The sequence below is a fragment of the uncultured Stenotrophomonas sp. genome, assembly GCF_945952405.1.
Classification (GTDB): Bacteria; Pseudomonadota; Gammaproteobacteria; order Xanthomonadales; family Xanthomonadaceae; genus Stenotrophomonas.
Window position 1 is genome coordinate 167,976 of sequence record NZ_CAMFIA010000007.1, and the last position, 56,679, is coordinate 224,654.

Below are 56,679 nucleotides of genomic sequence, written 5' to 3' on the forward strand. Positions count from 1 at the left end.
CAGCGGTGTCCGAGTTCTGCGTGTGCTGGATCAGGAACACCATCAGGAAGGTGATGATGGTGGTGCCGGTGTTGATCACCAGCTGCCAGGTATCGTTGAAGCCGAACACCGGGCCGCTGATGCCCCAGATCACCACGATCGCCACCGCGGCCAGGAAGGTCCACGGCGAACCGGTGGCGGCCGCGGCCTTCTTGGCGATCGTATTGAACAGGTTCCTTGCCTTCATCGTCGTCGTCCCACTCAGGTGACGAGGATGATCGGCAGTGGCTCGTGCAGGCGCCGTGCAGCTCAGGCGCGCAGGCGCGGCGCATCCTGCAGCCGCACCCGGCTGGTCTGGTAGACGTGCTGCCAGCAGCGGTCGACGAAATCGCGGGCCTGGGCTTCGCTCAGCCGCGGCATGATCTGCAGGGCGTACTGGGTCTGGAACATCTCGTCGCGCTGCGCATTGCTCGCGCGCGGCTGGGTGATCAGCGAATCGCAGGCGAACTTGATCCAGGGCACGTAGGAGCCGAACGAGTTGTGTGGCAGAGCACCGTCGGCATGCTGGCGGCGCCAGTGGTCAAGCTCGGCGTCAACGTTGATGACCGGGGGAATGGTGGGGACTTCAGCGTGCATGACAATCCAGTTCGGTTGAGTGGAAAGGGAGTGGGGGTTGATCCGAGTGTGGCCGATGCGCCAGTGGAAGCTGCGTCAGCACGATGTGCAGCCGGCGTTGCGATTGCCTATCAACTGCGCATGCTCGACCGCACCGAGGGCTTCGGCGATGTCGGCCATGGCGTTGCACAGGCGTTCGTGGTCGAACGGATGGCCATGCACCAGCTCCAGCTGCATGCTCTGATAGGCGGTCCAGAAGCGTGCGCCGCGCTGGTGCAGCACGAACTGCTGCTGCAGGCGTTCACGGATGGCGTCGAGGATCGGGTCGGGGGTGGGACGTACGGCGTGCGCGCACATGGCGGCCTCCGCCGGGGCAGGGGGCCCCGGTAACCCCACCGTAGGCGTGAGCCCGGGGCAGGGTGTTACCGCAGCGTGTGCATGCAGCACCGCTGAATGTGCACGGGTTCACGGCAAGCGCCGCAAACCCTGCCGGCACAAGGGTGTGCCGGCACTGAAGCGTTCATTAAGCGGATTCAACAGCAGGCTGCGCGATGCTCATTCACCGATGTCTTCGTTCCAGATCTCCGGATGCTGCGCAATGAAGCCGCCCAGCAGATCGACGCATTCCTGGCTGTCCAGGTCGATCACGTTGACGCCGTTTTCCCGCAGCCAGTCGATGCCGCCCTGGAAGGTGCGCGATTCGCCCACCACCACGGTGCCGATGTTGAACTGGCGCACCAGGCCCGAGCAGTACCAGCACGGCGCCAGGGTGGTGACCATGATGGTGTCCTGGTAACGGCGCTGGCGGCCGGCCTTGCGGAAGGCATCGGTCTCGCCGTGCACGGAGGGGTCGCCTTCCTGCACGCGGCGGTTGTGGCCACAGCCGAGCAGGCGGCCGTCGTTGTGGTACAGCGCCGCACCGATCGGTACACCGCCCTCGGCCAGGCCCTGGCGGGCTTCGGCGATGGCGGTCTGCAGCAGGGCCTGGTAGTCGGGCGTGGTGATCATGCGGGGCTCCGGTAAGTCGTGGCCCGCCATGATACGGGCAGGGGGTGCCGCTGGCCCCGGGCGGTGCGATAATCGGCGGCATGAGCGAATCCCCCTACAAAGCCGGTACCACCCATTTCGGGTTCCGCGACGTCGCCGCCAAGGACAAGCAGAAGCTGGTCGGCCAGGTGTTCACCTCGGTCGCGCGCAACTACGACCTGATGAACGACCTGATGAGCCTGGGCGTGCACCGGGCGTGGAAGCGCTACTACGTGGCGACCGCGCAGGTGAAGCCGGGCGACCGCGTGCTCGACCTCGCCGGCGGCACCGGCGACATCGCCGCCCTGCTGAAGGAGCGCGTCGGCGCCGAGGGCTCGGTGGTGCTGGGTGACATCAACGCCGGCATGCTGTCGGTCGGCCGTGACCGCCTGACCAACCGCGGCCTGGTGCTCGGCCTGGACTACGTGCAGTGCAACGCCGAAGCCCTGCCGTTCCCGGACAACAGCTTCGACCTGGTCACGATTGCCTTTGGCCTGCGCAACGTGACCGACAAGGATGCCGGCCTGCGCGAGATGTACCGCGTGCTGAAGGTGGGCGGCCAGGCCCGCGTGCTGGAATTCTCCGAAGTCACCGCCGACTGGTTCAAGCCGATCTACGACTTCCACTCGTTCAAGATCCTGCCCAGGCTGGGCAAGCTGTTCGCCAACGATTCGGACAGCTACCAGTACCTGGCCGAGAGCATCCGCAAGCACCCGCCGCAGGACGAGCTGAAGGCGATGATGGGGCAGGCCGGCTTCGAGCGCTGCCACTACAAGAACCTGACCGGCGGCATCGTCTCGATCCACTCCGGCTACAAGCTGTAAGCCCGGTGTCCCGGTAGTGCCGGCCGCTGGCCGGCATCTGCGCGGCCAATTACCGGGCGATGGAGCTGCCGGCCAGCGGCCGGCGCTACCGGTGCTGTGCCCGGCATTACCCCGCAGCGCGCAACGCCTGCGGGACCGGACAGAGGTACCATTGGGGTTTGATCCCCGTAACGGTCCCGATTCATGCGCAATCCGCTGATGCTCCTTCCGCTGGCCGTGGCCCTGGCCGCTGGCTGCTCCCAGGAGGCGGCCGCGCCCGCCGCCGCCCCGACTGCCACCAAGGCCCCCGCCGCCCCCGTGAACGCCGAGAACCGCAGCCACGACGAAAGCTCGTACGCCGAGCCGGACAAGGTCGTCATCAAGGACATCGCGCTGGATCTGAAGCTGGACTTCGACCAGAAGCAGATCGGCGGCACCGCCACCTACACCCTGGAATGGAAGCAGAAGGATGCCAAGCAGCTGGTGCTCGACACCCGCGAGCTGAGCGTGTCCAAGGTCGAGGCCGTCGCCGCCGATGGCGCACGCAGCCCGCTGAAGTTCGAACTGGCTGCGGCCGACAAGGTGTTCGGCAGCAAGCTGACCATCGAAGCCCCGCAACAGCCGGCCAAGGTGGAGGTGACCTACCACACCGCGCCGACCGCCTCGGGCCTGCAGTGGCTGGCGCCGTCGATGACCGAGGGCAAGAAGCTGCCCTTCATGTTCAGCCAGTCGCAGGCCATCCATGCCCGTTCGTGGGTGCCGCTGCAGGACACCCCGAGCGTGCGCTTCACCTACAGCGCGCACGTGGTCTCGCGCCCGGACGTGATGGTGCTGATGAGCGCCGACAACGATCCGAAGGCCGCACGTGACGGTGACTACACCTTCAAGATGCCGCAGCCGATTCCGTCCTACCTGCTGGCCATCGCCGCCGGCGACCTGGTGTTCGAGCCGATCTCCGGCCGCTCCGGCGTCTGGGCCGAGCCGACCATGGTCAACAAGGCGGCCAAGGAATTCGAAGACACCGAAAAGATGATCGGTGCCGCCGAGAAGCTGTACGGCGAATACCGCTGGGGCCGCTACGACATGCTGGTGCTGCCGCCGTCGTTCCCGTTCGGTGGCATGGAAAACCCGCGCCTGACCTTCGCCACGCCGACCGTGATCGTCGGCGACAAGTCGCTGGTCTCGCTGGTCGCCCACGAACTGGCGCACAGCTGGTCGGGCAACCTGGTGACCAACGCCAGCTGGAAGGACATCTGGCTCAATGAAGGCTTCACCACCTACGTCCAGGGCCGCATCACCGAAGCCCTGTACGGCAAGGAAATGGCCGAGATGGAGAAGCAGATCGACCAGACCGACCTGCTGGCCGAAGTGAAGGGCATGAGCCCGGCCGACCAGGCGCTGGCGCTGCCGCCGCTGAACGAACGTGATCCCGACGAAGCCCTGAGCCAGGTCGCCTACGTCAAGGGTTCGTGGTTCCTGGAATTCCTGGAACAGCGTTTCGGCCGCGAGACCTTCGATCCGTTCCTGCGTGGCTGGTTCGACGACCACGCCTTCCAGAGCGCGAACACCGACCAGTTCGTCGACTACATGAAGAAGAACCTGCTGCCGAAGAATCCGTCGGCGGTGACCGAGGCCGAACTGAAGGCATGGCTGGACGAGCCGGGCATCCCGGCGTTCGCGGTCAAGGCACAGTCGCGCAACTTCAGCAGCGTGGACACCGCGCGCATTGCCTTCGCCAGCGCCGGCACCGTGCCGAGCGGCCAGGTCATCGCCGACTGGAGCACGCAGGAATGGGTGCGCTTCATCGACGGCCTGGGTGCGACCCAGCCGCTGGACAAGCTGGCCACGCTGGACAAGGCCTTCCACTTCACCGGCACCCCGAATGGCGAGATCGCCATGCGCTGGTACCCGCTGGCGATCCGCAGCGGCTACGAGCAGGCCAATGAAGGGGCGGCGGCCTTCATCGAGCGCGTCGGCCGTCGCAAGCTGATCATGCCGATCTACGCCGAGCTGGTGAAGACGCCGAAGGGCCTGGAGCTGGCCAAGCAGGCCTTCGAGAAGGCCAAGCCGGGTTACCACCCGATCACCACCGCCTCGGTACAGGACATGCTGGTCAAGGCGGAAGCCAAGTAAGCGGTCGTGCCGGCCGCTGGCCGGCAACCAGGCACTGCGTCACCAGCAACGGCGGGGAAACCCGCCGTTGCTGTATCCGCCATCCGCCGCCGATAGAATCGGGGGGCACCCGCAAAGGACCCCCGCCATGAAACGACTGATCCTGCTGACCGCCTGCACGCTGGCCCTGGCCGCCTGCAGCAACCCCGAGGAAGAGCGCAAGGCGCAGGAAGCCGCCGCTGCTGCCGCACAGGCGCAGAAGGAAGCCAAGGCCGAGGACGTTGCCCGGCAGTACGACATGGCGGTGGCCGCGCAGGACTGGGAGCGTGCGCGCCTGCATGGCGCCTCGCTGCTGGACCAGTACAAGGACACCGCCGCCGCCGAGCGCATCGCGGCCGGTTTCGATGACGTCAAGGCCAAGGGCGATGCTGCACGCGACCTGCGTCGCATGCAGGGGCTGTGGCAGTACAACCAGATCCCGGTGGGCAGCAAGGGCAACCAGGTCTCGGCACAGATCTACAGCAAGGAGCGTGTGGATGTGGATGGCAGCGGCGCCAAGCCGGTGCAGCTGGTCTTCCGCGATCATCCGGAATGGAAGCGGCATGCCTACCTGGTACTGCAGGCCGGTGATTTCCGCTGCCCGCAGTGCACGGTGAAGGTGACCGTGGACGAAGGCAAGCCGGTATCGATGGCCGCCTGGCGGCCGAAGACCGATGAAGCCATCGCACTGTTCATCACCGACCAGAAGGCGCTGTGGAAGCTGGCGCGCAAGGGCAGATCGATCAGCATCGAGTTCCCGGTCAAGGCCGGTGGCACCCGTACGGCGGTGTTCGAGACCGGCGGCATCGACGCCAGCCGCATGCCGCAGTGGTGGCAATGATGCGGCGCCTGGCGATGGCCGTGGTGTCGCTGCTGGCGGCGCCGCTGGTGGCTGCAGCACCGCCGGCGGGCGAGCCGGGCAGTGCCTTCGCGGTGCACGGCGAACAGGTCCAGCACGCCATTCCCGCAGGCTGGACGCTGGCCTGGATGGAGGGCGACCGTAGCGGCAACGGCGAGGTGCTGGCCGAGTACCTGCCGCCGGGCGAGCCGCTGCAGGCCTGGCGGGGAGGCTATCTGCTGATCCACCGCCTGCCGATGCCCGATGCCGAGGTAATGAAGCAGGTCGCGGCCAGCGGCGCCACCCTGGTGCAGGTCGCGCTCTCGCAGCAGCAGGACAAGGCGCGCGGCTTCTGCGCAGGCAGATTCACGCCGACCAGTGCGCGCAGCAACCGCTTCAATGGCGTCGAGTTCGCGGTCGCCGGTGGATTCTGCGACAAGGTCGGCCCGGCCGCACCGTTCGGCGAAGGTGCGGTGGTGGCCTATCTGCAGGGCAATGGCTTCATCCACCAGGTGCAGTACGGCTGGCGACCGGCCGATGCGGCCGAGCAGCGCCGCGACCTGCCGTACCGGATCGCGCCGGCGAAGGTGGCAGGCTACATGCAGGCGATCACCGCCAGCACCCTGTGCGGTGGCGCCTCGCAGCCGCTGTGCACGACGAAGGACGAATGAGCATGGGGTTGGCGCAGGTGCGGCACTGGGTGTTCGACATGGACGGCACGCTGACCCTGGCCGTGCATGATTTCGCCGCGATCCGCCGCGCGCTGGAGATCACCGCCGGAGAAGACATCCTCGAACACATCGCGGCCCTGCCGGAGGCGCCGGCACAGGCCAAGCGCGCCTGGCTGCTGGATCACGAACGTGGCCTGGCCGAGGACGCGCTGCCGGCACCTGGTGCGGTGGCGCTGCTGCGTGCCCTGGCGGGCGCCGGTTGCCGGCTGGGCATCCTGACCCGCAACGACCATGCCCTGGCGAAACTGACGCTGGACGCGATCGGGGTTGGCGGGTTGTTTGGCGATGCCGACATCATCGGCCGCGACGAAGCGGTGCCCAAGCCGTCTCCGGATGGCCTGCAGCAGCACCTGCGGCGCTGGGGCATCGCGGCATCGGAGGCGGTGATGGTCGGTGACCATGCCTACGATCTGGACTGTGGTCGCGCCGCAGGCACCCGGACCGTGCTGGTCAACCTGCCAGAGAACCCCTGGCCGGGCAGCGCCGACTGGCATTTCACCGATTGCCACGCCCTGTTGGCGGCGTGGCAGCAGCGGGAGTAGTGCCGGCCGCTGGCCGGGATGTAGAGCCGAGCCGGCGCTCGGCTGCTGCTGATCCTGCCGTGCTGGCGCGCGTCAGCCGAGCATGGCTCGGCTCTACAGGGATCAAGCGGACCCGATAGCGGATCGGGCGCGGGCAGTTCGGCTTACGCGCTCAGCGCGTAACCGAACTGCTGCTTGAACTGCTCGTTGAACTCGTCGAAGGTGAAGCGCTGGTTCTGGGTGCCCGGGTGCTCGACCTTCAGCGCGCCCATCAGGTTGCCCATGCGGCCGATGGTCAGCCAGTCGTAGCCCTTCTGGATGCCGTAGATCAGGCCGGCGCGGAAAGCGTCGCCACAGCCGGTCGGGTCGACCACGCGGCGCTCGTGCGCCGGCGGGATGTCGTAGCTCTTTTCCGGGGTGTGGATGACCGCGCCCTTCGGGCCACGGGTGGTGATGTAGGCCTTGACCCGGCTGACGATCTCCTTCTCGTCCCAGCCGGTGCGCTCCTGCAGCAGGTTCGACTCGTAGTCGTTGACCACCACGTAGTCGGCCTGCTCGATGAAGGCGCGCAGCTCGGGGCCGTTGAACAGCGGCATGGCCTGGCCCGGGTCGAAGATGAACGGGATGCCGTCCTCATGGAATTCCAGCGCGTTCTGGATCATGCCTTCGCGGCCGTCCGGGCCGACCAGGCCCAGGGTCACGCCCGGCACGCCGCGCACGTGGTTCTCGTAGGAACGCATCATCGCGCCCGGGTGGAAGGCGGTGATCTGGTTGTTGTCGTGGTCGGTGGTGATGAACGCCTGCGGGGTGAACAGCTCATCGATCACGCGCACGCGCGACAGGTCGATGCCCAGGCCTTCGAAGTACTCGCGGTACGGGCCGAAATCCGAGCCCACGGTGCCCATCGGGATCGGCTGGCCGCCCAGCAGGTGCAGGTTGTAGGCGATGTTGCCGGCGCAGCCGCCGAACTCGCGGCGCATGCGCGGCACCAGGAAGGACACGTTCAGGATGTGCACCTTGTCCGGCAGGATGTGATTCTTGAACTGGTCCGGGAACACCATGATGGTGTCGAAGGCAAGAGAACCACAGATCAAAGCGGACATCGATGTAAGCCTATGCGGTGAATTTTGGGGTGGGCTGGCCCGGTTCAGCGGGCAAGCAAACGGCGCCCTTGGGCGCCCGACGGCGCAAAGGTTACCCGCTGGTGCCGCTCAGGGCCAGAACCGGGTGAGACCCGATCAGGCCGAAAGCCTGTGAAGACGCGGGTTCAGCTAGTTTTTTCCTTGCTCGGCGGCAGGCGGGTTGCTAGGCTTGTCGGCCTCGAATTCTGCCCATTTTTTCGCCATCCCGCGGCGGGCACGACACCCCTCAGGACTCCTTCCTCAGATGTTCAAGAAACTCCGTGGCATGTTCTCCAACGACCTGTCCATCGACCTGGGCACGGCCAACACCCTCATCTACGTGCGCGGGCAGGGGATCGTGCTGAACGAGCCGTCGGTCGTGGCCGTGCGCCAGGACCGTGCCATCGGTGGTACCCGCTCGGTGGCAGCCGTAGGCGCCGAGGCCAAGCAGATGCTGGGCCGTACCCCGGGCCACATCACCACCATCCGCCCGATGAAGGACGGCGTCATCGCCGACTTCACCTATACCGAGGCGATGCTCAAGCACTTCATCAAGAAGGTGCACAAGTCGCGCGTGCTGCGCCCGAGCCCGCGCGTGCTGGTCTGCGTGCCGGCCGGCTCGACCCAGGTCGAGCGCCGCGCGATCAAGGAATCGGCCGAGGAAGCCGGTGCCCGTGACGTGTACCTGATCGAAGAGCCGATGGCCGCCGCGATCGGCGCCGGCATGCCGGTCACCGAGGCCCGTGGCTCGATGGTCATCGACATCGGCGGCGGCACCACCGAAGTGGCGGTGATCTCGCTCAACGGCATCGTCTATTCGGCCTCGGTCCGCATTGGCGGCGACCGCTTCGACGAGTCGATCACCAACTACGTACGCCGCAACCACGGCATGCTGATCGGTGAAGCCACCGCCGAGCGCATCAAGGTCGAGCTGGGCTGTGCCTACCCGCAGGCCGAGGTGCAGGAGCTGGAAATTTCCGGCCGCAACCTCGCCGAGGGCGTGCCGAAGATGATCAAGATCAGCTCCAACGAGGTGCTGGAAGCGCTGCACGAGCCGCTGTCGGGCATCGTCAGCGCGGTCAAGCTGGCGCTGGAGCAGACCCCGCCGGAACTGTGCGCCGACGTCGCCGAGCGCGGCATCGTGCTGACCGGTGGTGGCGCGCTGCTGCGTGACCTGGACCGCCTGATCTCCGAAGAAACCGGCCTGCATGTGCAGGTGGCCGACGATCCGCTGACCTGCGTGGCCCGCGGTGGTGGTCGTGCGCTGGAGCTGGTGGACATGCACGGCAACGAGTTCTTTGCGCCGGAATAAGCCGTCCCGGCCGATCCTGCCCGCCGCGCCCTTCCGGGGTGCGGCCCGCCGCGATGGCGGGCCGGCACCGGCGGGGCGTCCGCGTGTTTCCCCTCCGCCTTCTGCCAGTTGAATCGTTGCCGTGCCGCCCTACGCCGGTCCTCCCGTCGCCTCCCGATCCGGTGATGCCGCCAGCCCCCTGCGGTTGCTGGCCTACCTCGCATTGGCCATCACCCTGATCGTTCTCGACGACCAGGCGGGCTGGCTGGCGCGCCTGCGCGAGCAGGCCAACAGCCTGGTGCAGCCGGTGTGGGCGCTGGCCGGCCTGCCCGGCAAGCTGGGCAACCAGGTCAAGGATTCCGCAGCCAGCCACACCCAGCTGGTCACCGAAAACCGCGAACTGCGCAACCAGCTGCTGCTGGCCAATGCGCGTCTGACCCGCCTGCAGACCGCCGCGCTGGACAACGCCCAGCTGCGCGAACTGCTGAACGTGGCCGAGCGCAGCGGCCTGGACGTGCAGCTGGCGCCGATCCTGGATATCGACCTGGACCCGGTGAAGCAGCGCCTGGTGCTCGATGCCGGCAGCCGCGAAGGCGTGCACGTCGGCCAGGCGGTGATCGATGCCGGCGGCCTGATGGGCCAGGTGATCAGCGTCACCGGCGGCACGTCGACCGTGCTGCTGCTGACCGATCCCGATCATGCGGTGCCGGTGACCGTGGCCCGCAACGGCGTGCGCCTGATCGTGTACGGCCGCGGTGACAAGCTGGAGCTGCGCGACATCCCGCTCAGCGCTGGCGTGGAAGTGGGCGATGAGATCGTCACCTCCGGCCTGGGCGGCCGCTTCCCGGCCGGCTTCCCGGTCGGCACCATCACCGGGCTGCGCCCGGACGATACCCATGCGTTCCTGGTCGGCGAACTGAAGCCGGCGGCACAGCTTGACCGTGGCCGCGACGTGCTGCTGCTGCGCCCGGGCGCGGCGATCCGCATCCCGCCGGAACTGCGCCTGCAGCTGGAAGAGGCCGCGCCGGGTGGCCCGGCCAATGCCACGACGGGTTCGGCCAACGCCGCGGCCATGCCGGCCGCAGGCCAGCAACCGTCCACGTCTGCCCCCGCGTCCCACCTTGACCCCGCGCCTGCGGCGCGCCCCCTTGAACAACAAGGGGGCTCCACTCCAGCCAGCTCCACGGTAGTGCCGACCGCTGGTCGGCAACCGCAGCCCACGCAACCGCAGCCGGAGGCCCAGCGATGAGCCGCCTGCGCGACAACCCGTGGGTGCTGCCGGCCAGCCTGGTGGTGGCCCTGCTGCTGGGCCTGCTGCCCTTGCCGGCGCTGCTGCAGCCGCTGCGCCCCTACTGGCTGGCGCTGGTGCTGGCGTACTGGGTGATTGAAGCGCCCGAGCGCGTCGGGCTGGGCATTGCCTTCGCCAGCGGCGTGGTCGCCGACCTGCTGTACGGCGGTGTGCTCGGCGAACAGGCGCTGCGGCTGGTGATGCTGGCCTTCATCCTGCAGCGCTTCCGCGCCCGCATCCGTTTCTTCCCGATGTCGCAGCAGATGCTGGCCATCGGGGGCCTGCTGTTCAACGACCGCATCGTCAGTGCGCTGGTCCACATCGTGGTGGATGAGCCGACCCTGCCGTGGTCGTACTGGTGGGCGCCGCTGCTGGGCATGGGCCTGTGGCCGCTGGTGTTCGTGCTGCTGGACGCGGTGCGCTTCGGCAAGCGCGGGCGCTGAGCCATGATCCCGCGCCGCCAGGTCAAGAACCCGCACGCCGAAGCCGAACAGTTCCGCCGCCGCGCGGCACTGGGTTTCCTCGGTGTGCTGGTCTGCCTGCTGGGCCTGGGGGGCTGGTACTTCAAGCTGCAGGTGCTGGACCACGACGTCTACGCCACGCGCTCGGAAGCCAACCGCATCAAGCCGCGGCCGGTGGTGCCGGGGCGCGGCATGATCTACGACCGCAACGGCCGCCTGCTGGCCGAGAACGTACCGGCGTTCCGCCTGGACGTGACCCCGGACAAGGTCAAGGACATGGACGCCACCCTCGAAGGGTTGGCGAAGATCATCAGCCTCAGCCCGGAAGAGCTGGAAGCATTCAACAAGTCGCGCAAGGCGCGCCGCAAGTTCCTGCCGGTCACGCTGAAGCTGCGCATGAGCGACGAGGAGATGGCGCGCTTTGCGGTCGACCGCTGGCGCTTCCCCGGCGTCGAGCTGGAGCCCTACCTGACCCGGCGCTACCCGTACGGCGACCTGTTCGCGCACATCATCGGCTACGTCGGCCGTGTCGATGACAAGGACCTGGAGATCCTCGGCGAGGGCAATGCGGCGCTGACCCATATCGGCAAGTCCGGCCTGGAGCGCTATTACGAGCAGCAGCTGCGCGGCAAGGTGGGCTACGAGCAGGTCGAGACCAACGTGCAGGGCCGTGCGATCCGCACCATCGGCCGCGTCGCCGCGCAGTCCGGCGCCGACCTGCGGTTGTCGATCGACGCCGACCTGCAGCGCGCCATGGTCGCCGCCTTCGGCGACCAGGAAGGCTCGGCAGTGGCGATGGACCCGCGCACCGGCGAAGTGCTGGCGATGGTCAGCCTGCCGTCCTATGACCCCAACCTGTTCGTCAACGGCATTTCCCATGCCGATTTCAAGGCGCTGAACGAGAACCCGTCGCGGCCACAGTTCAACCGCCTGGTACTCGGCGGTGTCGCGCCGGGCTCTACGCTGAAGCCGCTGATCGGCCTGGCCGGGCTGGATTCGGGCGTGCGCCGGCCGGAAGACAAGGTGCTGTCCACCGGCATGTTCTACCTGCCGGGGACCTCGCGTGGCTGGGGCGATGCCCACCGTGGCGGCCACGGCTGGACCGACCTGCGCAAGTCCATCGCCGAATCGGTCAACACCTATTACTACCGGCTGGCGCTGGACCTGGGCATCGAGCGCTTCGACCATTACATGGAGTACTACGGCTTCGGCCAGCCGACCGGCATCGACCTCACCGGCGAGATCGGAGGCATCCTGCCGTCGCCGGCCTACAAGCGGAAGAGCCGCAAGGAAGCCTGGTTCCCCGGCGATACGGTCAACATCAGCATCGGCCAGGGCGACTGGAAGGTCACCCCGCTGCAGCTGGCGCGTGGCGTCAGCGGCCTGGCCGATGGCCAGCTGCGCACCCCGCACCTGGTGATCCAGCAGCGCGACGGTTTCGACAGTGACTGGACGGCCATGCCGGCGGGCGAGAGCAAGCCGGTCAGCCCCAACCCCAACAATGTGCAGGCGGTGCGCGAAGGCATGATGGCGACCATGCGGCCCGGTGGCAGTGGCTGGCGCGTGGCGGTCGGTGCGCCGTACGTGATGGCCGGCAAGACCGGTACCGCGCAGGTCATCAGCCGCAAGGGCACGGCCGCAGTGAATCCCAAGAGCCTGCCAATGCACCTGCGCCACCGCGCGCTGTTCGTCGGTTTCGCACCGGTCGAGAACCCGGTGATCGCGATTGCGGTGGCGGTGGAAGGCGGCGGCTACGGCGGCTCGGCGGCTGCGCCGATCGCGCGCAAGGTGTTCGATGCCTACCTGCTGGGCAAGATGCCCGAAGGCATGCAGCCGCTGGACAGCGAACGCGGCACCACCGCCATCGGCGCTACCGCGTTCGACAACGAAGACGCCGGTGCACGCCAGGCCGGCGACCTCGCTGCGGCACAGCTGGGCGAACACCCGGTGCTGGTCGGCGTGCCCGCGCCGGCCCCGGCACCGGTACCGCAGCCGGCTGGGCCAGCCGCCGCGGCGCTGCCGGCGACGCCGCGTCCGAGCGCCGTGGAGCCCGCACGATGAAGGTGTTCCTGCGCTGGGCCGGCGACATGCTGCGCCGCTTCTTCAGCACGCTGGACTGGGTACTGTGCCTGGCCCTGGGCACGCTGATGGTGATCGGCCTGGCCACCTTGAAGAGCGCCGGTGGCGACGGCCTGGTAATGGCCCAGGGCGCGCGTTTCGCGGTGGGCATGGCGGCGTTGTGGGGCATCTCGCGGGTACCGATCCTGCGCATCCGCTCGGCCACGCCGATGATCTACGCGATCTCGATGATTCCGCTGCTGGCGGTGTTCGTGCTGGGCACCGGCAAGTATGGCCGGCAGTGGCTGGACCTGAAGTTCTTCTACCTGCAGCCGGCCGAACTGCTGAAGGTCAGCCTGCCGATGATGGTGGCCTGGTACCTGCACAAGATGCCGCTGCCACCGCGCTTCAGCACGGTGCTGACCGCGCTGGTCATCATCGGCGTGCCGACCGGCCTGGTCATGCTGCAGCCCGACTTCGGCACCGGTGTCCTGATCGCCGCCAGCGGCGTGTTCGTGCTGCTGCTGGCGGGACTGCCGTGGTGGTGGGTCGGCCTCGGCGTGGGGGGCGTTGCCGCGGTCGCGCCGGTGGCCTGGTTCTGGCTGCTGCGACCGTACCAGAAGGATCGCATCATGATGTTCCTGGACCCGGAGATGGACGCGCTGGGCGCCGGCTGGAACATCATCCAGTCGAAGATCGCGATCGGCTCGGGCGGCTTCGACGGCAAGGGCTGGGGCGAAGGTTCGCAGTCGCACCTGAACTTCATTCCCGAGCAGACCACCGACTTCGCGTTCTCGGTGCTGAGCGAGGAATTCGGCTGGATCGGCGTGGCCACGGTGCTGGCGCTGTACCTGGTGGTGATCGGGCGTTGCCTGTGGATCGCCAGCCAGTCGCGCGATTCCTATTCGCGCCTGCTGGCCGGTGCCACCGGGCTGGCGTTCTTCGTCTACGTGCTGGTCAACGGCGGGATGATTTCCGGCCTGCTGCCGGTGGTGGGCGTGCCGATGCCGCTGATCAGCTACGGCGGTACCTCGGCGGTCTCGCTGCTGGCGGGCTTCGGGCTGGTGATGGCGGTGCGCAGCCACAATCCGGTGCACGGCGGTTACGGCTAGCACTGTAAGCAGCCGAGCATGGCTCGGCTCTACAGAGGGCCGAAGCGGCCTGACAGCTTCACGCAAGCGCGCGTTGCTACCGTGGCCGGCGTGTACTGGAAACGACTCCTGGGCGGCTGCCGTGAGGCGGTGCGCACGATCGATCTGCCGTTGCTGGCCGCGCTGTTGATCCTGATGGGTGCTGGCCTGGCGGTGCTGCACAGCGTATCCGGCCCGGTGGCCGGGCAGGCGGCGCGCTTTGCCGGCGGCCTGTTGGCGATGTGGCTGCTGTCGCGGGTTCCGCTGCCGCGCCTGCGCGCGTGGACGCCCGCGCTGTATGCGGCGTCGATGCTGCCGCTGATGGCGGTCTACGTGATCGGCACCGGCAAGTACGGACAGCGCTGGCTCAACCTCGGCGTGTTCTACCTGCAGCCGTCGGAGCTGCTCAAGCTGAGCCTGCCGTTGATGATGGCGTGGTACCTGCACCGGCAACCGCTGCCACCGTCGCCACGCACGGTGCTGACATCGGCGGTGCTGATCGGCGTGCCGGCGGTGCTGATCCTGATGCAGCCCAATCTCGGCACCGCCACGCTGGTCACCGCCAGCGGCGTGTTCGCCCTGCTGCTGGCCGGCCTGCACTGGGGCTGGGTGGCCACCGGCGCCACCGGACTGGCGGTGGCCGCGCCGTTGGCGTGGTTCGGCCTGCTGCGGCAGTACCAGAAGGATCGCGTGCTGACCTTCCTCGACCCGGCGGCGGACCCGCTGGGTACCGGCTGGAACATCCTGCAGTCGCGCATCGCGATTGGCTCCGGGGGCTGGCAGGGCCGCGGCTGGGGGCAGGGCACCCAGGCCACGCTGGATTTCCTGCCCGAATACACGACCGACTTTGCATTCTCGGTGCTGGCCGAAGAATTCGGCTGGATCGGCGTAGCGACGCTGTTCGCGTTGTACCTGTTCGTTGTCGGGCGCTGCCTGTGGATCGCGGTGCACGCACGCGACACCCATGCACGGTTGCTGGCCGGCAGCCTCGGGCTGGCCTTCTTCGTCTATGTACTGGTGAACGGTGGAATGATCTCCGGCCTGCTGCCGGTGGTGGGTATTCCGATGCCGTTGATCAGCTACGGCGGGACATCGGCGGTTTCGCTGCTGGCCGGCATCGGGCTGGTGATGGCGGTGCGCGGGCATCGGCCGGTGCACGGGGGATAGGGGTTCCAGCCAACGGCGCCGCCCCTCGTGGGTGGTCGCATAACGCGGCTCATGTGTGGGGCGGGCGCGGTGGGTTCGCAGGACACGCCGTAAACCCGTCCCTGGGGGCTTGGCAGCCGCTTGCTGCGTACACGGCAAGACCGGGGTTGGGCGTCCTGCCCAACCCGCCCGAGGCATGCCTCGGGCCCATGCGGCTGACACCCCCGCGTATACCCAACCCGACCAGCCCACCCGCGGCTTCTGCTTTCCGCAACAAACCCCACCCACGAGGGGCGGCGCCGTTGGCTGGACACTTCCTGACTCTGCGCAACGCCCGTTGTGTAAGCGTTCTCACGCTCCGTCATAGCGGTATCCCTGCTGACGAAAGTCCATAAAAAGCGTTAGCTGGTTCACACTTTTACAGCGCGTTGATCCTGATCAATGGACTTGTCGTAATCGGCCTGCACAATGGCGGCCCGTTCGGCACGGCGCGCCGTCAATCGATGCAGCGCGAGGGGGCGTCGAGCGGGAAGCAGTACTGATCCAACGGGTACAGGGAGCGCGGGGTACTGCCACTGGGGAGCGGCAGCCGCGCAGGTATCGACCGGATCCGGTCGCCGGTTGCGTCTGCGGGGATGGGGACGCAACCGGCAACCTCTGCCTGAATGGGGAAGAGTGATCACGACGTCTTCACATTTCCCGCTGCTCGCAGGCAAATCGTTGTGATTCATGGTGTTAGGGGTTTTAATTCATCTATGACCTGCTAACCTGCGACGATGATTCGACGCACTCTGGCCTGCATGCTCACCCTCGGCCTGGTCGCCTGCGCGACCCAGCCGAAGTCCCCGCCGTCTTCGCCCCAGGCCAGCAGTACGCCGCGCCAGCCCGCCGCCAAGGTTCATGGCCCGGCCGAGGCGGCACCCGAAGCCACCGCTGCCACGGCGCCGCCGGTTGACCTCACGCCGGTACCGTTCGACGTCGCGCGGGCCCGCTTCATCGCCGATACCGCCAAGCGCTATGGCCTGAAGCCGGACCAGATCAGCAGCGTGCTCGACCAGGCCCAGGTCCGCCAGCCGATCATCGCCGCGATGTCGCGCCCGGCAGAGCGGGTCAAGCCGTGGAACGAATACCGGCCGATGTTCATCAGCAAGGCGCGCATCGATGGCGGCCGTGCGTTCCTGGCCGAGCATCGCGCTGAGCTGGATCGCGTGCAGCAGCGCACCGGGGTGCCGGCCGAAGTGATCGTGGCGATCATCGGCGTGGAAACCAGCTACGGCAAGAACGCCGGCAGTCATCGCGTGCTGGATGCGCTGTACACGCTGGCGTTCTATTACCCGCGCAGTGGCGACCCCGCCAAGCTGGAACGCGAAGTCCGCCGCGAACTGTTCTTCCGCGACGAGCTGGCCAAGCTGTTCGAGCTGGGCCGCGAAGAGAAGCTGGACATCACCACGCTCAAGGGCAGCTATGCCGGTGCGATGGGCATGGGCCAGTTCATGCCGTCCAGCTACCTCGATTACGCCGTGGATGGCAACGGCGATGGCCGCCGCGACCTGTTCAACAGCTATGACGACGTGTTCTCGTCCATCGCCAACTACTTCGTGAAGAAGGGCGGCTGGGTGCGGGGCGGGCAGGTCGCCGTGCCGGCCACGCTGGCAGCGGGCCGCGAAGAATTCAATCCGACCGAATGGATGCCGACCTGGTCGCTGGCCGAGCTGGCGCAGCGTGGCTACCAGCCGAGCGCAGCGGTGCAGCCGGGCGCCACCGCGACCCCGATCACCCTTGAAGGCAGCACCGGCAAGCAGTACTGGCTGGGCTTCCAGAACTACTACGCGATCACCCGCTACAACCTCTCGAAAATGTACGCGATGGCCGTGTTCCAGTTGTCCCAGGCCATCGCCGGACAGGAGCTGCCCCCGGCATGAACATCAGATGGCTGGTCCCAGGCTTGATCGTCCTCGCGCTGGCCGCCTGCAGCAGCGCGCCGAAGAAGCCGGCCACGGCCGGCCACGGTGGCAAGTCCGGCGGCACGCTGGTGCAGGGCCGCGGCTCGCGACCGGCGCACTGCCCGGAAGGCTCGCCGTACGCGGCGGCCAAGGAAGACCTGAGCACCCGCGGCAACTACACCGCCGGGGGCCTGTACAAGCCGGGCGTGCGTGACAGCACCCCGGACTACGTTCCCAACGTGGCCTGCATTCCCGAGCCGGAAGTAACGGCCGAGGAACGCTCGGCGATCGGCAACAAGTCGCCGTACGTGGTGCTGGGCAAGTCGTACAACGTGCTTGACGACACCCGCAACTATGTCGAGCGCGGCACCGCGTCGTACTACGGCGCCAAGTTCCATGGCCGCCTGACCTCCAACCGCGAGGTCTATGACATGTACCAGTTCACCGCCGCGCACAAGACGCTGCCGCTGCCCAGCTTTGCCCGCGTGACCAATCTGGACAATGGTGAATCGGTGATCGTGCGCGTCAACGACCGCGGCCCGTTCCATGATGGCCGCGTGGTCGATCTCAGCTATGCCGCCGCGGTGCGCCTGGGCATCACCCAGCGCGGCACCGGCAATGTCGAGGTGCGCGCGCTGCAGCCGGGCGAAAGCAACCTGCTGGCGCAGAAGCCGTCGCGCCGCGAGCGCCGTGCGGCCGAAGCCGCGGCCAGCGCGGTGGCCAGTGCACGCCCGGCAGCCAGCACGCGCACCGCCGCCGACAGCGACATCGATCGCCTGGTCAAGCGCCTGCCGGCCGATGGCATGCCTGCGCGTGGCCAGCCCGCCACCACCCAGGGCGTGGCCAGCAGCGTGCCGGACGTGGCGGTCAGCAGCCTGCCGCCGAGCGCGCCGCCTTCGCGCAGCCCCGCGCCGGTTGCCGCCGTTGTCGCCAGCAGTGCCCCGCGCGCGGTGGCAGCGGCGCCGGTGCGCAGCGCCGCGGTCACGCCGGCCGCCCCCAGCCTGTCGCAACAGGTGGTGGGCGCGGTGATGGTGCAGGTCGCCAGTTTCTCCAACCGCGACAACGCCAACCGTGCGATGGGCCAGCTCAATGCCGCCGGCATCGTCGGCGCGACCATCAGTGACATCGCCGCCGGTGGCCGCACCCTGTTCCGCCTGCGGGTTCCCGCCAGCGACCATGCCAGCGCCGCGGAACTTGTCGGCCGTATCGCCGGTCTGGGCCTGGGTTCGCCGCAGATCGTCAAGGATTGATCCGCGCGGGCCGGTGCTGCCGGCCCACGCTCCCCCGGCCTTACAATGGCCGTTACGTTCCACCCTCCATTCCTGGCCGTCCCCTGGAGCCTGCTGTCCAATGAATTTCCGTTCCGCCGCCACTGCCCTGGCCGCCACCCTGGTGGTGGGCCTGGCTTCCGCCCAGACGCCGCTGCCGACTCCGGCCACGCCGGCGCCTGCCGCCGCCGCTGCCGCCCCGGCCACCGTCGCCACTCCGCCGGCCCCGGCACCGAGCGTGTCCAAGGCCTGGGTCCTGATGGATTACGCCACCGGCCAGGTGCTGGCCGGCGAGAACGTCCATGAGCAGCTGGCCCCGGCCAGCATCACCAAGGTGATGACGTCCTACGTGGTCGCCGCCGAAGTCAAGAACGGCAAGGTCCGTGCGGATGACCAGGTGATGATGAGCGAGCGCGCCTGGCGCGAAGGCGGCGCGGGTACCGATGGCAGCTACAGCGGCTTCCCGGTCAACCAGACCGCACGCCTGGAAGACATGGAAAAGGGCATGGCGATCCAGTCCGGCAATGACGCCGCGATCGCCCTGGCCGAACACGTGGCCGGCAGCGAGGAAGCCTTTGCCTCGCTGATGAACAGCTACGCCGCCAAGATCGGCATGAAGGACTCGCACTTCGTCAACGCTCACGGGCTGACCGCGCAGGGCCACCACAGCACCGCCTACGACCTCGCGCTGCTGGGCCGCGCGATGGTGCGCGATTACCCGGAAACCTACGCGTACAACAAGATCAAGGAATTCCAGGTCGGCAGCATCAAGCAGCCGAACCGCAACCTGCTGCTGTGGCGCGATGGCAGCGTGGACGGCATCAAGACCGGCCATACCTCTGAAGCCGGCTACTGCCTGATGAGCTCGGCCCAGCGTGGCGACCAGCGCCTGATCGCCGTGGTGCTGGGCGGTGCGTCGGAGAAGCAGCGTGCCGATGACAGCCTGGCCCTGCTGAACTGGGGCTTCCGCTTCTTCGAGACCCACCGCCTGTACGAGCCGGGCAAGGCCGTGGCCGAGCACAAGGTCTGGAAGGGCACCACTGACAAGGTGCAGCTGGGCGTGGCCCAGCCGATGCTGGTCAGCGTGCCGCGTGGCCGCTACAACGACCTGAAGCCGAGCATCGACGTGCCGAAGACCCTGGAAGCACCGTTCACCGCTGGCCAGCAGGTCGGCACCGTGAAGGTCACCCTGGATGGCAAGGTCATTGCCGAGGCCCCGCTGGTGGCGGTGGCTGCGGTCGAACAGGCCGGCTTCTTCAAGCGCCTGTGGGACAGCTTCTGGATGTGGTGGGAATCGGAATGATCCACGCCCCGGCGTGGTGAATGGAAAAGGCCGGCGAATGCCGGCCTTTTTCATTGCAGCGGGTGCGCCGGGCCACGCGGCCGGCAGCCGTCCGTTTGATCGGCCTCACAGCGAGCGGCTGATGGTGAAGCTGCCGAACACCGGGGCCTCGCGCTGGCCGTAGAACTCGCGGGTGCTGTGGTAGCGCGCCACCGCGAACTTCCAGCGGCCGTGCGTCAGCGCCATGCCGTAGCCGCCCTGCGCCACCACGTGCCGCTTGTCGACGCTGTGGCTGCTGCGGAACGTGTTGCCGTCCAGGGTGATGTCGCGGATCATCCATGCCGCATCGGTGGTGACGAACATGTGCCACGACCAGCCGCTCGGGCGGCCACCGCGTGTCGGCGCCGTGTTCTCACCGGCCGGACGCAGCGGCGTGCTGCCGAAATCATCGGGCAGCTTCCAGCCGAATCGCACTTCGCCACCGGCGTTGGCCTTGGTTTCCAGGTTGCCGATCGCGCCGCCGTAGTGGCTGATCGCATCCCAGCCCCAACCGCCGGCATTGATGCTGGCATCGGCCGGCCAGCGGCGCATGCGCTCATGGGTCAGCATGAACACCGGTTCGTTGTGCAGCTGGTTGTCCCAGCCCTCGAACTTCTTGTCGTTGAGGATGTTGTGCACCGCGTCCTGCACCTGCTTGCCCTGCGCCCACGGGCCGACCACGCCCAGCGCCAGCTGGGTGGTCTGCAGGCGGTCGCCACTGCGCGCGTTGAAGCCGAAGCTTGCAATCAGCACGCCGGCATACGGGCGGTCGTCCTTGATCAGGTCGCGGCGGGTCGGGTCGGTCGGGGTGAAGATGCCCTGGCCGATGCTGAAGATCATGTTCTGCTGTTCGAACCTGCCCGGATGCAGGCCTTCCAGGTACTGGTTCACCCAGCGCGCCATGCGCGGCAGGCAGGGGTCGTCGGTGTAGTCGACCAGGTTCGGCGAGACCAGGGTCAGCTGCGCGCCGTTGGTGTAGCCCTGGTCCTGGTGGCGGCCACCGAACAGGTCGTTGTCGACGCGGAAGTTGATCTGCGGCGGGTGGTCGCGCATCGCATCCGGGCCGCATTGTTCGGCGGCCTGGGCGGCGAGGGGAAGGGCAGCAGCGAGCAGGCCGGACAGCCCGAAGGCGGCAAGGCGGCGTTGGGAAGGGGGGCTCATCGGGGCGGATTCTTTTGTCGTTTTCAGCCGCGACACGGTACCCCCTGGGGACCCCCGAAACGACCACGCCGGGCTCACTTGTCTGTTCCGAAAACAACATTGTCCGCCCGACACAATGTGATACGTGAATCGATCCAGCGGCCTGGCCTTGACCGAATGTGTCGCTATCGGCATTTCAGTCAGCTGCGGTTGTGGTTGGGTCCCTGCATGCCCTATCCTCTGCGCCGGCGCCTGGGGGGCGCCCAACAAGGATTCAGGTCCCAGACCCTTTACTCAACCCATGGATTGTGCTTCGCCGTCGGCGAGGTGCTGGATGACTCAAATGAACAAATCGAATTCGCTCGCCCATGCGCTGGCCTGCGCGTTGCTGGGTGCCGGTCTGGTGGCCGTCAGTGCACCGGCGTCGGCGGGTCTGCGCGACAGCTTCGCCAACAGCCGCACCTCTGCCCAGGAGCAGAGCAAGAAGGGCCAGGCCGAGATTCCGGTCTGCACCAAGCCGCTGGGTTCCATCTCGGTGATCGAACCGGAAGACGTGGTGAACTGGTGGACCGGCCAGCAGCTGCCGGCGCCGTCGAAGCTGATCAAGGTCTTCGTCAACAAGTCCAAGTGCTTCACCCTGGTCGACCGTGGCGTCGGCATGGCGGCCGCCCAGGCCGAGCGTGCGCTGGCCAGCGAAGGCCAGCTGCGCGGCCGCTCCAACATCGGCAAGGGCCAGATCCGCGCCGCCGATTACGTGCTGGTGCCGGACCTGATCTCGCAGAACAGCAACGCCGGCGGCAACGCCATTGGCGGCCTGCTGGGCGGCCTGATCGGTGGCAAGGCCGGCGCGGTGGTCAGCGGCCTGAACTTCCGCAGCAAGACCGCGGACGTGACCCTGACCCTGACCGACGTGCGTTCGTCCGAGCAGGTGGCCATCGTCGAGGGCAACTCGAAGAAGACCGACCTGGGCTGGGGCGCCGGTGGCGGCCTGTTCGGCGGCGGCGGCATCGGCGCGATGGGCGTGGGCGGCTATGCCAACACCGAAATCGGCCAGGTGATCACCCTGGCTTACCTGCAGGCCTACACCAACATGGTGGCCGAGCTGGGTGGCCTGCCGGCCAATGCCTCGGCGGCCAACGCCGGCCAGGCGGTGACCATGCTCAAGGCCGGCCGCCTGCTGGCCAATGCCAAGGGTACCGGCGCGCCGGTGCGCTCGCTGGAACCGGGCATGCTGCTGTACCCCACCGGCGTCAAGGAAGGCACCATGTGGGAAGTGGAAGACGAAATGGGCAACAAGGGCTGGGTCAATTCCACCCTGATGGAAACGGCCAAGTAAGCCGCCTGCGTGCCGGCCGGGTGCCGGCACGCGTCGCCTGCCGGGGCCGGCCTTTGTGGGCCGGCCCCTATCATGGGCGCCGCCCCGCTGCAACGCAGCGGCTCGCCGGTGCCGCTTTTGACTTTGATGAATACTCTTGGGTTTGTTGCCCTGCGGCCCGATAATGGGTCCATGGAAATCAAGTCCGACAACCCCGACCACGGCTTCCAGTTCCCCGGCCAGTTCGAGCTCAGCGCCATGGGCCCGGCCAACCGCGGCCTGGAACATGAGCTTCCCCGCCTGCTGCTGGCTGCCGGCATCGATGTCGTCAATGAACGCATCAGCTGGAAGCATTCGACCAACGGCAAGTACGTGTCCGTCCGCATCGTGTTCAAGGCCGACAGCCGCGAACAGTACGATCTGGCGCACCAGGCACTGCGCGACCACCCGGAAGTGAAGTGGACGCTGTAGCCGACAGCTGCCCGGCCGAAGCCGCCCCGGAAGACCGCGCGCCGCGCCCGGCGCTGGTCCGCGACCTCGGCCGCCAGGCCTACGAGCCGGTGTGGCGCGCCATGCAGCGCTTCACCGACCAGCGCAGCGAGGCCGATGCGGACGAGCTGTGGGTGGTCGAGCATGACCCGGTGTTCACCCTGGGCCAGGCCGGCAAGGACGAACACGTGCTGGCGCCGGGCGCGATCCCGGTGCTGCATGTGGACCGTGGCGGCCAGGTGACCTATCACGGGCCCGGCCAGATCGTGGTCTACCCGTTGTTGCGCCTGCCGCGGCTGGGCATTGGCGTGCGCGACTATGTGTGCCGCATCGAGCAGGCCATCATCGATACCCTGGCCGAGTGGAACATCGGGGCCGAACGCCGCGAAGGCGCCCCGGGTGTCTACGTCGGTGGCGCCAAGATCGCCGCACTCGGCATCCGCGTCCGTCGCGGCTGCACCTTCCATGGCCTGGCCTTCAACGTGTCGATGGACCTGGAACCTTTCCACCGTATCAACCCCTGTGGCTACCAGGGGTTGCAGGTGACCTCGGTAGTAGACTTGGGCGGGCCCTCCGGGATGGAGGCCGTCAAGCCGGTGCTGCTGGACCACCTGGCCCGCCAGTTCGGCCTGCTGCTGCAGCACACGCCCGAACTGCCCGATCTTTCTGCGGCCGCCTGACCGCTCCCCGGAACTGCCATGACTGAAACCACCGCCCGTTCCATTCCCCTGCAGATCGTGCAGGGCGACTCTCCGTCCGCCGCGCCGTTGCAGGCCGGGGTCAAGCAGCTGGGCGGTGACAAGATCAACCGCTCGCCAGTGCAGTTCGCCGACGCGCCGGTGCTGCGCAAGCCCTCCTGGATCCGCGTGCGCATTCCCTCGGGCAATGCGGTGCAGAACCTGAAGGCCAAGCTGCGCGAGAACCGCCTGGTGACGGTGTGCGAGGAAGCCAGCTGCCCGAACATCCACGAATGCTTCGGTCACGGCACCGCCACCTTCATGATCCTCGGCGAGGTCTGCACCCGCCGCTGCTCGTTCTGCGACGTGGCCCACGGCCGGCCGAAGCCGCCGGATGCCAACGAGCCGGCCAGCCTCGGCCAGACCGTGGCCGACATGGGCCTGAAGTACGTGGTGGTGACCAGCGTCGACCGTGATGACCTGCGTGATGGTGGTGCCCAGCACTTCGTCGACTGCATCAGCGCCATCCGCGAGAAGTCGCCGGGCACCCGCATCGAAGTGCTGACCCCGGACTTCCGTGGCAAGGGCCGCATGGAGCGCGCGCTGGAGATCCTGGCGCAGAACCCGCCGGACGTGTTCAACCACAACATCGAGACCGTGCCGGACCTGTACCGCAACGTGCGCCCGGGCGCGGACTACCAGTGGTCGCTGAACCTGCTGAAGAACTTCAAGGCGCAGCACCCGGAGGTGCCGACCAAGAGCGGCATCATGCTGGGCCTGGGCGAAGACTTCGAACAGATCAAGGCCACCATGCGCGACCTGCGCGCGCACGACGTGGACATGATCACCATCGGCCAGTACCTGCAGCCGACCGCGCACCATCATCCGGTGCTGAAGTACTGGACCCCCGAGGACTACAAGGCGCTGGAAGACTACGGCTACGAGCTGGGCTTCAGCCACGTGGCCTCCGGCCCGATGGTGCGCTCGTCGTACCACGCCGACGTGCAGGCCAAGGGCGCCGGGATTTCCTGACGCTCCGCCGGTTGGGGGCGGATGCTCTCTACCGGTGGGAGCGGACCCTCTCTGCCGGTGGGAGCGGACCCTCTCTGCCGGTGGGTGCGGACCGTTGGTCCGCACACCCCAGCCTCTCCTGTAGAGCCGAGCCCATGCTCGGCTGCTGCTTCCGGACAGAGCCGAGCAGGGGCTCGGCTCTACAAGGCTGCCGCTGCCTTCGCCTGCATTCACAATTTGCTACACCGGCCCCGCTAGGCTGGTTTTCCACCGGACGTGGGCGGGTGACAAACCCGGCAACTTTCGGCACTGTCGTGGTGTCTGAACACCCTGCAGTCTCCCCCTTGGCAAGGCGCCTTCGAGCACGTCAATGAAATTCAAAGCCCCCGCATTCCTGATGGCCCTGGCGCTGGTTGCGCCGCTGGCGCTGGCGGCCAAGGCCGACTCGCCCGCATTGCCCGCCGCGGCGACCGCCGATCAGGTGACCACCTCCAAGCTGGTATACGGCCTGCTGTCCGACAGCCGCTACGCCTACCGCCCGCGTGCGCTGGACGAGGCCACCTCCAAGGACGTGTTCAAGCGTTACCTGGAGACCCTGGACGGTGGCAAGCAGTACTTCACCCAGGCCGACGTAGCGCGTTTCGCGCCGTTCGAAGCCAACATCTCCTCGGCCATCCGTGGCGGCGAGCTGGAGCCTGCGTTCCAGGTGTTCGCGGTCTACAAGCAGCGCGTCGGCGAGCGCGTGGCCTATGCACGCAAGCTGCTCAAGCAGGAGCCGGATTTCACTACCGACGAGCGCTTCGAGTACGACCGCAAGAAGGTGCCGTGGGCGGCCAGCAGCGCCGAGCTGGATGAGCTGTGGCGCAAGTCGGTCAAGAACGATTGGCTGCGCCTGAAACTGGCCGGCAAGAAGCCGGATGACATCCGCAAGACGCTGGACAAGCGTTACGCGACGCTGGAGAAGTCGGTCAATGAACTGAAGGGCGAAGACGTCTTCCAGTTCTTCATGAACGCCTATACCAGCGCCGTCGATCCGCATACCGACTACTTCACGCCGCGTACCGCCGAGAACTTCAACCAGGCGATGTCGCTGTCGCTGGAAGGCATCGGCGCGCAGCTGCAGCGCCAGGACGACGTGGTGGTGATCCGCGAGATCATCGCCGGCGGCCCGGCTGCGGTGGATGGCACGCTGAAGCCGGGTGACCGCATCGTCGGCGTCGGCCAGGGCAAGTCCGGCCTGGTCGAGGACGTGATCGGCTGGCGCATCGACGATGTCGTGGCCAAGATCCGTGGTGCCAAGGACACCCAGGTCAAGCTGGAGTTCATTCCGGCGGCCGAGGGTGCCGACGGCAAGCACCACACGCTGGTGCTGACCCGGCAGAAGGTGCGCCTGGCCGAACAGGCCGCCAAGGGCGAGACCATGACCATTCCGGCGGCCAATGGCGAACCGGCGCGGAAGATCGGCGTGATCAAGCTGCCGACCTTCTACCAGGACTTCGAAGGCCGCCGTCGCAATGCCGCCGACTATGCGTCGGCCACCCGCGACGTGGCCAAGCTGCTGGCCGGATTCAAGAACGACAAGCTGGACGGCGTGGTGCTGGACCTGCGCAACAACGGCGGTGGTTCGCTGGATGAAGCGATCGAACTGACCGGTCTGTTCATCGAGCAGGGCCCGGTGGTGCAGGTGCGCGAGTCCGGTGGCCGCGTCACCGTCAACAGCGACCGCAACCAGGGCGTGGCGTGGGATGGCCCGCTGGCGGTGCTGATCAACCGCGGTTCGGCCTCGGCCTCGGAGATCTTCGCCGGCGCCATCCAGGACTACGGTCGTGGCCTGGTGATCGGTGAGACCAGCTTCGGCAAGGGCACCGTGCAGAACATCGTCGACCTCGACCGTTGGCCGAGTGGCGAGACCCAGCGCTTTGGCCAGGTCAAGCTGACCATCGCCCAGTTCTTCCGCATCAGCGGCAGCAGCACCCAGCACAAGGGTGTGGTGCCGGACCTGGCGTTCCCGGCCAGCGTCGATGCCACCGAGTTCGGCGAGAGCACCTACGACAACGCGCTGCCGTGGACCCGCATCGCCGCGGTGCCGCACACCCAGTACGGCAACTTCGCGCCGCTGCTGCCGAAGCTGGAAACCCGGCACGACGCACGCATCGCGTCCGACAAGGAATTCCAGTGGTGGAACGAGGACGTGCAGCAGTTCCGCACCGAGGCAGCGAAGAAGTACATCTCGCTCAACGAGGCCACCCGCCGCGCCGAGCGCGAGCGCCAGGACACCCAGCGCAAGCAGCGCCAGGTGATGCGCAAGGAACTGGGCCTGGCCCTGGACCCGCTGGCCGATGACAGCAGCGACGACGGCCTGACCGGCAACGAGCGTGACATCGTCAAGGATGCCGCCCGCGAGAAGGCCGCCGAGAAGCGTCCGGACCCGCTGCTGCGCGAGTCGGCCTCGATCCTGGCCGACGCGGTGAACCTGCTGGCCAACGACCGTCCGCTGTCGGCGCAGGTGCTGCCGCAGTCCACCGGCGCCGGCCGCTGGGCCGACTGAGCCGGTATAACGGCGCGTGACACCCGAAGGGCCGGCATCGCCGGCCCTTCTGCTTGTGCATGAACGGGTCGCAACGGCGGGGGCGGGCAGGCGCGCTTTCGACCTGCCGCACACGGCGGCGGGACTACCCTTGGCGGTACCGTTCTCGCAGGAGTACCCATGCGGGCCTCCCGTCTTTCCAGCGCTGCCGTGGCCCTCGGCAGCGCCTTGATCCTGTCGGCGTGTGGTGGTCGCGCCGCCGACAGCACGTTGCTGCGTGAATCCTTCGATTCCGGCGACACCTTTTCGCGCACCGTGGAGGGTCGCCCGGGTGATGCCTGCGAGGCGGCACGGCGCACCCTGCTCAGCCAGGGCTATGCCATCGCCCGTTCCGATGAGGCGCAGGTGGAAGGCAACAAGAATTTCCAGCCCCGCGAAGACGACCACGAGCAGCTGGTGCTGCGTATCTCCTGTGCGCCGCGTGGCAACCAGACGCTGGTGTTCGTCAGTGCGGTGCAGGATCGCTACGCATTGAAGAAGAGCCCGACCTCGGCCAGCGTCGGCGTGGGGGCGTTGGGTTCGGTGTCGCTGCCGTTCGGCAGCAATGACGACTCGCTGGTGAAAGTGGCCAGCAGCACGGTCACCGATGCCGGTTTCTATCAGCGCTTCTTCCAGCGCCTGCAGCAGTACCTGCCCGCCGACGCTGGCACGCCTGCTCCGCCTGCAGCTGCACCTCCCGAACCGGTACCCGCCAGCACGGACCAGGGGTGAGCGTGCGCGGCAGCTTGATGGGCATGGCGTTGCTGCTGTTGCCCGTGCTGGCCATGGCGTCTGCGCCGGTGGACTGCACCCAGGGCCTGCTGCAGCGGTTGGGATGGCGCTTCGACGAAGCGGAGATCCCCGCGTTGCAGGTGCACGGCGGGCCGGTATGCACCCGGGCCTCGCTGGCCGAGGCGCAGGCGGCGGGCGATCTGCAGGTGCGCTGGCCGGCAGGCCTGCCTGCTGCTGCACGGCAGGCGCTACTGCAGCAGCTGCTGGACGATCCGGCCACGCTCTGTGCCTATGCCTTTGAACTTGGAGCGGCCACGCGGCGTGCGGCTTCGGCACTACAGGACAATCCCGGCTTCCGCTTTTCCGGCCCGCAACTGGGCTGGATCGGTTTCGGCCTGCAGGGCGCGCAGGCGCAGGGGTGGCAGCGCACGCGCAGTTTCGGCCGCGGCTTCATTCCCAGCGCAGGCAACAGCCGCGCGTTGCAGGCGTTCTACGGCGGTGCGGTGCGTGCCGAATGTGGCGTCGGTCGCCAGGTCGCGCAGCTGGCCACGCAGCGCGAGCTGTATGGCGACGCCGCATTCGATACCGGGTTCGCACCCGGCGAATTGTCGATTGGTACCTTCCTCGCCCTGCACCGGACCGACAGCATCCTGCTCGGCGCGCATGCCGGCGAGTTCTTTGCCGATGGCAAGGCGGTGCGCACGGCGGCGATGGGGCGCCAGGCCTTCGTCGGCGTGCCGGGTTTCATCGAGCACGTGTACGACAAGGGCACGCTGGACGACCTGAGCAACCAGGCCGAGAACTTCGTGGTGGTGGACGTGGGCGACGGCGCTGCGCAGGCCCTGGCCCTGCACGGCGGGCTGGCCTGGTACGACCAGCGCAATGCCGAGCTGTGGCAGCTCGCGCAGGGCATCCCGCGTGTTGGCCTGCGCTACTTCGAGCGCCTGCTGTTCGAGCGCGACCCCGCGCTGCGCGCCGCGCTGGACCCGCGCTACCACGCTGCGCTGGTACGCATGGACCAGCTGCTGGACGATCCGTTCTACCAGCAGTTCGTGATCTATGTGCATCCACGCGGTATACGTCCCATCGGCTACCACATCGCCCGCCTGCTCGATCGCAACCCGCGAACCCCGTTCTCGATCGACCTGGCGGTGCACAATCTGCATACCACGCTCTACCGGCGTTGGCGCGAGGCGCAGTTGCGCCACTGCGCGGCTACCGGCAGGCCAGGCAGCCTGACCCTAGACCCCAACTGAAGGTGAAACAATGGATATTGCAATGATCGGCCTCGGCCGCATGGGCGCCAACATGGCCCAGCGCCTGCATCGCGGCGGCCACCGCGTGGTCGGCTACGACCCGGGCGAGGGCGCCCGCCAGCGCGCCGCCGAGGCTGGCCTGGAGGTGGTTGATTCGCTGGCCGCCGCGGTGGCCGCGCTGCCGGTGCCGCGCGTGGTGTGGCTGATGGTGCCGGCCGGCGAAACCGTGGACCAGACCCTGGGCCAGCTCACCCCGCACCTGGCCGAGGGTGACATCGTCATCGACGGTGGCAACTCCAACTACCAGGACTCGATCCGCCGCGCGAAGGCGTTGGCCGAGGATGACCTGGGCTATGTTGACTGCGGTACCAGCGGTGGCGTGTGGGGCCTGCAGGAAGGCTACAGCCTGATGGTCGGTGGCGAAGCGGCGGTGGTCGAGCAGATCGCGCCGTTGCTGCGCACGCTGGCGCCGGCCGAGGATCGCGGCTGGGCGCGTGTCGGCCCGTCCGGCGCGGGCCACTTCACCAAGATGGTCCACAACGGCATTGAATACGGAATGATGCAGGCCTATGCCGAGGGCTTCGCGCTGATGGAACGCAAGCAGGAGATGGAGCTGGACCTGGCCCAGGTGGCCGAGGTGTGGCGACACGGCAGTGTGGTGCGTTCGTGGCTGCTGGACCTGAGCACCGAAGCGCTGAAGCGCAATCCGTCGCTGGACGGTATCGCGCCGTATGTGGAGGATTCCGGCGAAGGCCGCTGGACGGTGGCCGAAGCGATCGCGCTGGACGTGCCGGCACCGGTGATCACCCTGTCGCTGCTGGAGCGCCTGCGTTCGCGTGAATCCAATTCGTTCACCGACCGCCTGCTGTCGGCGATGCGCAACGAGTTCGGCGGCCACGCGATCAAGAAGTCGTAAGCACCAAGCCGGGTGGGTCCGGTTGAGGGGGGAGCGGCATGGATGCCGCGTTGCCGTTGCCGTTGATTCGGCAGGTGCAGGGCGCAGCCCTGCCGGTCATCCCAACGGCACCCGCCGCCCTTCGCGCGCGCTGTCCATGCCGGCCTGCAACAGCCGCATCAGCTGCAGGGCCTGCGCCGGGCTGACCGTGGCCGGGCCCTCCCCATGCATCGCCGCTGCGAACTGCGCGTACAGCCGCCGGTAGTCACCGGGCAGGTTGTCGACGGTGCTGCGCTGCACGTTGTCTTCGGCATCGCAGCGCAGCAGTTCGCCATGCCGTGGATCGATGCCCCAGCCTGGCGCGCCGGGCGCACTGCCGCGCCGCAACTGCGCTTCCTGCACATCCACGCCGTGCTTGATCCAGCTGGCGCGGCTGCCGTGCACGCTGAAATGCGGCGTGGGCGCCGCCACCAGCGAACCTGCGTGGACGATCGCGCGATGCCGCGGGTAGTGCAGCACCGCATGGAAGTAATCGATGCCGCTGCCCCCCTCGCGCTGCACGGCAAGATCGGCATCGATCGCTTCGGGCCAGCCGAACAGCACCAGCATCTGGTCCAGCAGGTGCGGGCCGAGGTCGTACCACAGCCCGCTGCCGGGGCCATCCTGCTCGCGCCAGCGGTCGCGCACCTGTGGGCGGTAACGGTCGAAATGCGCATGGCACTCGGCGATATCGCCGAGCGTGCCTTCCGCCAGCAGGGCCTGCAGGGTGAGGAAGTCGGCATCGAAGCGCCGGTTCTGGAACACGGTGGCGATGCGGCCGGCTTCGCGCGCGGCCGCCAGCACCGTTTCCGCTTCGGCGATGTCCAGTGCGAAGGGCTTGTCGACCAGTACGTGCTTGCCGGCTGCCAGCGCTGCGATCGCCAGCGGCGCGTGCTGCGCGTTCGGTGTGGCGATCACCACGGCATCCACCGCAGGGTCGTCGAACACCTCCTGCGGCGTGGCGCGCACGTGCACGTCGCTGAACGCGCGCAGCAGCGTGTCGCGCTGCGAACTGACGATGCTGTGCAGCACCAGGCCCGGCGTGTGCTGGATGAGTGGCGCATGGAAGACGCGGCCGGCAAGGCCGTAGCCGATCAGGGCCAGTTGCAGGTCGGGGCGCATGCCAGGACTCCGGCAGTGGGGAAGGGCAGGGTAAACGACGGTGGCGGGCATGCCAAAACTGAACCGTTGCCGCTGCAAACGGTGCGATTCACGGCGGCATGACCGCAACGCTACGCCTGCTCTACAGCGGCTTGTCCAGACTGGCAGCACATTCCGAAGGAGTACGACACGATGAGCAATACGACCCGCACGCTGATTGCCTCGGCCCTGACGCTGGGCCTGGCACTGTCCTCCTCGGCCGCGTTCGCCAAGGATCCGGCCGCGAAGAGCCCGCCCAAGACCGATGCGGCAATGACCCATGCCGACCGGCATGAGTCCAACGAGCCGGTGACCGACAGCTGGATCACCACCAAGGTGAAGGCTGATCTGCTGGCCAGCAGCAACGTTCCGGGTACTGAAATCAAGGTGGAAACGGTCAACGGCGTGGTCAGCCTCAGTGGCACCGTGGCCACCAAGGCCGAGCATGACAAGGCGGTCACCACCGCCAAGGGCATCAAGGGCGTGACCCGCGTTGATGCTGCCGCTCTGAAGGTCAGCGCCGCCGCCAAGCGCTGATGCCGCCGGCGGGCGCCCCAGGCGGGGCGCCCCGCCCCTGTGTAGCGTCGAGCCATGCTCGGCCCCCGGTCGCACGCGCCGGGCAAGGCCCGGCGCGGCAGGAATGCCGTAACCCGTTCAGCCAACCGGGCTGGAAAGCCCAGAGTTGTGACCGCCTGCGCTATATTGCCGGTTCCGCCGCAGCCGGGCTGGTCCCGGCCGATGCCCTGCGGCCGTGCTGAAGAGGATCTATGGCGCTGGTTTTCAGTGACGACATCTGGGACCGCTGGCGGTTGCCGGCCCTGGCGCTGGCGGCCGCCGCGATCATCGTGGTGCCGTGGTTGACGCTGCGCAAACTGCAGGACGACAGCCAGCAGGCGATGGCCTGGGTCAACCACACCCAGGCGGTCGGCATTGCGCTGCAGCAGCTGCAGGCCGATGTACGTGACGTCGAATCGGCCGCGCTCACCCTGTCCAAGGGCGTCGACGCGCCCGGCCTGCGCGAGCGCATGGCACGGGCCAACGATATTCCGGGGCGACTGGCCGAACTGGGCCGGATGACCCGCGACAATCCCGACCAGCTGATCCGCATCGGCCGCATCGAATCGATGCTGGAAGGGCGCATGGCGCTGGCCCGCGAGCTGGCCAAGTCCGAACCGAACAGTGACCAGCGCGAACTGGTGCAGGACCTGAGCACGCGTTATCCCATTCGCGGCCTGGTCGAAGAACTGCAGGCCAGCGAGCAGAAGCTGCTGACCCTGCGTGCCGAGCAGGCGGCGCGCCAGCGCAAGCAGACCGAGCTGGTGGCGTGGAGTTCGCTGGTGGTGCAGCTGGCGCTGCTTGGCCTGGTGCTGTGGCTGCTGCAGAGGCAGATCGGCCGTCGCCTGCATGCCGAACGGCAATCCCTGCGCTCGGCCGCGCGCGCGGCGTCGGTGCTGCAGACCGTGCGCGAACCGATCGTGCTGCTCGACCGTGACCTGCGCGTGCAGCTGCACAATCCCGCATTCGCCGAGCTGTACGGACTGCAGGACGAGCTTGCCGACGGCCTGCTGCTGGAGTCCGTGGGTGACGGTGCCTGGAAGGATACGGTGGTGCGCCAGCGCTTGTCCGATGTACTGCTGCGCGGCCGCGAGCTGTGGGACCTCGAGCACGAGCAGCGCACCGCCGATGGCATGGCGCGCTACATGCTGCTCAACGCGCGGCGCATGCCGCTGCCGGATACCGATGATGAAGTGGTGCTGTTGACTGTCAGTGACGTCACCATGCAGCGTGCGGTGCAGCTGCGCGTGGAAGAACTGAACCGCCAGCTGGAAGGCAAGGTCGCGCAGGTATCCGAGGTCAACCGCGAGCTGGAGGCATTCAGCTATTCGGTCTCGCACGACCTGCGCGCGCCGCTGCGCCACGTGGCCGGCTTCTCCGACAAGCTGTCGCGCCACCTCGGCGACGCCGCCGATGACAAGAGCCGCCATTACCTGGAGGTGATCTCCAGCTCGGCGCGGCGCATGGCGGCGCTGATCGATGACCTGCTGGTCTATTCGCGGCTGGGACGCGCCGCGATGCGCCAGCAGGCGGTGGACATGCAGTCGCTGGTCGCCGATACCCGGGCCATGCTCGATTCCAACCTGCAGGCCGAGGCTGAGGGCAGTGGCCAGCGCCACCAGGTGGAGTGGAGCATCGCGCCGCTGCCGATCGTGGTGGGCGACGAGAACATGATCCGCCAGGTCTGGCTGAACCTGCTCGGCAACGCGGTGAAGTACTCGGGCAACCGCGAGCCGGCGAAGATCCGCGTGGACTACCAGGCCCAGCCCGATGGCGGTCATCAGTTCACGGTCAGCGACAATGGCGCAGGCTTTGACATGGCCTACGCCGGCAAGCTGTTCGGCGTGTTCCAGCGCCTGCACAAGGCCAGTGACTACCCGGGTACCGGCATCGGCCTGGCCAGCGTGCGCCGCGTGCTGACACGGCATGGTGGCCGCATCTGGGCTGAAGCCGAACCGGACGTCGGCGCCACCTTCCACTTCTATCTGCCTCCCGCGATCGACGCGGACAAACAAGGTCCCTCTGCATGACGACTCTGCGCACCATTCTTCTTGCCGAAGACAGCCCGGCCGATGCCGAGATGGCGATCGATGCCCTGGAAGAGGCGCGTCTGGCCAACCCCATCGTGCACGTCGAGGATGGCGTGGAAGTGATGGACTACCTGCTGCGCCGTGGTGCCTTCGCCAACCGCGAGGAAGGCCTGCCGGCGGTGCTGCTGCTGGACATCAAGATGCCGCGCATGGATGGCCTGGAAGTGCTGCGGCAGATCCGCGAGCACGAGGAGCTCAAGCGCCTGCCGGTGGTGATCCTGTCGTCCTCGCGCGAGGAAAGCGACCTCGCCCGCAGCTGGGACATGGGCGTGAATGCCTACGTGGTCAAGCCGGTGGACGTGGACCAGTTCTTCGGAGCGGTGCAGACGCTGGGCAAGTTCTGGGCGTTGATCAACCAGGCACCGGAACTCGAGTGAGCCCATGCCCCTGACCGGTCCCGCCCTGGGGGCGCTGCGCATCCTGCTGGTGGAGGACTCACCGGAAGATGCCGAGCTGATGTCCGAGCAGATGCTCGATGCGGGCCTGGAGGCCCGTTTCGAGCGTGTCGAGAGCGAGGCGGAACTGCGCCAGGCGCTGGTTGCGTTCCAGCCGGACATCGTGCTGTCCGACCTGAGCATGCCGGGCTTCTCCGGTGACGATGCACTGCGCATCGTGCGCGAGACCTCGCCGGAAGTGCCCTTCATCTTCGTCTCCGGCACCATGGGTGAGGAGAACGCGGTGGCGGCGCTGCAGAAGGGGGCCAACGACTACATCATCAAGCATCTGCCGGCGCGCCTGCCGTCGGCGGTGGCGCGTGCGATCCGCGATGCACGCAGCGCAATCGAGCGAGCACGCGTGGAAACCGAACTGATGCGCGCACAGCGCCTGGAAAGCCTGTCGCTGCTTGCTGCCGGCCTCAGCCATGACCTGCGCAACATCCTGCAGCCGTTGCTGATCATGCCGGACCTGCTGAAGGCACGTACCGAAGACCCGCAGCTGCACCACCTGGCCGACGTCATCGCCGAGTGCGGCCGTCGTGGCCACGAGATGGCCGAATCGATGCTGTCATTCGTGCGTGGTTCGCGCAAGCCGAGCGAACGCATCGAGATCGATGGCCTGTTCGATGCGGTGGCCCTGCTGTTGCGCAGCAACGTGCCCGATGCGGTGCGCCTGGAACTGCAGGTGCAGGATGAAGGGCTGGTGGTCGATGCCAACTACACCGAACTGCAGCAGGTGATGCTGAACCTGGCGCTCAACGCGATCCAGGCGATGCCGGACGGCGGACGCCTGAGCCTCATCGCCAGTCATGCCGGCCAACGCGATGGCGTGGACTGGATGCATATCCGGGTGGCCGATGAAGGCATCGGCATGGATGCGGACACGCTGTCGCACCTGTTCAACCCGTTCTTCACCACCAAGGCCGATGGCACCGGCCTGGGGCTGATTTCCTGCAAGCGCATCGTTGAAGGTGCCGGCGGCAGCATCCATGTCAGCAGCCAGCCGGGGCAGGGCACCTGCTTCGAACTGCGTCTGCCGATGCACGAGGCCATCGATGGCAGCGAGCCGATCGAACAGCTGGTGGCGCTGGGCAGTGGCCAGTCGATCCTGGTGGTCGATGGCGAAGCCACGCGCCTGTCGCTGCTTGGCAATGCGCTGTCCAGCCAGGGCTACCAGCTGCAGCTGGCGTCCGATGGCCCGGCCGCGCTGCGCTGGATGCAGCAGGAGGCGATGCCGGCGCTGGTGATTGCCGATGCCGGTTCCAAGCTGCTGCCGGCCAGCCAGTTGCTGGGCGAGATGGCGGCGCTGGGGTATCGCGGCCCCGCGCTGGTGCTGGAGGACGCGGCCGTGGCGGTTCCGGCCGATGCGTTCCCGCAGGGGGTGGAAGTGCACGCGCTGCGCAAGCCGCTGCAGATGCAGCAGGTGTTCCGCGCGGTGGCCGAAGCGCTGGGCTAGTGGCTGTAGAGCCGGCCGCTGGCCGGCATCTGCGCGCGGCGGGATCACCGCGGTTGCCGGCCAGCGGCCGGCACTACCGGTCCGCGTTTTCCCACGGGAAGCGCGGCAGGCTGTCCACCGCCTGTTCCAGCCGTCGTGACCAGTTCTGGTGGATGTCTGCATACAGCGCCGAGTCCGCGCCCAGGCGCAGTTGCTGGCCGATGCGCAGTTCGCCGTCGCGCAGCAGCGCCAGGTCGATCGGCAGGCCCACCGACAGGTTGGAACGGATGGTGGAATCGAGCGAGACGATCGCGGTGCGCGCAGCATCTTCCAGCCGCGTGGCCGGGCTGAGGATGCGATCGAGGATCGGCTTGCCGTACTTCGATTCGCCGATCTGCAGGTAGGGCGTCTCCGGTGAAGCGGCAATGGCGTTGCCGAGCGGATAGATCATGTACAGCCCCGGCCGCTCGCCGGCGATCTGGCCGCCGAAGATCAGCGTGGCCTGGGTATTGACCCCGTCATGGCCGTGTTCGCTGTGGCTGCTGTGCACCTGGCTGTCCACCAGCAGCTGGCCAACGTATCCGGCGGCCTCGAACAGATGGGCCATGTCGTGCAGGTTGGGCGTGCGTCGTTCCTGGGCATCGCGCGCCAGGCGCGACACCAGCAGCTGGGTGGTGGCCAGGTTGCCAGCCGCCATCAGCACGTAGGTTGCCTGGCCGGGGTACTCGAACACGTGCAGCTTGCGGTGCACGCGCACATCGTCCAGCGAGGCATTGGTCCGGGTGTCGGCGGCGAAGACCAGGCCCTCGTCGACCTCGATTCCAACGCAATAGGTCATGTCGGTGCCCTATCATGTGCGTCCCGGATTGTAGGCAGGCCGCCGTGACGACGGCATGTCCACGCCCCTCCCCAAGTGCCGTCACCTGAACCGCATGACCACCGTGCTCCTGAGCCTGGGCAGCAACGTCCAGCCCCGCCGCTACCTCCACGCCGCGGTGACGGCCCTGCGCGAGCGCTTCGGTGCGTTGCAGGTGTCGCCCGCCTACCGTACCGCCGCGGTCGGCTTCGATGGCCCGGCCTTCCTCAACAATGCGGTGGCGATCGAGACCGAGCTGCCGTTGCAGGAGCTGGATGACTGGCTGCATGCGCTGGAAGATGCGCATGGGCGTGATCGCAGCGGCCCGCGCTTCTCCGACCGCACCCTGGACATCGACGTGGTGTTCTATGGCGACCTGGTGGTGGAAGGCCCGGGCCACCTGCGCATCCCACGCCCGGAACTGAAGCATGCCTTCGTGCTGAAGCCGCTGGCGGACATCGCGCCGGACTTCATCGACCCGGTCAGCGGCCTGGACCTGGCCACGCTGTGGCGTGCGCACGCGCAGCATGGCGCGGCCTTCGAGGTGGTGGAGCTGGAATGACGAGGTTGCCGGCCAGCGGCCGGCACTGCCGGTAGTGCCGGCCGCTGGCCGGCACCTTTTCAGCTGACCGTACGCCCGCCGTCCACGCGCAGGGTATGGCCGGTGACGAAGCTGGCCTCGGCCACCAGCCAGTACACCGCTTCGGCGATCTCCTCGACCGTGCCGATGCGGGCCAGTGGCGTGCGCGCCAGCAGTGCCTCGCGGGCGAAATCGTCCTTGCCCTGTTCCGGCCACAGGATCGCACCGGGGGCCACCGCATTGACCCGCACCTTGGGCGCCAGCTCCAGCGCCAGCGAGCGGGTGGCCATCTCCAGCGCGGCCTTGGCCATGGTGTAGGCGATGTGGTCACGCATCGGATCGGTGCCGTGCAGGTCGGTCAGGTTGACGATGCAGCCCTGCTGGCGGCGCAGGTACGGGGCTGCCGCCTGTGACAGCAGCAGCGGCGCGCGTGCGTTGACCGCATACAGCTCGTCCATTGCCTCGGCGGTGACCTGGCCGAGCGGGGTGGGGAAGAAGTTGGAGGCATTGTTGACCAGCGCATCCAGGCGGCCGAAGTGCGAGATGGCCTGTTCCACCAGGTCGGGCAGGGCGTCGGCGTCGCGCAGGTCGGCCTGCAGGGCCAGCACGCTGCCGGGGCGCACGTTGTCGAAATCGAACGCAGCCTGCTGCAGCTCGGCGCTGGAGGTATTCGCGTGCAGCACCACGGACCAGCCGCAGGCGTGGAACTGGCGGGCAATGGCCGCGCCGATCCGGCGCGCGCTGCCGGTGATCAGGACCACGGGGTGGGTGTCGCTCATCGAGGGTCCTCCAAGGCTCGGCTATCCTGTGCACCATTGTCACCGCATTCGAAGACGCCATGCAGCCCACCTTCCCCCTGCCCGAAGCCGATGCCCTGGCCCACAGCGACCAGCTGGCCGCCGCCCTGCGTGCCGAAATCCTTGCACAGGGCGGGGCGATGCCGTTCTCGCGGTTCATGGAACTGTGCCTGTACACCCCCGGGTGGGGCTACTACAGCGCCGGCGCCAGCAAGTTCGGTGGCAGCGGTGACTTCACCACCGCGCCCGAGCTCGGCAGCCTGTTTGCCGGCAGCGTGGCCCATGCGCTGGCGCCGGTATTCGCCCAGCTGGGTGCGCAGGCGCGGATGCTGGAGCTGGGCGGCGGTACCGGCGCCTTCGCCGAGGCGGTGCTGCTGCGCCTGGCCGAGCTGGACGCACTGCCATCGCGCTACGCCATCCTTGAACCCAGCGCCGACCTGCGCGAGCGTCAGCAGCAGCGCCTGCAGCAGAACCTGCCGGCCGAACTGGCCGCGCGCGTGGACTGGGTCGACCGCCCGTTCGAAGAGGACTGGGAGGGCGTGGTGTTCGCCAACGAGGTGATCGACGCGCTGCCGACCCCGCGCTTCCTGATCAGCGAGGGCGAGGTCTACGAGGAAACCGTGGAGCTGGATGCCGAAGGCAACTTCATCCGCGGCGCGCAGCCGGCCGACATCCTGCTCAACGGTGCGGTACGCCATATCGAGCGCTACCTGGAGAAGCCCTTCGCTGACGGCTACCGTTCCGAAGTGCTGCCGCAGCTGCCGTACTGGCTGCAGGCCGTGGCCGGCGGCCTGCAGCGCGGCGCGATGCTGTTCGTCGACTACGGCTACAGCCGCGGCGAGTTCTACCAGCACGATCGTGACGATGGCACGGTGCGCGCGTTCTACCGCCATCACGTGCACAACGACGTGCATCGCTGGCCAGGCCTGCAGGACATCACCGCATCGGTGGATTTCACCGCGATGGCCGAGGCCGGCGCGCACGGCGGCTTCGAGCTGGCCGGCTACTGCAGCCAGGCCAGCTTCCTGCTTGGAAACGGGCTGGACCAGGTACTGATGCTGGCCGAGGAACGTACCGATGAGGTCGGCCGCATCCAGCTGCGCGACCAGGTGAAGAAGCTGACCTTGCCGACCGAGATGGGCGAGCGTTTCCAGGCGATCGGCCTGCAGCGCGGCGTCGATTTCGAGCCGGCGTTCGAGCTGGGTGACCTGAGCTGGCGCCTGTGAACCCTGGAGTGCCGATGATCAAGCCGCTGCGGCGGCCGCGCCTGTGGAGCGTGTTGTGGGCGCTGGCGGTGCTGCTGGTGATCGTGGTCTGCCTGATCCCGCCACCGCCGATCCCGCTGCCGGAAAACAGTGACAAGGGCGAGCACTTCCTTGCCTACTTCATCCTGGCCGGCAGCGCGGTGCAGCTGTTCCGGCGCGGGCGGCCGCTGCTGTGGGTGGGCGTGGGCCTGGTGCTGATGGGCATCGGCATCGAGTTCGCGCAGGGCGCACTGACCAGCAACCGCACGGCGGATCCGATGGATGCGATCGCCAACACGATCGGCGTGCTGGCCGGCATGGCCACGGCACTGACCCCGCTGCGCGATCTGCTGCTGCGCTGGCGCGGCTGAGAGCGTGCCACCCAGGTTGGCACCTACCCGTAGATCCACGCCACGCGTGGATGGGGCCGGGAGGTGCCGACCCACGCCGGCACCTCCACCACCACCAGGCACGGCCTGGTGTTACTTCAGCGTGACCTCGTCCAGCACCCACATCGCCGGCCGCGTGTCACCGGTGAAGTTGATGCACAGGTCCGCGTTGCCCTGCGCGCTCTTCGGCAGCGTTGCCCGCAGCGTCACGAAGCCATCGGCATCGGGCTGGGCCGGCAGCGGAACCTCGGCCAGCACCTTGCCGCTGCAGTCACCGCGGCGGATCAGCATCTCGCCGTGCGCACGCCGGGCCTTCTCGAAGCGGCGCTTGGGTTCGTCATGGGCAAGCTGGAAGTAGTACGGAATGCGGCCGGCACGGACTTCCACGCTGCCGATGCCGTCCAGCTGTGCCTGCGGCCAGCGCCAGCACGGTTGGAAGATGTCGACGTTGAACACCGCGCGCGTTGCTTCGCGCGGGCCATCGTCTTCCAGGCGCAGCACCAGGCCTTTCTTGCCCACGCAGCTGAGCAGTTCATCGCTACGGCGGCTGAGCAGCGACTGCGCGGTGAATGCTGCCAGGGTCGGCCTCGCGGCCAGCATCTGGCCCTGGTAGAACGCGGCGGCCTGCACGGTGGCCGGTAGCGTCTCGGTCAGCGGGTGCTGGTACAGCGGCGACTGTGCAGTCACCGGCTGGCCACCGGTGCTGTAACGCACCTCATAGCCGAGCGGATTGGCCAGCGACACGGTGACCGTGTTGGCCGCGCGGTTGTCGCTGTAGTCCACGCCCACCTCAAACGGGGTCTGCGCGTAAGCCAGGCCCCAGGCCCGGTAGCGCTGCAACTGCGCCGGCAGGCGTGCGAGGAAATCGCGGAAGTCGCGATGTTCCGGCGTGCTCCAGCCGGTCTCGGCCACCGCCGCCAGGCGCGGGAACAGGTTGTGCTGCAGGCGTGCGTAGCTGCGCGTGTGCTCGGTGAACATGTTGGCCTGCAGGCCGAGGATGTGCCCGCGCTTGTCCGCGGCCAGTTCCGCCGGCACCGGTTCGAAGTTGTACAGCTTGCCGAGGTTGACCTGGGTCGGGCGGCCCGGCGGTTCATTCGGCGAGGCCGTCTGCAGGTAATCCAGGTACAGGTAGCCGACCGGCGACATGATCACGTCGTGGCCGGCGCTGGCGGCGGCCAGGCCACCTTCGGTGCCCTGCCACGACATCACCGTGGCCTGCGGCGGCAGTCCGCCTTCGAGGATCTCGTCCCAGCCGATCAGGCGCCGGTCGTGTTCCTCCAGGAACGTCTCCAGGCGCTTGATGATGTGGCTCTGCATGGCCATCTCATTCTTGAGGCCCAGCGCACGCATGCGCTGCTGCACCTGCCTGGAGGCCTCCCACTGGTCCTTTACCGCCTCGTCGCCGCCCACATGCACGTACTTGGCCGGGAACAGTTCGATCACTTCTTCCAGCACGTTCTCGAGGAAGGTGACGGTGTTGTCTTCAACGTTGAACAGGTTCGGGAACACGCCCCATTCGCTGACCGGCTTCAGCGGCGTGTCGATCGTGCCCAGTTCCGGATACGCGGCGATCGCCGCGGTGGCGTGGCCGGGTACGTCGATTTCCGGGATCACCTGGATATGCAGCCTGGCTGCATAGGCGATCACCTCGCGGATCTGCGCCTGCGTGTAGAAGCCGCAGTACGGGTGCTCCTGGCCGGTGACCGGATCGATGCCACCGTCGCCGGCCGGCAGGCGGCAGCTGCCCACTTCGGTCAGCTTCGGGTAGCGCTTGATCTCCATGCGCCAGCCCTGGTCATCGGTCAGGTGCCAATGGAAGGTATTGAGCTTGTGCGCGGCCATTGCATCGAGCACGCGCTTGATCTCGTCCAGGCTCTGGAAATGCCGCGCCGAGTCGAGCATGAAACCACGCCAGCTGAAGCGCGGCGCGTCCTGGATCTGCACCGCCGGCAGGACGCCGTTGCTGCCGCCGGTGGCGAGCTGGGCCAGGGTGGTCGCGCCGTAGAACAGGCCGGTCTCGTTGCCGGCCTGCACCAGCACGCCCTGCGCGGTGCTTTCCAGGGTGTAGCTTTCACCACTGTCGCGGAAGGTCGGGACGATCTCGAAGCGGATGCCCGCGCTTCGCTGCGAGGCCTTGCCCGTGGCCAGTGACAGGCGCGGGCCGCCGCTGCGGGCCAGCAGGTCGGCGAACTGGGTGGCGACCCGCTGCGCGGCTTCGCCTTCGGCCTGCAGCACGGTATCGCTGCGTACAGTGATGCCGTTGCCCTGGCCGGCCTGCACGCTGGCAGGGGCCGGAATCAGCATCAGGCTGCCGGCGCGCAGCTGCGGGCCGGGTGCTTCGGCGGCGGGTGTGGGATCGGCGGCGAGTGCCGGCGTGGCCGGCAGCAGGGCCAGCAGGCTGCCCAGCAGCACGGCGCTGCGCATCCTGGCGCGGGAAGGCTTGACCATCGGAACGACTCCTTGGAACGGTGCGATGAACGCTATACATGAAAAACGCCGGGCCCGGAATGACCCAGGCCCGGCGTGCGTGCACGACTCGGCGATGTTGCCGCCGCTGGATCAGTACTTGAAGCGGAAGTTCAGGTAGTACTGGCGACCGTTGCTGTAGAACGAGGTCGGGGTAGCCGCGCTCTGGTAGTACTTGTAGGTCGGGTTGTTGAGGTTCAGCGCATCGAAGCTGACGCTCATCCAGTCGGTGGCCTTGTAGCTCAGCGATACCGACAGGGTGCCGAACGCATCCTGGTAGTACGGGTTGGCGCCGGACAGGCCGATCAGGAACGACGAGCGGCGGGTGTAGCTGACGCGTGCGCCGAAGGTGTCGTTCTCGAAGTAGGCACCCACGTTGTAGGTGTTCTTCGAGGTGCCGAGCAGGTTGTGGCTGCCGTCGGCCCAGGTGTGCGAGGTGCTGCCATCGGCGTAGGTGTAGTTGGCGTTGACGCCGAAGTATTCGCCGATCGGCTGCTCGTACGCCACTTCCATGCCGGTGACCTTGCCGTCGGCGTTGACCGGCACCGAGACCTGGTAGGCCTCCAGCTGGTGGGTCAGTTCGCTGAACAGCATCTGGGTCTGGGTGCCGAAGGCCACGTAGTCCTTCAGGTTCATCGAGTACGCACCGACCGACAACAGGCCGCGCGGCATGAAGTACCACTCGACGTTGGCGTCGAAGTTGGTCGACAGCACCGGCTTCAGCTTCGGATTGCCGCCGCCACCGGTCTTGTTCAGGTCCGATCCCCAGGTCGAAGCGCCCAGCGCCGAGAAGTCCGGCAGGGTCTGGGTCTGCGACGCAGCGAAGCGGAACACCAGGTCATCGGCCAGATCGAACTTCAGGTTCGCGCTGGGCAGGATGCGGTCGTGCTTGTTGTCGAACGACAGCGACTTCCACATGCCGAACAGGCTGCTGACGTCGGCATTGGCTGCGTCGGTGACCGCCTGGTAGGTGTTGATGTCCTGCTTGATGTTGACGTAGCGCAGGCCGACGTTGCCGCTCCAGCGGTCGCCGCTGAAGTTGGCCTGCACGTAGCCGGCGAAGTTCTTCTCGGCGACCTTCCACTCGGCGCCGTAGTTGTGGCGGCCGGTCGGGCCGTCATTGCCGGACAGCCAGGTGGAGTTGTTGATCACCGCATCCTTCAGCGCACCCGGGGTGAAGTACCACAGGTCGCGCGGGAAGTTGCCGCCGATGCTGCTGGCGAATCCACCCGGGAAGCCGGCGGTCGCACCATTCTTCAGCGCATCCCAGATCGCACCCGGGGTGGCGCCTTCCGGCGACTTGGCTTCGCGCTTGTGGTCGGCGAAGCGGGCACCGAAGTCGATCGAGTTCAGTGCGCCGGCGTCGCTGAAGTACTGGTTGAAGTCGACGTTGACCCACTTTTCCTTGTCGATCGCGGTGACCTGCTGGTTGCCCCAGGTGCCGAAGTCGGTCACGCCGCTCGGGCTGATGTTGCCGCCGACGTTCCAGTCGATCGGCGAACCATTGCCGTGGGTGGCCCAGGTCGCGCCGCCACCACGGGCCAGGTTGACCTCGGCGATGTACTGGCGCGGCGTATCGCCGGTGCCCTTGGTGCTGCCGGCCTGGAACTTCATGCCCAGGCTGTCGCTGATCTGCCAGTCGGCATCGAAGGTGATGTAGTTGGTCTTCGCCTTCGACTCGCGGTAGATCATGTCGTACACCGCGTAGTCGCGGTCGGCCTGGCCAGCGAAGGTGGCATTGGTCAGCACGCCATCCTTGACCACGTAGCCCGGGTTCGGGGCCTGGCCGGGGATCAGCTGCTTGCTGACCACGCCGGTCACCGGGTCCTTCACTTCGATGGTGCGGTCATTGAGGATGCGGCCGCCCCACAGCATGAAGTTGCGGTTGTAGTTGTTCGCCTTCAGTTCCGAGCTGAAGCCTTCCAGGCCCAGGGTCAGGTTGTCCATCGGCTTGAACTGCAGCGAGATCAGGCCGCCCTTGCGCTCGCGGGTCTGCTCGAACAGGGTCGAGCCCAGCAGGCCCGGCGCATACACGCCGGCCAGGTCCGGGTGGGACTGGGCAACGGTGCCGGTCGGGTCGATCTTGAAGAAGCCGCCCGGGATTTCCTGCGCTTCGCGGCGCAGCTCGCGCTTCTGGCTGAAGGCCTGCACCATCACGCCGAAGGTGTTGGCATCATTCTTGTAGTTGAACAGCGCCGACAGCTGCGGATCATTCGACTTGGCCTGGTCCGAGCGCACCGCGCCGATCGAGGCTTCCGCCGAGATCTGCTTGGAGAACTCCAGCGGCTTGCGGGTGAGGATGTTGACGGTACCGGTGGTGCCGCCGTCCTGCAGCTTGGCCTGCGAGGACTTGTTCACTTCCACCGAGCGCACCAGTTCCGACGGCAGCAGCGCATAGCTGACGCTGCGGCCGACGTTGTTGCCCTGGCTGAGCACGAACCAGTCGGCCGAACCGACGGTGTGGCCGTTGATCAGGGTCTGGGTCAGGCTCGGGCTGGTGCCACGCAGGCTGACACGGTCGGCTTCATCGAAGCCGCCTTCGTCGGCGCTGGACGAGCTGATGTTCACGCCCGGCAGGCGCTGCAGGGTGTCGGCGACGTTGTGCGCGGGCAGCTTGCCCACGTCTTCGGCGGTGACCACTTCCACGCGCGCGTTGGCTTCGCGCTTGGTGTCCAGCGATTTTTCCATCGAGCCACGGATACCGGTGACCTGCACGGTGTCGAGGTCGGTGGCGTTCTGGCTGGCCTGCTGCGCGTGCGCACTGAAGGCGATGCAGCTGACGATGGCGGCCGAAAGCAGGGTCTTGCGGGTGTTCATGATGTCTCTCCTCATCACTCGATTGGATGCCGGCGGCGGTGTTCGGTTACGGTTGCGATGACATGCGCGGGGCGGCGGCGAAGTCCCGTGCGTTGGCGTGCCACGTACTGCGTGCTGCGATTGCGTTGAAGCCTGTTGCGGTGTCAGGCGGCCGACTGCTGCTGCAGGTACCAGCTGGCAGCACCGACCACGCCCAGCTGGCCGTGCTCGACGACCTTCACCGGGATGCGTGCCAGCGCTTCGCCCATCGGCCCCTTCTGCAGGTAGCGTTCGACGAAGGTGCTGGCGTGCAGGTATTCGCGGATCTGCGGCAGGATGCCGCCGGCCAGGTAGACGCCACCGTGGGCGCCGTAGAACAGGGCCATGTCGCCGATGGTGCTGCCGAGCAGGCCGCAGAACACATCCAGCGCCTGGCGTGCATGCGCATCGGTGTCGGCCATGGCCGCGGCGGTCACCGCATCCGGGCTGGCCAGCGTCGGCGCCTGCCCCTGCAGCGCGCATACCGCGCGGTACAGGTTCATCAGGCCCGGGCCGGAGATCGCATGCTCGATCGACACGTGGGCGCGGTCGCGCTGCATGTGGCGGACGATGGCCATTTCCAGTTCGGTGCTGGCCGCCAGGGTCGGCTGGCCGGCTTCGGTCGGCAGTACCACCGGGCCGTGCGCGGTGGGGATCCACAGCGCGGCGCCGAGGCCGGTGCCGGGGCCGACCACCAGGGTCGGGCCGCGTGCCGCGGTGTCCGGCCCGCACAGGTGCAGCACGCCACTGGCGTCCACCTGCGCGGCGGCGTAGGCCACCGCTTCGAAGTCATTGACGATGTAGACCCGCTGCAGGCCGACGTCGGCCTCGACCTGGCGGGCCGACAGCGGCCACGGCAGGTTGGCGGTGATCACCGTGCCGTCCTCGCGGGCATAGCCGGCGCTGGCGACCACGCAGTGCGTGGGGCGCGGGCCTTCACCCAGGAAGTCGGACAGGATCGCGCTGAGGCCGGCATGGTCGGCGTTGCGGTACTTGCGGTATTCCAGCACCTGCACCGGATGGGCGGCATCACCGCTGGCCTGGACCCGGGCCACGCGCACATGGGTGCCACCAACGTCGGCGGCCAGGAACGAGGGCGCGACTCGGGACAGGACATGGGCCGGGGCGGGGTGGCTGGCGGTCACGCGGGCTCCTGCTGCAGGTGGGGCCGGACCCGGGATCGGGGGCGGCGATTGGGGCGGAGTCTGTAACCGCGCTGACAACGATGTCAACGAGTTCGTGACACTTTCGTTGCTGCGTCGCAACGAATGCGACGTGCAGTAAACGTTTACATGGCGTGAGCATGGGTTTCACGCGGGAAGCGTTGCTGCATGGGGCTCAAGGGCTGAAGCGCATTCAGCGGGATGCGCCGGGTCCGGGTTGCGCAGCGCAGCACGAGGTCTGCGGAGGCGCGCAGGGAAGTTGACAAACCGCGGTTGTCCATCGAAAGAATGTGACAACGTTGTTCCCAGCCACTCTCCGACGCCGCGTTCTGCGGCCGTCGCCGCAGGAGCCCTCCTGATGTCCGCCGTCCCCGCTGCAAGCGCGCGCCCGAACGTGGCCACCTCCATCGCCATCGTCGGCGTGCTGTTCTTCCTGATCGGCTTCTTCACCTGGCTCAACGGCCCGCTGATCACCTTCGTCAAGCTCGCCTTCGAACTCAGCGAGGTCGGCGCCTTCCTGGTGCTGATGGTGTTCTACCTGTCCTACTTCTTCCTGGCCCTGCCGGCGTCGTGGATCCTGCGCCGCACCGGCATGAAGAAGGGGCTCAGCCTGAGCCTGCTGGTGATGGCCGGCGGTGCCGCACTGTTCGGTGAATTCGCCACCCAGCGCTGGTACCCGGGAGCGCTCGGCGGCCTGTTCGTGATCGGCAGCGGCCTGGCCCTGCTGCAGACCGCGATCAATCCCTACATCTCCATTCTCGGTCCGATCGAGACCGCGGCACGGCGCATCGCGCTGATGGGCATCTGCAACAAGATCGCCGGCATGCTGGCCCCGGTGCTGATCGGCACCGTGGTGCTGCACGGCATCGGCGACCTGTCGGCGAGCGTGGCCGCCGCCGATGAAGCGACCAAGGCGCAGCTGCTCAACGAGTTCGCCGCCAAGATCCACGCGCCGTACCTGGCGATGGCCGCGCTGCTGGTGGTGCTGGCGGTGGCGGTGCTGTTCTCGCCGCTGCCGGAAATCAAGTCGTCCGAAGCCAACGCCACGCCGGCTGCGGCCGGTGCCACCGAGCGCCGCAGCATCTTCCAGTTCCCGCACCTGTGGCTGGGCGTGCTGTGCCTGTTCGTCTACGTCGGCGTGGAGGTGATGGCCGGTGATGCGATCGGCACCTACGGTCATGGCTTCGACCTGCCGCTGGACCAGACCAAGATGTTCACCTCGCTCACCCTGGGCGCGATGCTGGTCGGCTACGTGGTCGGCCTGCTGCTGATCCCGCGGGTGGTCTCGCAGTCGCGCTACCTGACCATTTCGGCGGTACTGGGCGTGGTCTTCTGCCTCGGTGCCTGGGCTACCCACGGCTACGTTTCGGTAGCCTTCGTGGCGCTGCTGGGCTTCGCCAACGCGATGATGTGGCCGGCGATCTTCCCGCTGGCGATCCGTGGCCTGGGCCGCTTCACCGAGACCGGCTCGGCGCTGCTGGTGATGGGCATTGCCGGCGGCGCGATCATTCCGCAGCTGTTCGCCGTGCTCAAGCAGCACATCGACTTCCAGCTGGTGTTCGTGCTGCTGATGGTGCCCTGCTACCTGTACATCCTGTTCTACTCGGTGGTCGGCCACCGCGCCGGCCTGCCACAGGAGCGCTGATCGGCGATGATGGACGGCAGCCAACCCCAGGGAAAACCCATGCGCAGAGCGACCATCAAGGACGTTGCGGAGAAGGCCAAGGTCTCGCTGAAGACGGTCTCGCGGGTGATCAACAACGAGCCCTCGGTGATGCAGGCGACCCGCGCGCGGGTGCTGCGTGCCATCGCCGAGCTGGACTACGAGCCCGATCCGTCGGCGCGCAACCTGCGCAGCGGCACCACCTTCGTGATCGGGCTGGTCTACGACAACCCGAACCCGTACCACATCATCGGCGTGCAGAACGGCGTGCTCGCCGCCTGCCGCGAGACCGGCTTCGGCCTGCAGATCCATCCCTGCGATTCCAGCTCGCCGCTGCTGGCCGATGAACTGGCCGACTGGGTGCAGCGTTCGCGCCTGGCCGGGCTGGTGCTGACCGCGCCGATGTCCGAGCGTCGCGACCTGATCCAGGCGCTGACGGCGCGCGGCATCAAGCTGGTGCGGATCATCGCCGCCACCGAAGACCCGGCCGATGGGGCGTGCGTGTTCGTGGACGACCGTGAGGCCGCCTACGAGATCACCGAGCACCTGATCCAGCTCGGCCACCAGCGCATCGGCTTCCTCTGGGGCGGCATCTCGCACCGCTCATCGGGCGAACGCTATGCCGGCTACGAAGCCGCGCTGAAGGACTACGGCATGACCGTGGACAAGCACCTGGTGGTGCAGGGCGACTACACCTTCGACGACGGTTTCCGCGGTGCGCGGCGCCTGCTGGCATTGCGCGAACCGCCCACCGCGATCTTCGGCTCCAACGACGAAATCGCTGCCGGTGTGCTGGCGGCTGCCAAGTCGGCCGGCATGAACGTGCCGTACGACCTGTCCATCGCCGGTTTCGAGGACAGCCCGTTCTCGCGCCAGTCGTGGCCACCGCTGACCACCGCCAAGCAGGCCACCGAGGACATCGCCCGCCATGCCGCGCGCCTGCTGATCGCGCAGCTGCGCAGCGACGCCTACGACGATGCGCCGGCACCGCTGCACAACCAGGGCTTCGTGCCGCAGCTGGTGGTGCGCGGTTCCACCGCGCCGATGCGCCCGGCCGGCGCACGCCCCCTTCCTTCCGATCCTGCCTGAGCCTGCCATGTCGCTGTCAGACCCCACTGCCACCCTGATGTTCGCCGAAGCCGCTGAAGCGGCCGATGTGGTTGCCCGCCAGTTCTCGCGCAACCACGCCACCCTGGAAACCCTGGCGGCCAGCCTGCGCGCTGCGCCGCCGCCGTTCGTGGTCACCTGCGCGCGCGGCAGCTCCGACCATGCCGCCACCTATGGCAAGTACCTGCTGGAAACCCAGCTGGGCCTGGTGGTCGCCTCGGCCTCGCCGTCGGTGGGCTCGGTATACGCCGCGCCGCTGCAGCTGCGTGGCGCGCTGTTCATCGTCATCTCGCAGTCGGGCAAGAGCCCGGACCTGCTGCGCAACGCCGAGGCCGCCAAGGCCGCCGGTGCGCGCGTGATCGCCCTGGTCAACGTCGAGGATTCGCCGCTGGCGCAGCTGGCCGACACGGTCATTCCGCTGCATGCGGGTGCCGAGAAGAGCGTGGCCGCGACCAAGAGCTACCTGGCCTCGCTGGCCGCGCTGCTGCAGCTGGCCGCGTACTGGAAGCAGGACAGCAGCCTGCGTGCCGCACTGGACCTGCTGCCGGACGCGATGCGCGCGGCCTGGCAGTGCGACTGGAGCCAGGTCACTGACGGCCTGGTCGATGCCACCAACCTGTTCGTGCTGGGCCGCGGCCTGGGCCTGGGCGCGGCGCAGGAAGCTGCATTGAAGTTCAAGGAAACCTGCAGCCTGCACGCCGAGGCCTACAGCTCGGCCGAGGTCAAGCACGGCCCGATGGCGCTGGTCGACCGCGGTTTCCCGGTACTGGCCTTTGCGCAGCCGGACGAGACCGGTGCCGGTACCCGTGCCGTGGTCGATGAGTTCACCTCGCGCGGCGCGCAGGTGTGGATGGCCGGTGCCGGTGGCAATCTGCCGGTGGCTGCTGCGCCGCATCCGCTGTGCGCACCGCTGCTGACCGTGCAGAGCTTCTATCGCGCGATCAACGCGCTGGCGCTGCGCCGGGGCTTCAATCCGGATCTGCCGCCGCACCTGAACAAGGTCACGGAGACGGTGTGATGGCAACCGTCCTGCGCAACGCCCGGGTCCTTGCCGGCGAAGAGTTCCGCGACGATCTGGCGGTGGTGATCGAGCAGGGCCGGATCACCGCGCTGCTGCCCGATGCGGCGCCACAGCTGGGCCACGCCGCCGAACAGGTTGACCTGGGCGGTGGCTGGCTGCTGCCGGGTTTCATCGACGTGCAGGTCAATGGCGGCGGCGGGGCGCTGTTCAACAACACGCCGGACGTGGCAGCACTGCGCACCATCGCGCAGGCGCACCGCCGTTTCGGTACCACGGCGATGCTGCCGACGCTGATCAGCGATGACGTCGCGGTGATGCGCAACGCCATCGCCGCGATGCGCGAGGCGATCGCAGAGGGTGTTCCCGGCGTGATCGGCATCCACCTGGAAGGCCCGTACATCGCACCGGCGCGCAAGGGCACCCACGATGCCAGCAAGTTCCGCGTGCCGGACGAGGAAGAGATTGCACTTGCCGCGTCGCTCGACAACGGCGTGACCCTGCTGACGCTGGCGCCGGAACGGGTGCCGCTGGAGACCATCCGCGCGCTGGTCGAGCGTGGCGTGATCGTTGCCGCCGGCCACACCGCAGGCACCTATGAAGAGATCCGTGCCGGCCTGGATGCCGGCGTGCGCGGCTTCACCCACCTGTACAACGCGATGTCGCCGCTGCAGGGCCGCGAGCCCGGTGCGGTGGGCGCCGCGCTGGAGGACCGCGACAGCTGGATCGGCATCATCGTTGACGGCGTGCATGTGCACCCGGCCAGCCTGCGCGTGGCACTGGCCGCCAAGCCGCAGGGTCGCCTGCTGCTGGTGACCGATGCGATGCCGCCGGTGGGCGCCGACGACCCCAGCTACGTGCTGTATGGCGAAACCATCACCGCCATCGATGGCGTGGTGCGCAATGCGGCCGGCGCGCTGGCCGGCTCGGCGCTGGACATGGCGACCGCCGTGCGCAACACCGTGCAGCTGCTGGGCCAGCCGCTGGCCGAAGCCGCACGCATGGCCTCGACCTATCCGGCGCAGTTCCTCAATGTCGATGACCGGCTGGGCCACATCGCCGAGGGCTACCAGGCTGACCTGGTGCTGCTGGACGACGCCCTGCGCGTGCGCGGCACCTGGATCGGCGGACAGTACGAGGCGGCCTGATGGACACCCTGCCGCCGCGCCGACTGGGCTCGATCGACGCCCTGCGCGGCATCACCGTGGCGGCGATGCTGCTGGTCAACAACCCGGGAGACTGGAGCGCGGTGTTCGCACCGCTGCGCCATTCGGACTGGCATGGCTGCACGCCCACCGATCTGGTGTTCCCGTTCTTCCTGTTCCTGGTCGGGGTGTCGATGGCCTTCAGCGTGGCACCGCGTGCACTGGATGCGGCCGCCCGGCCGGTCTTGGCGCGGGGCGTGCTGGAACGCGCACTGCGTATCCTGCTGGCCGGTGCGTTGCTGCACCTGCTGGTCTGGTGGGCGCTGCATACGCACCACTTCCGCATCTGGGGCGTGCTGCAGCGGATCGCGGTGTGCGCGGCGCTGGTCGGCGTGCTGGCGGTGTATGCGCGCCCGCGCATGCAGGCCGGTGTGCTGGCGGTGTTGCTGCTCGGCTACACGCTGTTGCTGCTCGGCATCGGCGACCTGGCGCCATGGACCAATCCGGCCAGTCGCCTGGACACCGCGCTGTTCGCGCCGTGGATCTACCAGTGGCACGCTGACACCGGGCTCGGCCATGACCCGGAAGGGGTGTTGAGCACGCTGGGTGCCCTGGCCAGTACCGTGCTTGGTCTGCTCGCCGGTGGACTGCTGCGCAGCGGTCGTTCGACAGCGCTGGCCGGGCTGGGCGTAGCGACCGCGCTGCTGGGCCTGCTGCTGGCCACGGTGCTGCCGTTGAACAAGCAGCTGTGGACGCCGAGCTACGTGTTGTGGACCGGTGGACTGGCCGCGCTGGCACTGTGGCTGGGCCACCTGCTGATCGACCAGAAGGGCTGGCCGGCGCTGGGCCGGCGTTTGGGAGTCAACGCGATCACGGCGTACCTGGGGGCGTCGGTGATGTCGGTGGTGCTGATGGCCACCGGTGCCTGGGGCTGGATCTGGCAGCAGCTGGCCGCCGCGATGCCGGGCGCGCTTGAGCTGGCGTCGATGCTGCAGGCGCTGGCGTTCGTCGCGCTGTGGTGGGGCGTGGCGTGGTGGCTGGACCGGCGGAAGATCTATCTGAAGATCTGATGGGATTCATCCACGCGTGGCGTGGATCTATCTAATCCATGCGTGGAGGTTCTCGCGTGACGCCTCGGCGCAGCTGGAATGAACGGTTTCAGCCACGTCGAGCCGGCGTGATGGCCGGAACATTTCAGGTCTGAAGTGTGATTGCAGCCACAAAAGTTCACCTGCCAAAACGGTTCATGGCGGAGCAGACTGCCTTCGCAGTGCTGCCTGACAGCAGTTCCTGATTCCCCGCCCAGGAGTGCTCCATGCCCCGCGCCTTCCCTCGTGTCCTGCGTCCGCGTCGCCTCGCCGTTTCCGTGCTGCAGGTGCTGGCCGTGCCGTCGGTCCTGCTGCTGACCAGCAGCAGCGCCTGGGCCGGCTGTGACACCGCCACGCCCATCGCCGGGCAGGCCGTGACCTGCAGTGCGACGGCACCGAATCCGCAGACCACGCCGATCACTGCGACCGGCGCGTCCGGCATCACCGTCAACGTGGCCAGCGGCGCGCAACTGCAGCAGAGCGGGGGCGGATCGGCCATCGCGCTGGTCGGCGCTGGTGGTCACCTGCTGTCGAACCAGGGCGCAATCAGCTCGGTCGGTGGCGTGGCGGTCCAGCTCGGTGCGGGCAGCCGCGTCGAGAACGCGGGCAGCATCAGCACCGGCAACACGGTTGCCCTGCAGTTCCTCGGCGCCGGCGACAGCGTGCTGGTCAACCGCGGAACGATCAGCGGCCGTACCGGCGTGCAGTTCGGGGCGGGCAACGACCGGCTGGAGATGCAGGCCGGCAGCATTGCCGGTGGCGTCCTGCAGGGTGATGGCAACAACGTGCTGCTGCTCACCGATGGCACGATCGACAGCGTCGACCAGGGTGCTGGCGATGACCAGATGACGGTCAGCGGCGGCACCGTCACCGGCGTGGTGGCGCAAGGCAGCGGCCGCGACGACTTCGTCATGACCGGCGGTACCCTCGGCGCCCTGCAGCAGGGCGACAACATCGATACCTTCCGCATGAGTGGTGGCCGCATCGTCGGTGCGTTCGAGGATGGTGACCAGGCCTGGATGACCGGTGGCCGCATCGGCCGCGTCAACATGAAGCTGGACAAGAACCTGTGGGACATGTCGGGCGGCACCGTCGACGGCAACGTGGTCACCGGCTTCGACACCGACACCATCATCATCTCCGGTACCGCCTATATCGGCGGCAACATCAGCGTCAGCGGTGGCAACGACAGCGTGACCATCACCGATGGCACCGTGCGTGGCCAGGTGCTGCTCAGCACCGGCAACGATACGTTCAACTGGAATGGCGGCGGCATCGTCTACGGTGCGATCGACATGGGCCCGGACAACGACGTTGCCAACCTCGGCAATCTCAACCAGGGCAACCTGGGGGCGGTGCCGTTGTTCGATGGCGGCAGTGGCATCGACCAGCTCAACCTGAGCAACGTCAAGACCGCGGGCGTCGGCCGCTTGCAGAACTGGGAAACGATCAGCCTGGCCAACAGCACCGAACTGACCTTCGATGGCGATCTGGTGCTGGGCGACAGCGGAACCGGCACCGGTACGCTGACCGTGGATGACACCAGTACCGTCTACGCCGGCACCGGCGACCATGCCATCCGCCCGTTCAACGCCGCCGCCCTGGTCGAGGTGATCAATGCCGGTCGCATCGACCTGACCGGCAGCGGCGCCGGTGATGTGTTCACCGTGCGCGGCAACTACCGCGGCGATGGCGGCGGCCTGTACCTGCGCACGGTCCTGGCAGCGGACGATTCCAGCAGCGACCGCCTGGTGATCGATGGCGGTACCGCCACCGGCACCACCGGTATCGGCATCCTCAATGCTGGCGGCAGCGGCGCGGCGACGCTGGCCGACGGCATCCTGGTGGTGCAGGCGCTGAATGGCGGCCGCACCGCGCCGGGAGCGTTCTCGCTGTTCGCGCCGGTGGCGGCCGGTGCCTACGAGTATTTCCTGTTCAAGGGCGGCGTCAGTGCCGGCACCAGCGAGAACTGGTACCTGCGCTCGACCCTGGTCAGCGGACCGACCCCGGCACCCAACGGCGGCGGTACTGCAACACCGCCTCCGCTCACGCCGCCGGTGGCGCCGCCGCCGCCGATTACCCCTGCGCCGCCGCCGCCGCCCGAAGGCGCCACCGATCCGGATCTGACCGCCGGCGAGACCGCGCCACCACCGCCGCCGCCGGAACCGGCGCCGGTGGCGCCACCCAAGGACCCGGCCGTGCCGGAGGTGCCGGTGGCCGGCGGCTCGCTGCCCGGCACCGGTGCACCGCCGACGCCGGGCGCGCGTCCGGCCGAAGGTGCGGTGGTGCCGCTGTATCGCGTTGAGACCGCCGCCTATGCCGTGGTGCCCCCGTTGCTGCGCGAGACGTCGCTGGCCAGCCTCGGCACCTTCCACGAACGCCAGGGCGAGCAGCGGCTGCTGTACAACCAGGGCGCGCTGCGTACTGCCTGGGGCCGGCTGGTCGGGCAGAGCAGCGAGATCCATTGGCGGGGCGATGCACAGCCCGGCTTCGATGGTGATGTGATGGGCCTGCAGGCCGGCCTCGACCTGTGGGCCGCGGCTGCCGACAACCATCGCAACCAGATCGGCGTGTTCGTCGGCCGTACCCGCGCACAGGGCAAGACCACCGGCTTGGCGCTGGGCTGGGAGAACGTGCAGGTCGGCCAGAACCGCCTGGATGACAAGCACGTGGGCCTGTACTGGACGCTGACCGACAGCCGCGGAGGCTACATCGACGCGGTGGCCCTGCAGAGCCGCTACGACGGACGGGTGCGTTCCTCGCGCGGCCTCGGGTTCGGCATCAGCGGCGAAGGAACCAGCGTGTCGCTGGAGGCCGGCAAGCCGCTGTTGCGGTTTGGCCAGTCGGCCTGGTGGCTGGAACCGCAGGTACAGCTGATCTGGCAGCGCACCTCGCTGGACGACCGGCGCGACCTGGTTTCCAGCGTGCGCTTCGACAACGACAATGCCTGGACCGGACGCATCGGGCTGCGCCTGGCCGGCGATTACCAGTTGGCCGACAACGGTTGGCAGCCGTACTTCAAGCTCAACTACTGGCACGGTGGTTCCGGCAAGGACCGCATCCGCTTCGACGACGACCTGATCCTCAATTCGCAGCGCTCGCGGGCGCTGGAAGCCGGTGTGGGCGTGGTCGGGCGCTTCAACCGCACGCTCAGCGCCTACGCCGTGGCCGACTACACCCGTGAACTGGGCGGTGACCGCAACCAGAAGCGCCGCATCATCGAAGGCAACATCGGACTGCGCGCTGACTGGTGAAGGCCCGGTCTGGCAGGTGTCGACCTGGGGCGACACGAATCCCTCTGCTGTCATGATCCGGTAGAGCCGAGCCATGCTCGGCTGCTTCCATCGCAATCCCGCTCGGCCCAGCACTGTCTCGGCGCCACAGCGGCCGTCCGCGCGATGGCAGGCATGATCCGCCCCCGGTTATGCTGCGCAGCTGATCCAACGACAAGGAAACGTCGCATGCAGGTTCGCAACGGAATGCGCCGGATCGGCGCGCTGCTGGCCGCCATGCTGGCCGCCAATGCAACGGCCGCCACCGCGTCCACCGCCGAAGTGCCATCGCCGGAAGCGCAGGTGCAGATCCTGGATCTCCTCGAACGCGAAGCCCTTTACCGGAACAACGTGGACTGGCTTGCCGCTCGTAAACGACTGGCATCGTTGCAGGCGTATCCGGGGGCGTTGCATACCGCTCTGCGCGAGATCATCGCCGAGAGCACCGGAGGCCATGGTGCCTGGATGACGCTTGCACGCAAGCGTGAAGCCACGGAGCGATCACGGCAGGTCGGCGCCGATGCCGTTGCCAGGGCGACCGTGGCGGGTGCCGTCGATGCACGCATTGGCTGGGTCGTCATCGAAGGCTATGCCGCCACGCCGGGGGGAACCCGGCAGGATGCGTTCAACCAGGACATCCAGCGCGCGCTGCGATGGCAGGAGGTCATCCGTGGCAAGGACAGCGGCGATCGCTGTGGCTGGATTGTCGATCTGCGCAGCAACAGTGGAGGCAACATGTGGCCGATGCTGCTGGGGGTTGCGCCACTGCTGCGCACGTCGCCGACAGGCGTGGAAGAGGTCGGGTCGTTTGCCACTGCCCGCGCGTCGCAGCGCTGGAGCCTGACGCCGACCACGGTGCAGATCGAGGGTCGCCCCATGCTGGGATTCGGCCGACCGGGGTACTCCCTCAAGCAGCCGGGGGCGCCGGTCGCCGTCCTGGTCGGGTCGAACACCGGGAGCTCCGGGGAGGCGACGATGCTGTCATTCAGGGGGCGCCCCCAGGCACGGAGTTTCGGGCAGTCGACGGCGGGTTTCTCGACCAGCAACGACACCCGCCCGCTGGTGGATGGCAGCGTGCTGGCGATCACGACCGCAGTGATGAAAGACCGCAATGGCAACGGTGCTGGTGCCAGAATCACGCCGGATGAGCCGACGACCGGCGATGCCGCCACGCTTGCCGCCGCGCAGGCCTGGCTGCTGGCCCAGCCCGCCTGCCAGGGCCGCTGACCGATCTGCTGATCGGCCAGCACGAACCGGGACTGTAGAGCCGAGCCCATGCTCGGCTGCGGCTGCGGCTGCGGCTGCGGCGGCAAGGGCCAGCCGAGCATCGGCTCGGCGCTACAACTTCCGAAGCGCCGGGGCTGTTAAAGTCTGCCCTGCAATCACGTTCCGGAAGCGACCATGGACCACGACACCCCGTTCGAACCCCTCAACGACCTCGAGGTGCGCCTGCTGCAGGCCCAGGATGGAACGCTGACCGCGTCGCAGTTCCTCGATGGCCTGCTGACCTCGACGGCGTTCGTGCTGCTGGACAAGGCCATCGGCGAAGATGGTGCCTGGGACGAGAGCATCTCGCCGCTGGTGCTGA

Annotated in this window: 49 protein-coding genes (2 of these 49 running past the window's edge); 37 read left to right on the forward strand and 12 right to left on the reverse strand. The window is 67.8% G+C overall.

Annotated elements, in window-relative coordinates:
- From Q0P60_RS09710 to Q0P60_RS09725, 4 genes are all read right to left on the reverse strand, one after another.
- Positions 1 to 226 carry the 5' portion of a low affinity iron permease family protein gene (locus tag Q0P60_RS09710; RefSeq protein ID WP_294991875.1) on the reverse strand. Its footprint begins 197 nt before the window's first position, so the window shows 226 of its 423 coding nt (coding positions 1–226); the start codon lies at positions 224 to 226; its stop codon lies beyond the left edge, outside the window.
- Between the two features lie 62 nt (positions 227 to 288).
- Positions 289 to 615 carry a hypothetical protein gene (locus Q0P60_RS09715; RefSeq protein WP_294991879.1) on the reverse strand — a complete coding sequence of 109 codons (327 nt, stop codon included), beginning with the start codon at positions 613 to 615 and terminating at the stop codon, positions 289 to 291.
- 75 nt (positions 616 to 690) lie between these two features.
- Positions 691 to 951: a hypothetical protein gene (locus Q0P60_RS09720; protein WP_294991882.1), complete on the reverse strand. Its 261-nt coding sequence runs from the start codon at positions 949 to 951 to the stop codon at positions 691 to 693.
- 198 nt (positions 952 to 1,149) lie between these two features.
- Positions 1,150 to 1,602: a nucleoside deaminase gene (locus Q0P60_RS09725; RefSeq protein WP_005411083.1), complete on the reverse strand. Its 453-nt coding sequence runs from the start codon at positions 1,600 to 1,602 to the stop codon at positions 1,150 to 1,152.
- 80 nt (positions 1,603 to 1,682) lie between these two features.
- Between Q0P60_RS09725 and ubiE the strand changes: the two genes are divergently transcribed.
- The 5 genes from ubiE (at position 1,683) to Q0P60_RS09750 (ending at position 6,685) form a co-directional block, all read left to right on the forward strand.
- Positions 1,683 to 2,444 (forward strand): bifunctional demethylmenaquinone methyltransferase/2-methoxy-6-polyprenyl-1,4-benzoquinol methylase UbiE, encoded by a 762-nt coding sequence (gene ubiE, locus Q0P60_RS09730; RefSeq protein WP_005419407.1) that lies wholly within the window; start codon positions 1,683 to 1,685, stop codon positions 2,442 to 2,444.
- Positions 2,445 to 2,627: 183 nt separating this feature from the next.
- Positions 2,628 to 4,556 (forward strand): M1 family metallopeptidase, encoded by a 1,929-nt coding sequence (locus Q0P60_RS09735; RefSeq protein ID WP_294991887.1) that lies wholly within the window; start codon positions 2,628 to 2,630, stop codon positions 4,554 to 4,556.
- A 127-nt stretch (positions 4,557 to 4,683) separates the two neighbouring features.
- Complete coding sequence (locus Q0P60_RS09740; RefSeq protein WP_294991891.1) at positions 4,684 to 5,415, forward strand: hypothetical protein; 732 nt, start codon at positions 4,684 to 4,686, stop codon at positions 5,413 to 5,415.
- The gene (locus Q0P60_RS09745) at positions 5,412 to 6,083 is read left to right on the forward strand and encodes a hypothetical protein (RefSeq protein WP_294991894.1); all 672 of its coding nucleotides are present in this window, start codon (positions 5,412 to 5,414) and stop codon (positions 6,081 to 6,083) included. The genes Q0P60_RS09740 and Q0P60_RS09745 overlap by 4 nt, the downstream gene beginning before the upstream one ends.
- Entirely contained in the window at positions 6,080 to 6,685 is a 606-nt protein-coding gene (locus Q0P60_RS09750) for an HAD family hydrolase (protein ID WP_294991897.1), read from the forward strand. The genes Q0P60_RS09745 and Q0P60_RS09750 overlap by 4 nt, the downstream gene beginning before the upstream one ends.
- A gap of 143 nt (positions 6,686 to 6,828) precedes the next feature.
- Here Q0P60_RS09750 and Q0P60_RS09755 read toward each other — a convergent pair whose 3' ends face one another.
- On the reverse strand, positions 6,829 to 7,767 hold the full coding sequence (locus Q0P60_RS09755) for a carbohydrate kinase family protein (RefSeq protein WP_294991901.1): 939 nt from the start codon (positions 7,765 to 7,767) through the stop codon (positions 6,829 to 6,831).
- 283 nt (positions 7,768 to 8,050) lie between these two features.
- On the opposite strand from Q0P60_RS09755, the gene Q0P60_RS09760 reads away from it, so the two are divergent.
- The 9 genes from Q0P60_RS09760 (at position 8,051) to Q0P60_RS09800 (ending at position 19,673) form a co-directional block, all read left to right on the forward strand.
- Positions 8,051 to 9,097 (forward strand): rod shape-determining protein, encoded by a 1,047-nt coding sequence (locus Q0P60_RS09760; RefSeq protein ID WP_005411077.1) that lies wholly within the window; start codon positions 8,051 to 8,053, stop codon positions 9,095 to 9,097.
- 121 nt (positions 9,098 to 9,218) lie between these two features.
- Entirely contained in the window at positions 9,219 to 10,325 is a 1,107-nt protein-coding gene (gene mreC / locus Q0P60_RS09765; protein ID WP_294991904.1) for a rod shape-determining protein MreC, read from the forward strand.
- Positions 10,322 to 10,807, forward strand: coding sequence for a rod shape-determining protein MreD (mreD, locus tag Q0P60_RS09770; protein ID WP_005419400.1), 486 nt, complete (start codon positions 10,322 to 10,324; stop codon positions 10,805 to 10,807). The genes mreC and mreD overlap by 4 nt, the downstream gene beginning before the upstream one ends.
- A gap of 3 nt (positions 10,808 to 10,810) precedes the next feature.
- Positions 10,811 to 12,886, forward strand: coding sequence for a penicillin-binding protein 2 (gene mrdA / locus Q0P60_RS09775; RefSeq protein WP_294991910.1), 2,076 nt, complete (start codon positions 10,811 to 10,813; stop codon positions 12,884 to 12,886).
- Positions 12,883 to 13,995: a rod shape-determining protein RodA gene (gene rodA, locus Q0P60_RS09780; RefSeq protein WP_294991913.1), complete on the forward strand. Its 1,113-nt coding sequence runs from the start codon at positions 12,883 to 12,885 to the stop codon at positions 13,993 to 13,995. The genes mrdA and rodA (Q0P60_RS09780) overlap by 4 nt, the downstream gene beginning before the upstream one ends.
- A 90-nt stretch (positions 13,996 to 14,085) precedes the next feature.
- Positions 14,086 to 15,180 carry a rod shape-determining protein RodA gene (rodA, locus tag Q0P60_RS09785; protein WP_294991916.1) on the forward strand — a complete coding sequence of 365 codons (1,095 nt, stop codon included), beginning with the start codon at positions 14,086 to 14,088 and terminating at the stop codon, positions 15,178 to 15,180.
- Between the two features lie 755 nt (positions 15,181 to 15,935).
- On the forward strand, positions 15,936 to 17,081 hold the full coding sequence (mltB, locus tag Q0P60_RS09790) for a lytic murein transglycosylase B (RefSeq protein ID WP_294991919.1): 1,146 nt from the start codon (positions 15,936 to 15,938) through the stop codon (positions 17,079 to 17,081).
- Positions 17,078 to 18,352 carry a septal ring lytic transglycosylase RlpA family protein gene (locus tag Q0P60_RS09795; protein WP_294991922.1) on the forward strand — a complete coding sequence of 425 codons (1,275 nt, stop codon included), beginning with the start codon at positions 17,078 to 17,080 and terminating at the stop codon, positions 18,350 to 18,352. Before mltB ends, Q0P60_RS09795 begins: the two co-directional genes overlap by 4 nt.
- Positions 18,353 to 18,452: 100 nt before the next feature.
- Entirely contained in the window at positions 18,453 to 19,673 is a 1,221-nt protein-coding gene (locus tag Q0P60_RS09800) for a D-alanyl-D-alanine carboxypeptidase family protein (RefSeq protein ID WP_294991925.1), read from the forward strand.
- Between the two features lie 105 nt (positions 19,674 to 19,778).
- Here the strand turns inward: Q0P60_RS09800 and Q0P60_RS09805 are convergent, their stop codons facing one another.
- Entirely contained in the window at positions 19,779 to 20,852 is a 1,074-nt protein-coding gene (locus Q0P60_RS09805) for a lipid A deacylase LpxR family protein (protein WP_294991929.1), read from the reverse strand.
- 322 nt (positions 20,853 to 21,174) lie between these two features.
- On the opposite strand from Q0P60_RS09805, the gene Q0P60_RS09810 reads away from it, so the two are divergent.
- The 8 genes from Q0P60_RS09810 to gnd all read left to right on the forward strand — a co-directional run bounded on the left by Q0P60_RS09810 (position 21,175) and on the right by gnd (position 29,793).
- Positions 21,175 to 22,167 (forward strand): CsgG/HfaB family protein, encoded by a 993-nt coding sequence (locus Q0P60_RS09810; RefSeq protein WP_294991933.1) that lies wholly within the window; start codon positions 21,175 to 21,177, stop codon positions 22,165 to 22,167.
- Positions 22,168 to 22,338: 171 nt separating this feature from the next.
- Positions 22,339 to 22,617, forward strand: coding sequence for a YbeD family protein (locus Q0P60_RS09815; RefSeq protein ID WP_294991936.1), 279 nt, complete (start codon positions 22,339 to 22,341; stop codon positions 22,615 to 22,617).
- Positions 22,605 to 23,315 carry a lipoyl(octanoyl) transferase LipB gene (lipB, locus tag Q0P60_RS09820; RefSeq protein ID WP_294991940.1) on the forward strand — a complete coding sequence of 237 codons (711 nt, stop codon included), beginning with the start codon at positions 22,605 to 22,607 and terminating at the stop codon, positions 23,313 to 23,315. The genes Q0P60_RS09815 and lipB overlap by 13 nt, the downstream gene beginning before the upstream one ends.
- An 18-nt stretch (positions 23,316 to 23,333) precedes the next feature.
- A complete protein-coding gene (gene lipA, locus Q0P60_RS09825) occupies positions 23,334 to 24,344 on the forward strand; it encodes a lipoyl synthase (RefSeq protein WP_294991943.1) in 1,011 nt (336 codons plus the stop codon).
- A 349-nt stretch (positions 24,345 to 24,693) separates the two neighbouring features.
- A complete protein-coding gene (locus tag Q0P60_RS09830) occupies positions 24,694 to 26,871 on the forward strand; it encodes a carboxy terminal-processing peptidase (RefSeq protein ID WP_294991947.1) in 2,178 nt (725 codons plus the stop codon).
- A 159-nt stretch (positions 26,872 to 27,030) separates the two neighbouring features.
- The gene (locus tag Q0P60_RS09835; protein WP_294991950.1) at positions 27,031 to 27,621 is read left to right on the forward strand and encodes a DUF2242 domain-containing protein; all 591 of its coding nucleotides are present in this window, start codon (positions 27,031 to 27,033) and stop codon (positions 27,619 to 27,621) included.
- A 17-nt stretch (positions 27,622 to 27,638) separates the two neighbouring features.
- Positions 27,639 to 28,877 (forward strand): hypothetical protein, encoded by a 1,239-nt coding sequence (locus Q0P60_RS09840; protein ID WP_294992080.1) that lies wholly within the window; start codon positions 27,639 to 27,641, stop codon positions 28,875 to 28,877.
- Positions 28,878 to 28,887: 10 nt separating this feature from the next.
- Positions 28,888 to 29,793 (forward strand): phosphogluconate dehydrogenase (NAD(+)-dependent, decarboxylating), encoded by a 906-nt coding sequence (gene gnd / locus Q0P60_RS09845; RefSeq protein WP_253133471.1) that lies wholly within the window; start codon positions 28,888 to 28,890, stop codon positions 29,791 to 29,793.
- A gap of 96 nt (positions 29,794 to 29,889) precedes the next feature.
- Here gnd and Q0P60_RS09850 read toward each other — a convergent pair whose 3' ends face one another.
- Complete coding sequence (locus tag Q0P60_RS09850; RefSeq protein ID WP_294991955.1) at positions 29,890 to 30,933, reverse strand: oxidoreductase; 1,044 nt, start codon at positions 30,931 to 30,933, stop codon at positions 29,890 to 29,892.
- 171 nt (positions 30,934 to 31,104) lie between these two features.
- On the opposite strand from Q0P60_RS09850, the gene Q0P60_RS09855 reads away from it, so the two are divergent.
- The 4 genes from Q0P60_RS09855 to Q0P60_RS09870 all read left to right on the forward strand — a co-directional run bounded on the left by Q0P60_RS09855 (position 31,105) and on the right by Q0P60_RS09870 (position 35,489).
- Positions 31,105 to 31,488 (forward strand): BON domain-containing protein, encoded by a 384-nt coding sequence (locus Q0P60_RS09855; protein ID WP_294991959.1) that lies wholly within the window; start codon positions 31,105 to 31,107, stop codon positions 31,486 to 31,488.
- 230 nt (positions 31,489 to 31,718) lie between these two features.
- Positions 31,719 to 33,536, forward strand: coding sequence for an ATP-binding protein (locus tag Q0P60_RS09860; protein WP_294991963.1), 1,818 nt, complete (start codon positions 31,719 to 31,721; stop codon positions 33,534 to 33,536).
- Positions 33,533 to 33,973, forward strand: a complete 441-nt coding sequence (locus Q0P60_RS09865; protein WP_005411057.1) for a response regulator — start codon at positions 33,533 to 33,535, stop codon at positions 33,971 to 33,973. Before Q0P60_RS09860 ends, Q0P60_RS09865 begins: the two co-directional genes overlap by 4 nt.
- A gap of 4 nt (positions 33,974 to 33,977) precedes the next feature.
- Positions 33,978 to 35,489, forward strand: a complete 1,512-nt coding sequence (locus tag Q0P60_RS09870; RefSeq protein WP_294991968.1) for a hybrid sensor histidine kinase/response regulator — start codon at positions 33,978 to 33,980, stop codon at positions 35,487 to 35,489.
- A gap of 73 nt (positions 35,490 to 35,562) precedes the next feature.
- On the opposite strand, the gene Q0P60_RS09875 is transcribed toward Q0P60_RS09870, so the two are convergent.
- Positions 35,563 to 36,306, reverse strand: a complete 744-nt coding sequence (locus Q0P60_RS09875) for a 20S proteasome subunit A/B (RefSeq protein ID WP_294991972.1) — start codon at positions 36,304 to 36,306, stop codon at positions 35,563 to 35,565.
- A gap of 94 nt (positions 36,307 to 36,400) precedes the next feature.
- Here Q0P60_RS09875 and folK point away from each other — a divergent pair, with 94 nt between their 5' ends.
- A complete protein-coding gene (gene folK / locus Q0P60_RS09880; protein WP_294992083.1) occupies positions 36,401 to 36,886 on the forward strand; it encodes a 2-amino-4-hydroxy-6-hydroxymethyldihydropteridine diphosphokinase in 486 nt (161 codons plus the stop codon).
- A gap of 59 nt (positions 36,887 to 36,945) precedes the next feature.
- On the opposite strand, the gene Q0P60_RS09885 is transcribed toward folK, so the two are convergent.
- Positions 36,946 to 37,683, reverse strand: coding sequence for a pteridine reductase (locus tag Q0P60_RS09885; protein ID WP_294991977.1), 738 nt, complete (start codon positions 37,681 to 37,683; stop codon positions 36,946 to 36,948).
- A 59-nt stretch (positions 37,684 to 37,742) separates the two neighbouring features.
- Here Q0P60_RS09885 and Q0P60_RS09890 point away from each other — a divergent pair, with 59 nt between their 5' ends.
- Entirely contained in the window at positions 37,743 to 38,927 is a 1,185-nt protein-coding gene (locus Q0P60_RS09890) for an SAM-dependent methyltransferase (RefSeq protein WP_294991981.1), read from the forward strand.
- Positions 38,924 to 39,316: a VanZ family protein gene (locus Q0P60_RS09895; protein ID WP_294991984.1), complete on the forward strand. Its 393-nt coding sequence runs from the start codon at positions 38,924 to 38,926 to the stop codon at positions 39,314 to 39,316. The genes Q0P60_RS09890 and Q0P60_RS09895 overlap by 4 nt, the downstream gene beginning before the upstream one ends.
- Positions 39,317 to 39,427: 111 nt before the next feature.
- Here Q0P60_RS09895 and Q0P60_RS09900 read toward each other — a convergent pair whose 3' ends face one another.
- The 3 genes from Q0P60_RS09900 to Q0P60_RS09910 form a co-directional block, all read right to left on the reverse strand.
- Entirely contained in the window at positions 39,428 to 41,782 is a 2,355-nt protein-coding gene (locus Q0P60_RS09900) for a family 20 glycosylhydrolase (RefSeq protein ID WP_294991987.1), read from the reverse strand.
- Positions 41,783 to 41,893: 111 nt separating this feature from the next.
- The gene (locus Q0P60_RS09905) at positions 41,894 to 44,617 is read right to left on the reverse strand and encodes a TonB-dependent receptor (RefSeq protein ID WP_294991990.1); all 2,724 of its coding nucleotides are present in this window, start codon (positions 44,615 to 44,617) and stop codon (positions 41,894 to 41,896) included.
- A gap of 143 nt (positions 44,618 to 44,760) precedes the next feature.
- Positions 44,761 to 45,780, reverse strand: a complete 1,020-nt coding sequence (locus Q0P60_RS09910) for a glucokinase family protein (RefSeq protein ID WP_197561812.1) — start codon at positions 45,778 to 45,780, stop codon at positions 44,761 to 44,763.
- 376 nt (positions 45,781 to 46,156) lie between these two features.
- On the opposite strand from Q0P60_RS09910, the gene Q0P60_RS09915 reads away from it, so the two are divergent.
- The 8 genes from Q0P60_RS09915 to Q0P60_RS09950 all read left to right on the forward strand — a co-directional run.
- Positions 46,157 to 47,443 carry a sugar MFS transporter gene (locus tag Q0P60_RS09915; protein WP_294991996.1) on the forward strand — a complete coding sequence of 429 codons (1,287 nt, stop codon included), beginning with the start codon at positions 46,157 to 46,159 and terminating at the stop codon, positions 47,441 to 47,443.
- Positions 47,444 to 47,482: 39 nt separating this feature from the next.
- A complete protein-coding gene (locus tag Q0P60_RS09920; RefSeq protein WP_006391719.1) occupies positions 47,483 to 48,550 on the forward strand; it encodes a LacI family DNA-binding transcriptional regulator in 1,068 nt (355 codons plus the stop codon).
- Between the two features lie 7 nt (positions 48,551 to 48,557).
- Positions 48,558 to 49,586 carry an SIS domain-containing protein gene (locus Q0P60_RS09925; protein WP_294992003.1) on the forward strand — a complete coding sequence of 343 codons (1,029 nt, stop codon included), beginning with the start codon at positions 48,558 to 48,560 and terminating at the stop codon, positions 49,584 to 49,586.
- A complete protein-coding gene (nagA, locus tag Q0P60_RS09930; RefSeq protein ID WP_294992006.1) occupies positions 49,586 to 50,734 on the forward strand; it encodes an N-acetylglucosamine-6-phosphate deacetylase in 1,149 nt (382 codons plus the stop codon). The genes Q0P60_RS09925 and nagA overlap by 1 nt, the downstream gene beginning before the upstream one ends.
- Positions 50,734 to 51,801, forward strand: coding sequence for a heparan-alpha-glucosaminide N-acetyltransferase domain-containing protein (locus Q0P60_RS09935; protein WP_294992009.1), 1,068 nt, complete (start codon positions 50,734 to 50,736; stop codon positions 51,799 to 51,801). Before nagA ends, Q0P60_RS09935 begins: the two co-directional genes overlap by 1 nt.
- A 245-nt stretch (positions 51,802 to 52,046) precedes the next feature.
- The gene (locus Q0P60_RS09940) at positions 52,047 to 55,073 is read left to right on the forward strand and encodes an autotransporter outer membrane beta-barrel domain-containing protein (protein ID WP_294992012.1); all 3,027 of its coding nucleotides are present in this window, start codon (positions 52,047 to 52,049) and stop codon (positions 55,071 to 55,073) included.
- 207 nt (positions 55,074 to 55,280) lie between these two features.
- Positions 55,281 to 56,318, forward strand: a complete 1,038-nt coding sequence (locus tag Q0P60_RS09945; protein WP_294992015.1) for a S41 family peptidase — start codon at positions 55,281 to 55,283, stop codon at positions 56,316 to 56,318.
- A gap of 174 nt (positions 56,319 to 56,492) precedes the next feature.
- Positions 56,493 to 56,679: the start of an SseB family protein gene (locus Q0P60_RS09950; protein WP_005411035.1), read on the forward strand. 248 nt of this gene lie beyond the right edge of the window; the window shows 187 of its 435 coding nt (coding positions 1–187); the start codon lies at positions 56,493 to 56,495; its stop codon lies beyond the right edge, outside the window.

What these genes read in the sequence shown, in the direction of transcription:
- Q0P60_RS09870 (WP_294991968.1), top strand. Translation starts at nt 33,978, where the DNA reads ATGCCCCTGACCGGTCCCGCCCTGGGGGCGCTGCGCATCCTGCTGGTG.
- Q0P60_RS09920 (WP_006391719.1), top strand. Translation starts at nt 47,483, where the DNA reads ATGCGCAGAGCGACCATCAAGGACGTTGCGGAGAAGGCCAAGGTCTCG.
- Q0P60_RS09860 (WP_294991963.1), top strand. Translation starts at nt 31,719, where the DNA reads ATGGCGCTGGTTTTCAGTGACGACATCTGGGACCGCTGGCGGTTGCCG.
- Q0P60_RS09760 (WP_005411077.1), top strand. Translation starts at nt 8,051, where the DNA reads ATGTTCAAGAAACTCCGTGGCATGTTCTCCAACGACCTGTCCATCGAC.
- Q0P60_RS09735 (WP_294991887.1), top strand. Translation starts at nt 2,628, where the DNA reads ATGCGCAATCCGCTGATGCTCCTTCCGCTGGCCGTGGCCCTGGCCGCT.
- Q0P60_RS09915 (WP_294991996.1), top strand. Translation starts at nt 46,157, where the DNA reads ATGTCCGCCGTCCCCGCTGCAAGCGCGCGCCCGAACGTGGCCACCTCC.
- mltB (WP_294991919.1), top strand. Translation starts at nt 15,936, where the DNA reads ATGATTCGACGCACTCTGGCCTGCATGCTCACCCTCGGCCTGGTCGCC.
- lipA (WP_294991943.1), top strand. Translation starts at nt 23,334, where the DNA reads ATGACTGAAACCACCGCCCGTTCCATTCCCCTGCAGATCGTGCAGGGC.
- Q0P60_RS09755 (WP_294991901.1), bottom strand. Translation starts at nt 7,767, where the DNA reads ATGTCCGCTTTGATCTGTGGTTCTCTTGCCTTCGACACCATCATGGTG.
- Q0P60_RS09940 (WP_294992012.1), top strand. Translation starts at nt 52,047, where the DNA reads ATGCCCCGCGCCTTCCCTCGTGTCCTGCGTCCGCGTCGCCTCGCCGTT.
- Q0P60_RS09865 (WP_005411057.1), top strand. Translation starts at nt 33,533, where the DNA reads ATGACGACTCTGCGCACCATTCTTCTTGCCGAAGACAGCCCGGCCGAT.
- Q0P60_RS09745 (WP_294991894.1), top strand. Translation starts at nt 5,412, where the DNA reads ATGATGCGGCGCCTGGCGATGGCCGTGGTGTCGCTGCTGGCGGCGCCG.
- Q0P60_RS09850 (WP_294991955.1), bottom strand. Translation starts at nt 30,933, where the DNA reads ATGCGCCCCGACCTGCAACTGGCCCTGATCGGCTACGGCCTTGCCGGC.
- rodA (WP_294991913.1), top strand. Translation starts at nt 12,883, where the DNA reads ATGAAGGTGTTCCTGCGCTGGGCCGGCGACATGCTGCGCCGCTTCTTC.
- Q0P60_RS09815 (WP_294991936.1), top strand. Translation starts at nt 22,339, where the DNA reads ATGGAAATCAAGTCCGACAACCCCGACCACGGCTTCCAGTTCCCCGGC.
- Q0P60_RS09715 (WP_294991879.1), bottom strand. Translation starts at nt 615, where the DNA reads ATGCACGCTGAAGTCCCCACCATTCCCCCGGTCATCAACGTTGACGCC.
- Q0P60_RS09925 (WP_294992003.1), top strand. Translation starts at nt 48,558, where the DNA reads ATGTCGCTGTCAGACCCCACTGCCACCCTGATGTTCGCCGAAGCCGCT.
- Q0P60_RS09725 (WP_005411083.1), bottom strand. Translation starts at nt 1,602, where the DNA reads ATGATCACCACGCCCGACTACCAGGCCCTGCTGCAGACCGCCATCGCC.
- Q0P60_RS09750 (WP_294991897.1), top strand. Translation starts at nt 6,080, where the DNA reads ATGAGCATGGGGTTGGCGCAGGTGCGGCACTGGGTGTTCGACATGGAC.
- Q0P60_RS09810 (WP_294991933.1), top strand. Translation starts at nt 21,175, where the DNA reads ATGAACAAATCGAATTCGCTCGCCCATGCGCTGGCCTGCGCGTTGCTG.
- folK (WP_294992083.1), top strand. Translation starts at nt 36,401, where the DNA reads ATGACCACCGTGCTCCTGAGCCTGGGCAGCAACGTCCAGCCCCGCCGC.
- ubiE (WP_005419407.1), top strand. Translation starts at nt 1,683, where the DNA reads ATGAGCGAATCCCCCTACAAAGCCGGTACCACCCATTTCGGGTTCCGC.
- Q0P60_RS09900 (WP_294991987.1), bottom strand. Translation starts at nt 41,782, where the DNA reads ATGGTCAAGCCTTCCCGCGCCAGGATGCGCAGCGCCGTGCTGCTGGGC.
- Q0P60_RS09830 (WP_294991947.1), top strand. Translation starts at nt 24,694, where the DNA reads ATGAAATTCAAAGCCCCCGCATTCCTGATGGCCCTGGCGCTGGTTGCG.
- Q0P60_RS09855 (WP_294991959.1), top strand. Translation starts at nt 31,105, where the DNA reads ATGAGCAATACGACCCGCACGCTGATTGCCTCGGCCCTGACGCTGGGC.
- mreD (WP_005419400.1), top strand. Translation starts at nt 10,322, where the DNA reads ATGAGCCGCCTGCGCGACAACCCGTGGGTGCTGCCGGCCAGCCTGGTG.
- Q0P60_RS09720 (WP_294991882.1), bottom strand. Translation starts at nt 951, where the DNA reads ATGTGCGCGCACGCCGTACGTCCCACCCCCGACCCGATCCTCGACGCC.
- Q0P60_RS09935 (WP_294992009.1), top strand. Translation starts at nt 50,734, where the DNA reads ATGGACACCCTGCCGCCGCGCCGACTGGGCTCGATCGACGCCCTGCGC.
- Q0P60_RS09945 (WP_294992015.1), top strand. Translation starts at nt 55,281, where the DNA reads ATGCAGGTTCGCAACGGAATGCGCCGGATCGGCGCGCTGCTGGCCGCC.
- Q0P60_RS09875 (WP_294991972.1), bottom strand. Translation starts at nt 36,306, where the DNA reads ATGACCTATTGCGTTGGAATCGAGGTCGACGAGGGCCTGGTCTTCGCC.
- Q0P60_RS09800 (WP_294991925.1), top strand. Translation starts at nt 18,453, where the DNA reads ATGAATTTCCGTTCCGCCGCCACTGCCCTGGCCGCCACCCTGGTGGTG.
- gnd (WP_253133471.1), top strand. Translation starts at nt 28,888, where the DNA reads ATGGATATTGCAATGATCGGCCTCGGCCGCATGGGCGCCAACATGGCC.
- Q0P60_RS09795 (WP_294991922.1), top strand. Translation starts at nt 17,078, where the DNA reads ATGAACATCAGATGGCTGGTCCCAGGCTTGATCGTCCTCGCGCTGGCC.
- Q0P60_RS09840 (WP_294992080.1), top strand. Translation starts at nt 27,639, where the DNA reads ATGGGCATGGCGTTGCTGCTGTTGCCCGTGCTGGCCATGGCGTCTGCG.
- mrdA (WP_294991910.1), top strand. Translation starts at nt 10,811, where the DNA reads ATGATCCCGCGCCGCCAGGTCAAGAACCCGCACGCCGAAGCCGAACAG.
- Q0P60_RS09740 (WP_294991891.1), top strand. Translation starts at nt 4,684, where the DNA reads ATGAAACGACTGATCCTGCTGACCGCCTGCACGCTGGCCCTGGCCGCC.
- Q0P60_RS09805 (WP_294991929.1), bottom strand. Translation starts at nt 20,852, where the DNA reads ATGAGCCCCCCTTCCCAACGCCGCCTTGCCGCCTTCGGGCTGTCCGGC.
- Q0P60_RS09835 (WP_294991950.1), top strand. Translation starts at nt 27,031, where the DNA reads ATGCGGGCCTCCCGTCTTTCCAGCGCTGCCGTGGCCCTCGGCAGCGCC.
- Q0P60_RS09905 (WP_294991990.1), bottom strand. Translation starts at nt 44,617, where the DNA reads ATGAACACCCGCAAGACCCTGCTTTCGGCCGCCATCGTCAGCTGCATC.
- nagA (WP_294992006.1), top strand. Translation starts at nt 49,586, where the DNA reads ATGGCAACCGTCCTGCGCAACGCCCGGGTCCTTGCCGGCGAAGAGTTC.
- Q0P60_RS09885 (WP_294991977.1), bottom strand. Translation starts at nt 37,683, where the DNA reads ATGAGCGACACCCACCCCGTGGTCCTGATCACCGGCAGCGCGCGCCGG.
- Q0P60_RS09890 (WP_294991981.1), top strand. Translation starts at nt 37,743, where the DNA reads ATGCAGCCCACCTTCCCCCTGCCCGAAGCCGATGCCCTGGCCCACAGC.